The sequence below is a fragment of the Gracilibacillus sp. YIM 98692 genome (assembly GCF_010993965.1).
GTDB lineage: Bacteria > Bacillota > Bacilli > Bacillales > Amphibacillaceae > Gracilibacillus.
Genome location: NZ_WIXM01000002.1, coordinates 288357 through 346027 on the forward strand (window position 1 = coordinate 288357; position 57671 = coordinate 346027).

59 protein-coding genes (2 of these 59 cut by a window edge) are annotated in these 57671 nt (G+C 36.5%); 56 read left to right on the top strand and 3 right to left on the bottom strand.

The features are described 5' to 3' along the window. The 4 genes from GHD00_RS03625 to GHD00_RS03640 all read left to right on the top strand — a co-directional run. Positions 1 to 798, top strand: the 3' portion of a protein-coding gene (locus GHD00_RS03625) for a dihydroorotate dehydrogenase (protein ID WP_276208249.1). It extends 114 nt beyond the left edge of the window; 798 of the gene's 912 nt are visible here — the last part of the coding sequence; its start codon lies beyond the left edge, outside the window; its stop codon occupies positions 796 to 798. Position 799: 1 nt separating this feature from the next. Next, on the top strand, positions 800 to 1504 hold the full coding sequence (gene pyrF, locus GHD00_RS03630) for an orotidine-5'-phosphate decarboxylase (RefSeq protein WP_163536742.1): 705 nt from the start codon (positions 800 to 802) through the stop codon (positions 1502 to 1504). Next, positions 1497 to 2123, top strand: coding sequence for an orotate phosphoribosyltransferase (gene pyrE / locus GHD00_RS03635; RefSeq protein ID WP_163536743.1), 627 nt, complete (start codon positions 1497 to 1499; stop codon positions 2121 to 2123). Before pyrF ends, pyrE begins: the two co-directional genes overlap by 8 nt. A gap of 547 nt (positions 2124 to 2670) precedes the next feature. Next, complete coding sequence (locus GHD00_RS03640) at positions 2671 to 4146, top strand: protein adenylyltransferase SelO (RefSeq protein ID WP_163536744.1); 1476 nt, start codon at positions 2671 to 2673, stop codon at positions 4144 to 4146. A 300-nt stretch (positions 4147 to 4446) separates the two neighbouring features. Here the strand turns inward: GHD00_RS03640 and GHD00_RS03645 are convergent, their stop codons facing one another. Then, the gene (locus GHD00_RS03645; RefSeq protein ID WP_163536745.1) at positions 4447 to 6162 is read right to left on the bottom strand and encodes an Rqc2 family fibronectin-binding protein; all 1716 of its coding nucleotides are present in this window, start codon (positions 6160 to 6162) and stop codon (positions 4447 to 4449) included. A 164-nt stretch (positions 6163 to 6326) separates the two neighbouring features. Between GHD00_RS03645 and GHD00_RS03650 the strand changes: the two genes are divergently transcribed. The 14 genes from GHD00_RS03650 (at position 6327) to spoVM (ending at position 19603) form a co-directional block, all read left to right on the top strand. Then, complete coding sequence (locus tag GHD00_RS03650; RefSeq protein WP_240468584.1) at positions 6327 to 7211, top strand: YicC/YloC family endoribonuclease; 885 nt, start codon at positions 6327 to 6329, stop codon at positions 7209 to 7211. Between the two features lie 50 nt (positions 7212 to 7261). Beyond that, the gene (gene remA / locus GHD00_RS03655; protein WP_153401616.1) at positions 7262 to 7522 is read left to right on the top strand and encodes an extracellular matrix/biofilm regulator RemA; all 261 of its coding nucleotides are present in this window, start codon (positions 7262 to 7264) and stop codon (positions 7520 to 7522) included. Between the two features lie 15 nt (positions 7523 to 7537). Beyond that, a complete protein-coding gene (gene gmk, locus GHD00_RS03660; protein ID WP_163536746.1) occupies positions 7538 to 8158 on the top strand; it encodes a guanylate kinase in 621 nt (206 codons plus the stop codon). Then, the gene (gene rpoZ / locus GHD00_RS03665; RefSeq protein ID WP_163536927.1) at positions 8158 to 8364 is read left to right on the top strand and encodes a DNA-directed RNA polymerase subunit omega; all 207 of its coding nucleotides are present in this window, start codon (positions 8158 to 8160) and stop codon (positions 8362 to 8364) included. The genes gmk and rpoZ overlap by 1 nt, the downstream gene beginning before the upstream one ends. 92 nt (positions 8365 to 8456) lie before the next feature. Further along, positions 8457 to 9656 (top strand): bifunctional phosphopantothenoylcysteine decarboxylase/phosphopantothenate--cysteine ligase CoaBC, encoded by a 1200-nt coding sequence (gene coaBC / locus GHD00_RS03670; RefSeq protein WP_163536747.1) that lies wholly within the window; start codon positions 8457 to 8459, stop codon positions 9654 to 9656. Between the two features lies 1 nt (position 9657). Next, positions 9658 to 12066, top strand: a complete 2409-nt coding sequence (gene priA / locus GHD00_RS03675) for a primosomal protein N' (protein WP_163536748.1) — start codon at positions 9658 to 9660, stop codon at positions 12064 to 12066. Between the two features lie 13 nt (positions 12067 to 12079). Then, positions 12080 to 13018 carry a methionyl-tRNA formyltransferase gene (gene fmt / locus GHD00_RS03680; protein ID WP_163536749.1) on the top strand — a complete coding sequence of 313 codons (939 nt, stop codon included), beginning with the start codon at positions 12080 to 12082 and terminating at the stop codon, positions 13016 to 13018. Beyond that, a complete protein-coding gene (gene rsmB / locus GHD00_RS03685) occupies positions 13015 to 14367 on the top strand; it encodes a 16S rRNA (cytosine(967)-C(5))-methyltransferase RsmB (RefSeq protein ID WP_163536750.1) in 1353 nt (450 codons plus the stop codon). The genes fmt and rsmB overlap by 4 nt, the downstream gene beginning before the upstream one ends. A 36-nt stretch (positions 14368 to 14403) precedes the next feature. Beyond that, positions 14404 to 15156, top strand: coding sequence for a Stp1/IreP family PP2C-type Ser/Thr phosphatase (locus GHD00_RS03690; RefSeq protein ID WP_163536751.1), 753 nt, complete (start codon positions 14404 to 14406; stop codon positions 15154 to 15156). Then, positions 15150 to 17150, top strand: coding sequence for a Stk1 family PASTA domain-containing Ser/Thr kinase (gene pknB, locus GHD00_RS03695; protein WP_163536752.1), 2001 nt, complete (start codon positions 15150 to 15152; stop codon positions 17148 to 17150). The genes GHD00_RS03690 and pknB overlap by 7 nt, the downstream gene beginning before the upstream one ends. Continuing rightward, positions 17151 to 18032: a ribosome small subunit-dependent GTPase A gene (gene rsgA, locus GHD00_RS03700; protein ID WP_163536753.1), complete on the top strand. Its 882-nt coding sequence runs from the start codon at positions 17151 to 17153 to the stop codon at positions 18030 to 18032. It abuts the gene before it with no gap. A gap of 1 nt (position 18033) precedes the next feature. Continuing rightward, entirely contained in the window at positions 18034 to 18684 is a 651-nt protein-coding gene (gene rpe / locus GHD00_RS03705; RefSeq protein ID WP_163536754.1) for a ribulose-phosphate 3-epimerase, read from the top strand. Positions 18685 to 18706: 22 nt separating this feature from the next. Beyond that, positions 18707 to 19354 carry a thiamine diphosphokinase gene (locus GHD00_RS03710; RefSeq protein ID WP_163536755.1) on the top strand — a complete coding sequence of 216 codons (648 nt, stop codon included), beginning with the start codon at positions 18707 to 18709 and terminating at the stop codon, positions 19352 to 19354. 168 nt (positions 19355 to 19522) lie between these two features. After that, a complete protein-coding gene (spoVM, locus tag GHD00_RS03715) occupies positions 19523 to 19603 on the top strand; it encodes a stage V sporulation protein SpoVM (RefSeq protein ID WP_163536928.1) in 81 nt (26 codons plus the stop codon). A gap of 69 nt (positions 19604 to 19672) precedes the next feature. Here spoVM and rpmB read toward each other — a convergent pair whose 3' ends face one another. After that, complete coding sequence (gene rpmB / locus GHD00_RS03720; protein WP_163536756.1) at positions 19673 to 19861, bottom strand: 50S ribosomal protein L28; 189 nt, start codon at positions 19859 to 19861, stop codon at positions 19673 to 19675. A 289-nt stretch (positions 19862 to 20150) separates the two neighbouring features. On the opposite strand from rpmB, the gene GHD00_RS03725 reads away from it, so the two are divergent. The 9 genes from GHD00_RS03725 (at position 20151) to rnc (ending at position 28939) form a co-directional block, all read left to right on the top strand. After that, entirely contained in the window at positions 20151 to 20513 is a 363-nt protein-coding gene (locus GHD00_RS03725; RefSeq protein ID WP_163536757.1) for an Asp23/Gls24 family envelope stress response protein, read from the top strand. A 27-nt stretch (positions 20514 to 20540) separates the two neighbouring features. Beyond that, entirely contained in the window at positions 20541 to 22199 is a 1659-nt protein-coding gene (locus GHD00_RS03730) for a DAK2 domain-containing protein (RefSeq protein ID WP_163536758.1), read from the top strand. Positions 22200 to 22514: 315 nt separating this feature from the next. Next, a complete protein-coding gene (recG, locus tag GHD00_RS03735) occupies positions 22515 to 24548 on the top strand; it encodes an ATP-dependent DNA helicase RecG (RefSeq protein ID WP_163536759.1) in 2034 nt (677 codons plus the stop codon). 86 nt (positions 24549 to 24634) lie between these two features. Then, positions 24635 to 25210: a transcription factor FapR gene (gene fapR / locus GHD00_RS03740; RefSeq protein WP_163536760.1), complete on the top strand. Its 576-nt coding sequence runs from the start codon at positions 24635 to 24637 to the stop codon at positions 25208 to 25210. 2 nt (positions 25211 to 25212) lie between these two features. Beyond that, positions 25213 to 26217: a phosphate acyltransferase PlsX gene (plsX, locus tag GHD00_RS03745; protein ID WP_163536761.1), complete on the top strand. Its 1005-nt coding sequence runs from the start codon at positions 25213 to 25215 to the stop codon at positions 26215 to 26217. A 3-nt stretch (positions 26218 to 26220) separates the two neighbouring features. Beyond that, positions 26221 to 27168, top strand: coding sequence for an ACP S-malonyltransferase (gene fabD, locus GHD00_RS03750; protein WP_163536762.1), 948 nt, complete (start codon positions 26221 to 26223; stop codon positions 27166 to 27168). Next, complete coding sequence (fabG, locus tag GHD00_RS03755; RefSeq protein WP_163536763.1) at positions 27168 to 27908, top strand: 3-oxoacyl-[acyl-carrier-protein] reductase; 741 nt, start codon at positions 27168 to 27170, stop codon at positions 27906 to 27908. The genes fabD and fabG overlap by 1 nt, the downstream gene beginning before the upstream one ends. A gap of 40 nt (positions 27909 to 27948) precedes the next feature. After that, positions 27949 to 28182 (top strand): acyl carrier protein, encoded by a 234-nt coding sequence (gene acpP, locus GHD00_RS03760; protein ID WP_163536764.1) that lies wholly within the window; start codon positions 27949 to 27951, stop codon positions 28180 to 28182. 70 nt (positions 28183 to 28252) lie between these two features. Then, positions 28253 to 28939 (top strand): ribonuclease III, encoded by a 687-nt coding sequence (gene rnc / locus GHD00_RS03765; protein WP_163536765.1) that lies wholly within the window; start codon positions 28253 to 28255, stop codon positions 28937 to 28939. A 549-nt stretch (positions 28940 to 29488) separates the two neighbouring features. On the opposite strand, the gene GHD00_RS03770 is transcribed toward rnc, so the two are convergent. After that, positions 29489 to 29713 (bottom strand): DUF1128 family protein, encoded by a 225-nt coding sequence (locus GHD00_RS03770; protein ID WP_163536766.1) that lies wholly within the window; start codon positions 29711 to 29713, stop codon positions 29489 to 29491. Positions 29714 to 29885: 172 nt separating this feature from the next. Here GHD00_RS03770 and smc point away from each other — a divergent pair, with 172 nt between their 5' ends. From smc to fliH, 29 genes are all read left to right on the top strand, one after another. Next, on the top strand, positions 29886 to 33452 hold the full coding sequence (smc, locus tag GHD00_RS03775) for a chromosome segregation protein SMC (RefSeq protein WP_163536767.1): 3567 nt from the start codon (positions 29886 to 29888) through the stop codon (positions 33450 to 33452). A gap of 13 nt (positions 33453 to 33465) precedes the next feature. Further along, on the top strand, positions 33466 to 34458 hold the full coding sequence (ftsY, locus tag GHD00_RS03780) for a signal recognition particle-docking protein FtsY (protein WP_163536768.1): 993 nt from the start codon (positions 33466 to 33468) through the stop codon (positions 34456 to 34458). Positions 34459 to 34529: 71 nt separating this feature from the next. Next, a complete protein-coding gene (locus tag GHD00_RS03785; RefSeq protein ID WP_163536769.1) occupies positions 34530 to 34847 on the top strand; it encodes a putative DNA-binding protein in 318 nt (105 codons plus the stop codon). Between the two features lie 12 nt (positions 34848 to 34859). Next, a complete protein-coding gene (gene ffh / locus GHD00_RS03790; RefSeq protein WP_163536770.1) occupies positions 34860 to 36221 on the top strand; it encodes a signal recognition particle protein in 1362 nt (453 codons plus the stop codon). A gap of 78 nt (positions 36222 to 36299) precedes the next feature. Continuing rightward, positions 36300 to 36569 carry a 30S ribosomal protein S16 gene (gene rpsP, locus GHD00_RS03795; RefSeq protein ID WP_163536771.1) on the top strand — a complete coding sequence of 90 codons (270 nt, stop codon included), beginning with the start codon at positions 36300 to 36302 and terminating at the stop codon, positions 36567 to 36569. Positions 36570 to 36586: 17 nt separating this feature from the next. After that, a complete protein-coding gene (locus tag GHD00_RS03800) occupies positions 36587 to 36814 on the top strand; it encodes a KH domain-containing protein (RefSeq protein WP_163536772.1) in 228 nt (75 codons plus the stop codon). Between the two features lie 258 nt (positions 36815 to 37072). Then, on the top strand, positions 37073 to 37459 hold the full coding sequence (locus tag GHD00_RS03805; RefSeq protein ID WP_163536773.1) for a YlqD family protein: 387 nt from the start codon (positions 37073 to 37075) through the stop codon (positions 37457 to 37459). Positions 37460 to 37470: 11 nt separating this feature from the next. After that, on the top strand, positions 37471 to 37989 hold the full coding sequence (rimM, locus tag GHD00_RS03810; protein ID WP_163536774.1) for a ribosome maturation factor RimM: 519 nt from the start codon (positions 37471 to 37473) through the stop codon (positions 37987 to 37989). Next, positions 37989 to 38720, top strand: a complete 732-nt coding sequence (gene trmD / locus GHD00_RS03815) for a tRNA (guanosine(37)-N1)-methyltransferase TrmD (protein ID WP_163536775.1) — start codon at positions 37989 to 37991, stop codon at positions 38718 to 38720. The genes rimM and trmD overlap by 1 nt, the downstream gene beginning before the upstream one ends. A 130-nt stretch (positions 38721 to 38850) precedes the next feature. Continuing rightward, entirely contained in the window at positions 38851 to 39195 is a 345-nt protein-coding gene (rplS, locus tag GHD00_RS03820) for a 50S ribosomal protein L19 (RefSeq protein ID WP_163536776.1), read from the top strand. Positions 39196 to 39289: 94 nt separating this feature from the next. Continuing rightward, positions 39290 to 39847 carry a signal peptidase I gene (gene lepB, locus GHD00_RS03825; RefSeq protein WP_163536777.1) on the top strand — a complete coding sequence of 186 codons (558 nt, stop codon included), beginning with the start codon at positions 39290 to 39292 and terminating at the stop codon, positions 39845 to 39847. Between the two features lie 21 nt (positions 39848 to 39868). Beyond that, positions 39869 to 40723, top strand: coding sequence for a ribosome biogenesis GTPase YlqF (gene ylqF / locus GHD00_RS03830; RefSeq protein WP_163536778.1), 855 nt, complete (start codon positions 39869 to 39871; stop codon positions 40721 to 40723). A gap of 70 nt (positions 40724 to 40793) precedes the next feature. Next, positions 40794 to 41564 carry a ribonuclease HII gene (locus GHD00_RS03835; protein WP_163536779.1) on the top strand — a complete coding sequence of 257 codons (771 nt, stop codon included), beginning with the start codon at positions 40794 to 40796 and terminating at the stop codon, positions 41562 to 41564. A gap of 136 nt (positions 41565 to 41700) precedes the next feature. Further along, the gene (locus GHD00_RS03840; protein WP_163536780.1) at positions 41701 to 43515 is read left to right on the top strand and encodes a hypothetical protein; all 1815 of its coding nucleotides are present in this window, start codon (positions 41701 to 41703) and stop codon (positions 43513 to 43515) included. Beyond that, positions 43512 to 43796: an EscU/YscU/HrcU family type III secretion system export apparatus switch protein gene (locus GHD00_RS03845; RefSeq protein WP_163536781.1), complete on the top strand. Its 285-nt coding sequence runs from the start codon at positions 43512 to 43514 to the stop codon at positions 43794 to 43796. Before GHD00_RS03840 ends, GHD00_RS03845 begins: the two co-directional genes overlap by 4 nt. Positions 43797 to 44035: 239 nt before the next feature. Continuing rightward, positions 44036 to 45196, top strand: coding sequence for an ADP-forming succinate--CoA ligase subunit beta (gene sucC, locus GHD00_RS03850; RefSeq protein ID WP_163536782.1), 1161 nt, complete (start codon positions 44036 to 44038; stop codon positions 45194 to 45196). 57 nt (positions 45197 to 45253) lie between these two features. Beyond that, on the top strand, positions 45254 to 46156 hold the full coding sequence (gene sucD / locus GHD00_RS03855; protein WP_163536783.1) for a succinate--CoA ligase subunit alpha: 903 nt from the start codon (positions 45254 to 45256) through the stop codon (positions 46154 to 46156). Positions 46157 to 46266: 110 nt separating this feature from the next. After that, the gene (gene dprA / locus GHD00_RS03860; RefSeq protein ID WP_163536784.1) at positions 46267 to 47175 is read left to right on the top strand and encodes a DNA-processing protein DprA; all 909 of its coding nucleotides are present in this window, start codon (positions 46267 to 46269) and stop codon (positions 47173 to 47175) included. 164 nt (positions 47176 to 47339) lie between these two features. Next, positions 47340 to 49418 carry a type I DNA topoisomerase gene (topA, locus tag GHD00_RS03865; protein ID WP_163536785.1) on the top strand — a complete coding sequence of 693 codons (2079 nt, stop codon included), beginning with the start codon at positions 47340 to 47342 and terminating at the stop codon, positions 49416 to 49418. Between the two features lie 217 nt (positions 49419 to 49635). Next, the gene (gene xerC, locus GHD00_RS03870; RefSeq protein WP_163536786.1) at positions 49636 to 50547 is read left to right on the top strand and encodes a tyrosine recombinase XerC; all 912 of its coding nucleotides are present in this window, start codon (positions 49636 to 49638) and stop codon (positions 50545 to 50547) included. A gap of 24 nt (positions 50548 to 50571) precedes the next feature. Then, positions 50572 to 51114 (top strand): ATP-dependent protease subunit HslV, encoded by a 543-nt coding sequence (hslV, locus tag GHD00_RS03875; RefSeq protein ID WP_163536787.1) that lies wholly within the window; start codon positions 50572 to 50574, stop codon positions 51112 to 51114. A gap of 12 nt (positions 51115 to 51126) precedes the next feature. After that, entirely contained in the window at positions 51127 to 52527 is a 1401-nt protein-coding gene (gene hslU, locus GHD00_RS03880) for an HslU--HslV peptidase ATPase subunit (protein WP_163536788.1), read from the top strand. Positions 52528 to 52543: 16 nt separating this feature from the next. After that, positions 52544 to 53320 carry a GTP-sensing pleiotropic transcriptional regulator CodY gene (codY, locus tag GHD00_RS03885; RefSeq protein ID WP_163536789.1) on the top strand — a complete coding sequence of 259 codons (777 nt, stop codon included), beginning with the start codon at positions 52544 to 52546 and terminating at the stop codon, positions 53318 to 53320. A gap of 302 nt (positions 53321 to 53622) precedes the next feature. Further along, on the top strand, positions 53623 to 54018 hold the full coding sequence (gene flgB / locus GHD00_RS03890) for a flagellar basal body rod protein FlgB (RefSeq protein WP_163536790.1): 396 nt from the start codon (positions 53623 to 53625) through the stop codon (positions 54016 to 54018). A 2-nt stretch (positions 54019 to 54020) separates the two neighbouring features. Further along, positions 54021 to 54476 carry a flagellar basal body rod protein FlgC gene (gene flgC / locus GHD00_RS03895; RefSeq protein WP_163536791.1) on the top strand — a complete coding sequence of 152 codons (456 nt, stop codon included), beginning with the start codon at positions 54021 to 54023 and terminating at the stop codon, positions 54474 to 54476. 29 nt (positions 54477 to 54505) lie between these two features. Beyond that, positions 54506 to 54796 carry a flagellar hook-basal body complex protein FliE gene (gene fliE / locus GHD00_RS03900; protein ID WP_276208250.1) on the top strand — a complete coding sequence of 97 codons (291 nt, stop codon included), beginning with the start codon at positions 54506 to 54508 and terminating at the stop codon, positions 54794 to 54796. Positions 54797 to 54837: 41 nt separating this feature from the next. Next, positions 54838 to 56439, top strand: a complete 1602-nt coding sequence (gene fliF / locus GHD00_RS03905) for a flagellar basal-body MS-ring/collar protein FliF (RefSeq protein ID WP_163536792.1) — start codon at positions 54838 to 54840, stop codon at positions 56437 to 56439. 14 nt (positions 56440 to 56453) lie between these two features. Next, on the top strand, positions 56454 to 57467 hold the full coding sequence (gene fliG, locus GHD00_RS03910) for a flagellar motor switch protein FliG (protein WP_163536793.1): 1014 nt from the start codon (positions 56454 to 56456) through the stop codon (positions 57465 to 57467). Further along, positions 57460 to 57671, top strand: the beginning of a protein-coding gene (fliH, locus tag GHD00_RS03915; protein ID WP_163536794.1) for a flagellar assembly protein FliH. Its footprint extends 556 nt past the window's final position; the window shows 212 of its 768 coding nt (coding positions 1-212); the start codon lies at positions 57460 to 57462; its stop codon lies off the right edge, out of view. The genes fliG and fliH overlap by 8 nt, the downstream gene beginning before the upstream one ends.

Here is a 57671-nt window from a genome sequence, read left to right on the forward strand (position 1 = left end):
GGGGCTATTATTGTTAAGGCAGCTACTGGAGAAGCACGTTACGGTAATCCAACTCCTCGAGTTGCAGAAACAGAGAGTGGCATGTTAAATGCGATTGGTTTACAAAATCCTGGCGTTGAAACCATTGTTAAAGAAGAATTGCCTTTTTTACGCCCTTTTCATACACCGGTCATTGCTAATGTTGCTGGAAGTACAGTGGAAGAGTATGTTTATGTAGCCAAAACTTTAAACAAATCAGATGATATTTCAGCATTAGAACTGAATATTTCCTGTCCAAATGTGAAAGAAGGCGGCGTCCAGTTTGGGACAGACCCAGAGCTTGCGAAGGAAGTGACATATAAAGTAAAAGAAGCAAGCGATTATCCTGTATATGTGAAGCTATCGCCAAATGTCTCTAATATAACAGCTATGGCTAAAGCAGTTGCTGATGCAGGAGCAGATGGACTGTCAATGATCAACACACTTACAGGGATGCAAATTAATTTGAAACAGAGGAAGCCGATTATTGCAAATCAAACTGGTGGATTATCTGGACCAGCGATTAAACCAATTGCAATAAGAATGATCTATGAAGTAAAACAAGCTTTGGATATTCCAATTATTGGAATGGGTGGCATCATGACAGCAGAAGATGTCTTAGAGTTTTTATTAGCTGGAGCTAATGCAGTAGCTGTTGGGACAGCGAACTTTCAAAATCCATTAGCATGTCCAGAGATCATTCAACAATTACCAGAAACATTAAAAAAATATGGGTTTCGTTCTGTGGAAGAAGCAATCGGAAAGGGGCATGAAGGATAATATGACACAACCTTTTTTCCTTGCATTAGATTTTCAAGATGGAGAAACTGTAAAACAATTTATTAAAAAAAATCAACTTGAAGGTGTTTCTGTAAAAGTAGGGATGGAATTATTTTACAGAGAAGGTCCGTCTATTATTGAGTGGTTAAAAGAACATCATCATCCTATATTTCTTGACTTAAAGCTTCATGATATCCCGACAACTGTAGAAAAGGCGATGTTTAATCTCGCTTCATTAGGCGTAGATATGGTAAATGTGCATGCTGCTGGCGGCAGTGAAATGATCCAGGCTGCAAGACAAGGACTAGAAGCAGGTGCGAAGACTCAAATTCCTAAATTGTTAGCAGTAACGGTCTTAACTTCTATGGATGAATCGGTGCTTCAAGAGGAATTATATGTGAAACAACCATTAGAAGACGCGGTGAAACGACTAGCTTATTTATCGAAAAAAAGTGGTGCAGCCGGTGTAGTGTGTTCCGCACATGAGTCGAAGCTAATTAAAGAAACATGTGGAGACACATTTTTAACTGTAACGCCAGGAATTCGATTAGCAGATTCTAGTCAAGATGATCAAAAGAGGGTAGCAACTCCTAGATTGGCTAAACGAAATGGAGCTGATTATTTAGTTATTGGACGAAGCATTACCCAATCAAAAGATCCGAAGCAAAGCTATCAACGAGTAGTAGAGGAGTGGAATAATGCTTAAACAGAAAGAAATGGCTAATGCTTTATACGAAATAGATGCAATTCAAATTCGACCGGACCGTTCTTTTGTTTGGACATCAGGAATTCATTCACCTATTTATTGTGATAACCGATTAACGATGTCGTATCCACATGTGCGAAAAAAAATTGTAGAACAATTTGCTGCGATTATTGAAGGGATGAACGAAAAGCCAGATGTTATCGCAGGGTGTGCAACAGCAGGAATACCACATGCAGCATGGCTAGCAGAGTATCTTGATTTACCTATGGCATATGTAAGGTCAAAGCCAAAAGGTCATGGCAAGCAAAACCAAATTGAGGGTAAAATCGAAAAAGGAGATAATGTCATTGTTATTGAAGATCTAATCTCTACCGGAGGGTCGTCGTTAGACAGTGCTCTTGTATTACGAGAAGCGGGAGCAAACGTGTTAAATGTCTTAGCGATATTCAGTTACGGTTTAGAAAAAGCTTCAGTTAATTTCTCAGAAGTCAATCTTCCATTTCAAACGATCACTAACTTTGATATTTTAGCGGAAGCTTTAGTTGAAAAGGGAAAAGTAACGGAAGAAGAAAGAAAAGATTTAATCCAATGGCGTGACGATTTAGGTAATAATAATTAATCATTTCCCGGGAAACCGCAAGATTACCGTCTGTTCGATCGCATTCGACTTTTATGTTAAAATATAGTAAGAATGGATGAAAAAGGCTCTGAAGAAGAGCCTTTTTTTATTAATGCAGAGGGAGTATTTTGTAAATAGCTTTGTATTGGTCAATATTTAGAAGAAAAACAAACAAATAAAAAGTCTTTTTTGGATCATGATTTAGATTAAGACCAAACAAATACGGGAAATTAACCCTAAAGGGTAATAGTTAAAAAAGAACAATTATAGGATCTCCATTTCATCATGCTGAAAAAAATCAAGTCAGGCCTTGTTATGTTTATTTTACTTTAAATGCGGTAATGGAAATATGAAGATTTTTATCCATGATTAAGAAAGCAAATGCCTGTTTTGTATGAGCTCATTCAATCATAGAAACCCTCTAGGGGAGATTATTAATGTAGTGGAGAAATAAGAATAAAGGGAAGCATTCATGCGGAATATAACATCGACTAATTGTTTATAAGAAAGTAAAAGTTTTTATCATGTTAGTAAGAAAGGAGATAGAATGACACATCAAACTCAAAGGCACGCAGCAGGTTGGAAATTGGAAAATAGTTATAAAGCTCTCCCGGATAAATTTTATGCTGAACTGGAATTAAATAAAGTAACCTCCCCTGAAATTGTTACAATAAATGAGGACTTGGCAAATTCTTTAGGCCTTGATGTCAAGGAGTTACAGAGCAAGGACGGGCTAAATGTATTAGCCGGTAATAGCATTCCTGATGATGCAACTCCTATAGCTCAAGCATATGCCGGTCATCAATTTGGGAATTTTACGATGTTAGGGGATGGTCGAGCTCTCTTAATTGGTGAACAGATAACTCCAGACGGTGACAGGTTTGATATACAACTCAAAGGTTCAGGCCGTACACCGTATTCTCGTGGAGGTGATGGACGAGCAGCGCTTGGTCCGATGTTGCGTGAATATATCGTTAGTGAAGCGATGTATGCCTTAGGAATTCCAACTAGTCGCAGTCTGGCTGTTTTAAAAACTGGTGATCCAGTATACAGAGAGGTAGAATTAGAAGGAGCGATTCTAACTCGTGTGGCATCAAGTCATTTACGTGTTGGGACATTTGAATACGCTTTTAAATGGGGGACGAAAAAAGATCTCCAAGCATTAGCGGATTATGCAATAGATCGCCATTTTGCTTATATTGATCCAGGTAAGAATAAATATTTAAGTCTTTTTCAAGAAGTCATGAAACGACAGGCAAATTTAGTTGCTAAGTGGCAATTAGTAGGGTTTATTCATGGTGTTATGAACACAGACAATGTCACAATAAGCGGTGAATCAATTGATTACGGACCTTGTGCCTTTATGGATAGTTATGATCCCAAAACGGTATTTAGTTCAATTGATGTTCAAGGCCGTTATGCTTACGGGAATCAACCATCTATTACTGGGTGGAATCTGGCGCGTTTTGCTGAAACCTTATTGCCGTTATTACATGAGGATCAATCTAAAGCGGTGGAAATGGCACAGGAAGAGCTATATCGTTTCTCAGATCTCTACCATGCAAATTGGTTGAATGGCATGCGATCCAAATTAGGAATTTTCACAGGGGAACAGCAGGATGTATCGCTTATCGAAGATCTGCTGCATTTAATGGAAGAACATGAAGCAGATTACACTAATACATTTCGTGCTTTAACATTTGAAAAGTTTGAAGGCATGAAGTTATTCGAATCGAAAGAATTTAATGATTGGTATAAGCGTTGGCAAGAAAGATTAGAAAATCAAACCGAATCTAAACAATCAATAAATCAATTGATGCAAGAAAATAACCCTGCTGTTATTCCTCGAAATCATCGTGTAGAAGAAGCATTGAAAGCTGCAGTAGAAAAAGGGGATTATAGCGTGATGGATCAGTTGGTCTGTGTGTTGTCCGATCCTTATGCACATTCCGATGAACAAGAGCCATACACAACTTTACCTGAACCGTCTGCCAAACCATATGTCACTTATTGTGGTACGTAAGAAAAACTGGAACAAAAACTCCCGTTCCTTAATGATCTATCTTCTGACATGTGTACATTTCGTAGTAGATTATAAAGTAATATAGTGAAAACTCTAATTTGTGAGAATTTCGACTTGTTCAGAACATGGCTAAGTGCTGAAGTACGTTTCTGCCAGCTACTTTTCCGCTGGGCTGGACTCACACTCATCTAGGAAAGAATGGTAGGAAATCACGTTATAAGTTGCATCATATTTTGTGAATATTACAAACAAATTTTAAACTTTCTCACGCTTATAATAAAAAGCTTGTAGAGTTTTTCTCTACAAGCTTTTATCTTTTAGTTTATGGATGAAATTTTCGTCTGGTGTGACATATAAGGTTTTTTGATTTTCATAAGTAACAAATCCTGGTTTAGCACCGCTTGGCTTTTTTACATAACGAATAGCTGTATAGTCAACTGGAACAGAGGAGGAATTTTTCGATTTGCTAAAGTTTGCAGCTAATTGAGCTGCTTCTAATAATGTATCCTCTGTTGGAGTATTGGAACGAATGACAACATGAGATCCAGGTATATTTTTTGTGTGGAGCCAAATGTCATCTTTTTTGGCTAAACGATTGGTTAAATATTCATTTTGTTTATTGTTTTTACCGACCAAAATCGTTGTACCATCTGTTGATTTATAAGATTCTGGTGTAGGTTTAGCTGGCTTTTTCTTTTTCTTTTGTGATGTCGTTTTTTTCTTCAAATATCCTTGTTCTTGTAATTCTTCCCGTATCTCGTCAATATCCTGTTCTCTAGCTGAAACAATGTGTTCAATAATTTCTTCTAGATATTTAATCTCTTCTTTTGCTTTTTTTTGTTCCTCTAGTACCATCTGTTTTGATTTCTTTAATTTATGGTATTTCTTGAATAATGCTTGTGCATTTTCACTTGGTGATTTATTTTCGTTTAACGGTATCGTTCGTTTAACTTGATCAGGATGGTAATAATCAATTACTTCAACCTCTTTATCTCCCTGTTTCACAAGATGCATGTGTGCAGTTAATAGCTCTCCATCTTTTTGATAATTATCGGCCTGCTGTGCTTGTTTTTTTGTTTTCTCTAGTTTTCCTAATTTCCGTATATTTTTGTTCATTTCATTTTTTAAAAAACGTGTTAGGTCTCCCGCTTTTTGCTTGACCCGGTCACGTTCCGCTTTTCCAGAGTAAAAGGTATCAAGCATCTGGCTAATGGAATCATAAACTTGACGTTGGCCTTCGTGTGAGAGCAAAGGCAATACGTAAAAAATAGTTTTTTTACCTTGAATAATTTGTGGTTTGTATTGATGGTTTTCCATCTGACTTTGTATATCGAGGAACGCCTGCTTGTAATCATCTATTTTGCCTAACTTTGCTTGATAAGTGATTTCTTTTGCTATTAAAGGCGATATACCCATAAATAGCTTTACAATTTGTTGATCAATCTTTCCACCATTAAAATCTATCTTTTTAATAAATGTTTCACCATCTGCTATTAAAGGATTGATCTTCCCTTGGTCAGGCGGCATGACATATGTACTGCCAGGCAGAATGGTTCTATGTCGGTTTTGCGCACCTGAAATATGCTTTATACTGTCTAATATCACCTGTTTTTCTTGGTCGATGAGAATAATGTTACTATGTTTTCCCATCAATTCAACTACAAGTGTTTTGGTGCTAATATCTCCAACTTCATTTTTCGTCTTAAAATGAATGTTAACAATTCGTTCATTTTCATGCTGTTTTACAGATTCAATAAAGCTTCCGCTTAAATATTTTCTGAGCATCATACAATACATAGAAGGTTCGGTTGGGTTTTCGTATTGATCGTTCGTTAAATGAATTCTTGCATAACTAGAATGAGCAGATAGTAAAAGCTGTTTGTTTTGGCCAAATTGCCTTATGGTAAGTAATAGCTCTGTATCAGTCGGTTGATATATCTTTAGGACACGTCCGGATTCCATTTCTTCATGTAATTCTTTCGTAATGGCACGTGTCACAACACCGTCAAAAACCATGTTTATCACCTCATTCCATCATTATAACATGTTCAATGCGGAAAGGATAAGATTTGAACGTTTTTGACGCTTATTATGTTATATATTGTCTACTTATCTATTTATTTGATATGATGTTTATAGGATCATCCAATTGTTTATAATAGGATTAGATGGAAGTGATAATGAAAATGTATAGTATGACTGGCTACGGTAAAGCTGAGTTAATAGATGGAGATAGAAAAATTCAAACAGAAATTCGCACGGTGAATCATCGTTATTTTGATATCTCTTGCCACATCCCTCATTATTTTTTACATATAGAAGATGCTATCCGTAAATTAGTGCATTCTCATTTGAAAAGAGGCCGAGTAATGGTGTCTGTTCATATAGATGGTGTATCATTGACAGAAAAGTCTCTTTCAACAGATTGGAACATGGTCGATCAATATTTAAAAAGTTTACAATCCATTCAAGATCGTTACGATTTAAAAGGGAATTTGAATGTAGATGTGCTTGCACGACTACCTGAAATTTTTGAGGTGAAAGAGGAAGCAGACATAGAAAGTGAATTAGATGATAAGGTGCTTCAGGCAGTTTCTGAAGCAGTTGAAAAGGTAAAGCAAATGCGAAAGATTGAAGGAAAAGCTTTAAAGGCAGATCTTCTAAATAGAGCAAATTTTATTGAAAATAAATTAAAACAGTTGGGTGAGAGGCGAAAAATTGTTATAATAGAGTATCAGGAGAGAATACAAGAGCGTATTGACTCCTATCTAGCAAATTCTTCTGTTTACGATGAATCAAAGCTAATGCAGGAAATAGCTTTGTTAGCGGAAAAAGGTGATATTTCAGAAGAGATCACAAGGCTAGAGAGCCACTTAAGACAATTTAAACAAATTATAGACGAAGAAGATGTTATTGGAAGAAAGCTAGATTTTATTGTACAAGAGGTGCACAGAGAGCTCAATACGATTGGTTCTAAATCAAATGACACTTGGATTAGTGAGCAAATCATTCATTTGAAAAGTGAAGTGGAAAAAGCAAAGGAACAGATCCAGAATGTCGAGTAGAACAATACATAATATGATGTGTCTGTTTAAATATTAAGGGGGAGCTCCAAATGAGTTTAAAGTTAATAAATATTGGTTTTGGGAATGTTGTTTCAGCAAATCGAATTATTTCGATAGTATCACCTGAATCAGCACCAATAAAAAGAATTATTACGGTTGCAAGAGATAACAATAAATTAGTTGATGCGACATATGGAAGAAGAACGAGAGCGGTCATTATTACAGATAGTGATCATGTTGTCTTATCAGCCGTTCAACCTGAAACCGTTGGTCAACGAGTAATTAGTCATGAAGAGATCAGTGAAGAATAAATAGGAGGAACCATTTTGATTGATGAAAAAGGCATTTTATTTATTTTATCCGGACCATCAGGTGTTGGCAAAGGGACGGTAAGAAAAGCGTTATTTGAGGAAGATACGAATTTAAAATATTCCATATCGATGACAACTCGACCTATGAGAGAAGGGGAGCGTGAGGGGGTTGACTATTTCTACCGCTCGCGTCAAGAGTTTGAGGAAATGATTTCTCAACGTAAATTGTTGGAGTATGCTGAGTATGTTGGCAATTATTATGGAACACCTAAGCAATATGTGGAAGAGATGATTGAATCAGGTCATGATGTGTTCCTAGAAATAGAAGTTCAAGGTGCTTTACAAGTAAAGGAAAACTTTCCGCAAGGTGTGTTTATCTTTTTAATCCCGCCAAGTTTGGAAGAGTTGAAAAACAGAATCAAGGAAAGAGGCACAGAGTCGGAAGAGTTAATTCTGAACAGATTAAAAGAAGCACGTAATGAAATCGAAATGATGGATGCTTATGACTACGTTGTGGTAAATGATGACATTGCCAGTGCTGTTGAAAAAGTGCAATCTATTGTTCAAAGTGAGCATTGTAAAAGAGAGAGAATTGCAAAACAATTTAAAGCATTATTGGAGGTTGATCATACATGATTTTAGAACCATCTGTTGATAAATTACAGACCAAAATTAATTCGAAGTATACACTTGTCACTTTAGCAGCAAAAAGAGCTAGGCAAATTCAAGACACAAAGTTGCATCGAGTAGAAAACCCTCAATCTTATACTTACGTTGGTCTTGCTTTGGAAGAAATTATGGAAGAAAAGCTAACTGTAAATTTAGATGACATAGAAGATTAATATGACTATATGGTTTTACAGCTCCCTCGCATTGCACCGGCTTGCGAGGGTTTCTTCTATTGCTGCATAGAACAAGAAGAGGAGACGATTTCATGTTGAATGGAAAGAACATAGTTTTAGGTGTATCAGGTGGAATTGCTGTATATAAGGCTGTCGCTTTAACAAGCAAACTGACACAAGCTGGTGCGAATGTAAAAGTTGTGATGACAAAGCATGCCGCTGAATTTGTTACTCCCTTGACTTTTCAAGCCATATCTAGAAATGAAGTATATATGGATACCTTTAAAGAAAAAGACCCTAAAAAAATTGCTCATATTGATTTAGCAGACTGGGCAGATGTATTTATTCTAGCACCAGCTACTGCTCACCTCATAGGAAGAATGGCAAATGGGTTAGCCGATGATATGCTGACAACTGTTTTATTAGCTACAAAGGCTCCCGTTTATATAGCACCAGCTATGAATGTACATATGTATGATCATCCCGCTGTACAACAAAACATGAACATCCTCGATCAATGGGGATATAAATTTATAGAACCTGGTGAAGGTTATTTAGCATGTGGTTATATTGGAAAAGGTAGATTGGAAGAGCCTGAGAAAATCATCACCTTAATAGAATCAGATTTGCAACAAAAAAAGAAATGGTGCGGTAAAAAAGTCTTAATATCAGCAGGTCCTACACGTGAACAAGTCGATCCTGTTCGGTTTTTTTCTAATTTTTCCTCAGGGAAAATGGGGTATGCATTAGCGGAAAAAGCAGTTGAATTAGGCGCAGAGGTTCATTTAGTTTCTGGGCCAACTTCTCTTCCAACACCTCGAGGTGTAATAGCTTATGATGTCACAACAGCTGAAGAGATGTTTGAGCAAATTGTTAACTTATATGCTGAAATGGATATTGTCATTAAATCAGCAGCAGTAGCCGATTATCGACCTGTCCAAACTTTCGATCATAAAATGAAAAAAAAGGATGGCCCATTAACAATTAAAATCGAGCGGACGAAGGATATACTCCAATATCTTGGTGATACAAAAGCACATCAGTTTTTGGTTGGATTTGCTGCAGAAACACAAGATATTTTGTATTATGGGAAAGAAAAATTGACAAAAAAGAACCTGGATGCTGTAGTGATTAATGATATAGGTCGAAAAGACATTGGATTTAATTCGGAACAAAATGAAGTCGTGTACTTATCAAAAAAGGGCAGTGAGAAAAGGTTAAAGCGAATGAATAAAAAGCAAGTCGCTAAACAACTGTTAGAGTTGATGGATAGTGAAGTAAGGAAGGATTAATATGCGAATCGCAAAAGTCATTGTCGATGTGCCTACTAGTCAAACAAATCATTCATTTGATTATATAGTTCCCAAAACATTAGATAAACTTGTTCAGCCAGGTATGAGAGTATCTGTCCCATTTGGTCCTAGAAAAGTGATGGGATTTGTCATCGATATCGTTGAGCAATCCGATCTAGATAAATTAAAAGAGATAGAGGAAATATTAGATATAACACCTGTATTAACAGAGGAGTTATTAAAATTAGGGGTTTGGTTAGCAGATCAAACTGTTAGCTTCTATATTCAAGCATTTCAAGCCATGTTGCCCCAGGTATTAAAAGCGAAATATAAAAAGGAAATAGAAGCACTTACATTCGAAGAGCTGAGCCCGTCTCTTCAGCAGTTGTTTGATGGGAGAAGTTTCATTGATTTTGAAGAATTTCAAGAGCGAGATGGCAACTACTATCAATTATTAAAAGAGATCAGAGCAGGACATGCCAAAATTCATTACAAAGTTAAATCAAAAGAAACAAAGAAAAAGGTTGCGTTTATTGAGCCGAATAAAGAGCTATACTTATTAGAAGAAGCACTTGTTGATATTTCCAATCATGCTAAGAAGCAAAAACGGATGATAGAATATTTTTTAGAAAATCCAGAACCAATTGAACAAAAAGCGTTGATTTCTAAATTGGATACTACCCCACACCCTTTAAATCAATTAGTAGAAAAAGGGATACTCAACAAAAAGGAGAAAATAATCTATCGTAATCCTTATAAAGGTACAGAATTTGAGAGAACTAATGCTCTACCCCTTAGTGATCAACAACAGAACGCGATTCAACCGATATGGGAAAAAGTGGAGCAAGAGGAACATCAAAATTTTTTATTGCACGGTGTGACAGGTAGTGGGAAAACAGAAGTATATTTACAAGCAATTGAGAAGGTTTTAGAAAAAGGAAAAGAAGCGATTGTGTTAGTACCAGAAATCTCATTGACTCCACAAATGGTACAACGATTCAAAGGCCGTTTTGGATCAAATGTAGCTGTCTTGCACAGTGCACTGTCACCTGGTGAAAAATTCGATGAATGGACAAAAATTCATAAAAAGGAAGTTAAGGTAGTCGTTGGCGCAAGGTCTGCTATATTTGCCCCATTTAAGAATATTGGCATTATTATCATTGATGAAGAACATGAGACAAGCTATAAGCAAGATGAGCAACCAAGATATCATGCCAGGGAAGTAGCGAAGTATCGAGGCCAATTTCATCAATGCCCGGTAGTGTTAGGGAGTGCAACCCCCATATTTGAATCTTATGCCAGAGCAAAAAAAGGTGTCTATCATTTGCTGGAAATGCCATCCCGTATGAATAATAATCAGATGCCGCCAGTAGAGATCATAGATATGAGAAAAGAACTGCATGCCGGTAATCGAACCATGTTTTCTCGAAATTTATTAGAAGAGATTAGAGAAAAGATGCAATCGAAGCAACAAGTCGTTTTATTTCTAAATCGCCGTGGATATTCCACTTTTGTGATGTGCAGGGAGTGCGGCGATGTCATGAAATGCCCAGCTTGTGATATTGCATTAACTTATCATAAAAGTTCCCATCAGTTAAAATGTCACTATTGTGATTATCAAATGCCAATGGTTTCACATTGTCCGTCCTGTTCGAGTGATACGATTCGATATTTTGGGACAGGAACACAAAAAGTAGAAGAATCCCTAAAGCAGCACATTCCGGAAGCAAACATCATTCGAATGGATGTAGATACAACTAGGAGAAAAGGAGCTCACCAGCGAATATTGGATCAATTTGCTAGTGGGAAGGCAGATATTTTACTTGGTACACAAATGATTGCCAAAGGACTTGATTTTGAAAATGTAACTTTAGTAGGGGTATTAGCTATTGATGCTATGTTGCATTTGCCGGATTTTCGTTCATCAGAAAAAACTTTTCAGTTACTTACACAAGTTAGTGGAAGAGCTGGCCGGCATAAATTACCTGGTAAAGTCATAATCCAAACATATACACCAGAGCACTATAGCATCCAATTAGCTAGTGATTATAACTTTGAGCAATTTTTTCAGCAGGAGATGCAAATGCGTAAAAACTTTCATTACCCGCCTTATTATTTTTTAACTTTAATTAATGTGTCACACCCCAATCAAATCAAAGTGCTTGAAGTTACGAAAATGATTTGCAAATTATTATATAAGCATCTGTCGGATCAAGCAACGATTCTTGGCCCAACCCCTTCACCAATTGTAAGGATTAATAATAGATATCGATATCAGTGCATGGTAAAATATAAAAATGAGCCTAGGCAACGTGAAATTATCCAAAAGATATTAAAATATTATTATCAAGATATTCATCAAAATGATTTAACGATACAGGTAGATTTTGAGCCATATCAATTAATGTAAGAGGAGTTATTGTATGAAAAAGGTTATTTTTATGGGAACACCGGATTTCGCTGTTCCTATTTTAGAAAAATTAATTGAAGATGGGTATACGGTAGATCTTGTTGTTACACAACCCGATCGTCCAAGAGGGAGAAAAAAAGTCATGACGCCGCCACCTGTGAAGGTAGCTGCCGAAAAACATCAAATTGACGTATTCCAACCTGAAAAAATTAAAGAAGACTTTTCTGAGATTGAAAAACGTAATCCTGATTTAATTGTAACGGCAGCTTTTGGTCAAATATTACCAAAGGAATTACTCGATATCCCTGTTTATGGATGTATTAACGTTCATGCCTCTTTGTTACCACTACTAAGAGGTGGAGCACCTATTCACTATGCCATATTAGAAGGGCATGCAAAAACAGGGATTACGATAATGTATATGGCGGAAAAACTAGATGCAGGGGATATCATCTCACAAATAGATGTTCCAATTGATGAGAGTGATGATGTTGGTAAGCTGCATGATAAACTTGCGGAAGCAGGAGCTAACCTATTAGGAGAGTCGATTCCTGCCATTTTTGAAAGAACCGCTAATCGTATACCCCAGGATGATGAAAAAGCGACTTTTGCTCCAAATATCAAGAGAGATCAAGAAAAAATTATCTGGAACCAATCACAACAAGAGGTATATAATCATATTCGAGGCTTACATCCTTGGCCTGTGGCTTTTACAAAATGGAATGGAAAGCCATTAAAAATTTATCAAGCAAGTAAATATAATCAAAAGTTATCGAACCAGCCAGGCGAAGTAGCTGTATTGGATAACGACGGGGTTGTTGTTACAACAGGTGATCAGTATGGTATTAAGTTGAAAGTCTTGCAGCCTGCTGGCAAGAAAAAAATGAATGCAGCTGATTTTTTAAGAGGAGTGGGAAGTAAGCTGCAAATAGGAGAGACGTTAGGCGAATGAAGAAAGAACAAGTAAAAGTACGAGAATTAGCATTAGATCTTCTCCTGCGAATTGGGGAACAAGGTGGCTATAGTCATTTAATGATTGACCAAAAGATGAAAAAGCATAGCTTAGACAAAAGAGATGGAGCTCTATTAACAGAATTAGTTTACGGTACTCTCCAACGAAAATTGACTTTAGATTATTATCTTTCTCCTTTTGTGAAACAAAAAAAAGCAGTGAACTCATGGGTGAAATGGCTGCTCTATTTATCAATTTACCAGATGCACTTTTTGACGAAAATTCCTGAGCATGCGATTATTCATGAATCAGTAGATATTGCGAAGAAGCGTGGACATAAAGGGATTGCTAATTTCGTTAACGGCGTTTTACGATCCATCCAGCGAAAGGGGTTGCCGAGTGTTGACTCTTTAGAGGATCCAGTAAAGGCAATAAGTATCCAAACAAGCCATCCTGATTGGTTGGTAAAACGTTGGGTTGATCAATATGGTTTAGAAATAACGAGAGAGATGTGTGAGTTGAATTTATCTCATAAACAAATGTCTATTCGAACACAGCCATTAAAAATATCCCGTAAAGAGTTATTAAAACAACTTGAAAATGATGGGATAGAAGCAAGGCCATCCACCATTTCAGATCAAGGGATAGTTATCGAGAAGGGCAATGTATTAAAGCATCCATCTTTTCAACAGAACCTTTTTACAATACAGGATGAAAGTTCCATGCTCGTTGCAGAAATGATGGATGTAGAGAAAGGCATGGTAATATTAGATGCTTGTAGTGCCCCTGGAGGAAAAGCGACTCATATTGCGGAGAGAACCGGTGATCAAGGAGTTATCCATGCTTATGACTTACATGCAAAAAAAGCAAAATTAGTGGATACAAAGGCAAAAGAATTGGAGCTTACTTCTATCACAACTGGTCAGGCCGACGCACGAATGTTACAGCAAAAACACCAACCTGAAACGTTTGATAGAATCTTAGTGGACGCCCCTTGTTCCGGATTAGGTGTTTTAAGAAGCAAACCTGATATTAAATATAATAAACGTGAATCAGATATTGAAAGGTTAGCGGACATTCAAACGGAAATTTTAGAACATATTATTCCATTATTGAAACAAAATGGCAAACTGGTCTATAGTACATGTACGGTAGATAAAGCAGAGAACGAAGAAGTGATTGCACATTTTTTAAAAAAACACTCCAATTATGAAGTGGATCCGCAATTCTTTGAGGAATTACCTGATGTATTGAAAAATGAGCGCGGGATAAGCGCTTATGGTATTCAAATATTTCCACAAGATGTAAATAGTGACGGCTTTTTTATGACTCGGCTAAAACAAAAGTAGTCGTTGATAGGTTTATTTGAGGTGAGGTGTGAGTTCATGAAATGGTATTGTCAAACAGATAAAGGGAAGGTAAGGCATTATAATGAGGATGCGGCAGCTGTTTTAAATAATGAAAAAAATTATTTGTTAGCAATGGTTGCCGATGGTATGGGTGGCCACCAAGCAGGTGATGTTGCAAGTCAGCTGACTTTAGAGACATTGGAAACCTATTGGAATGACTTGCAAGTACCCTTAGAAAAAGAAGAAGCTGAGAAATGGCTGTATGATGCTGTAATTGCTGCAAATGCACAAGTTTTTCAAAAGAGCCAACAAGATCCGTCATGTCAAGGAATGGGGACGACCGTTGTGGTTGCTTTATGCACGGAATCATTCATTATTGTAGCACATATAGGTGATAGTCGTGCTTATTTAATAAATGATTTAGAATATGTGCAATTAACAAAAGATCATTCATTAGTAGGTGAGTTAGTAAGGTCAGGACAGTTATCAGAAGAAGATGCCCGGGTGCACCCTAGAAAAAATGTCATTTTAAAAGCACTTGGAACAGAACAACAAGTGGAACCTGATATCCATATGACAACTTGGGAACGATTTGATAAGCTCATTTTATGTTCAGATGGGCTGACGAACAAACTAACTGATGAAGAATTGCATCAATATCTTAAAGAAAATGTGACAGAAAACACGGTTAAGGAATTAATTCAAAAAGCAAATGATCGAGGTGGAGAGGATAATATTAGTATAGCGATAGTTGACCACACTAAAGAAGTTGGTGATACTTCATGTTAGAGGGTCATACTTTAAGTGATCGCTATGAAATTATAAAGCTCATAGGCGGAGGCGGTATGGCGAATGTGTATCTTGGAGATGATACTATTCTCAACCGTCAAGTAGCTATAAAAGTTTTACGGTTAGAGTATGCAGACGATGACGAATTTATTACGAGGTTTCACCGTGAAGCTCAAGCAGCAACTAGTTTATCCCACCCTAATATCGTAAACATCTATGATGTGGGCGAAGAAGATCAAATATATTTTATGGTGATGGAATATGTGGATGGCATGACATTAAAGCAATACATACAATTACATGCACCAATTGAAGTAGAAGAAGTTTTGGATATCATGTCACAATTGACATCAGCTATTTCGCATGCACATGAAAATGGTATTATACATCGTGATATAAAGCCACAGAATATGTTAATTGATCAATATGGTCAAGTAAAGGTGACGGATTTTGGAATTGCTGTTGCATTAAGTGCTACAGCGTTAACACAAACTAATTCCGTACTCGGCTCGGTTCATTATTTATCACCAGAGCAAGCTCGAGGCGGAAAAGCTAACCGGAAATCAGACATTTATTCGTTAGGAATTGTGATGTTCGAGCTTCTAACCGGTCACCTTCCTTTTTCTGGTCAATCAGCAGTTTCTATCGCATTAAAGCATTTGCAAAGAAACACACCTTCTGTGAAAGAATGGAATCGTAATGTACCACAGTCTGTCGAAAATATTGTGTTGAAATCGACAACAAAAGACCCTTTTCACCGGTACCAATCGGTACAAGAAATGGAAGGAGAATTACAGGTCGCACTGGATGCTGACCAACTTCATGCGCCTAAATTCGAACCTCCTCTTTCCGATGACGAAGAAGAAACAAAGGCTATACCTATTGTGAATGACGAGGGCCAAAATCTTTCTAATACGAATGTTGATAACACCATTGTTCATAAACAAAATGGCTCTTCTCAGGATGAAAATGTTGGATGGAAAAATAAGAAGAAAAAAAGAAAAAAGACAATGCTATGGGTGACAAACATACTAGTTATTTTATGTGGAGCCATTTTTATTGCACTGTTTGTTTTACCAAGCTTGTTTCAGCCAAAAGATGTGACTATTCCAGATGTTTCAGGTAAATCCTATGATGAAGCATTACAGCAATTAACGGAGTTAAAGCTTAATGTGGAGAAAGAAAGTGTACATGATAATGAAATAGAAGAAGATATTGTCATCGAAACTTCGCCTAGAGCTAACGAGATTGTAAAAGAAGGAAGAGACATTCAAGTGTTTGTTAGTTTAGGTCCGGAAACAGTTTCCTTTGGTAATTATGTAGGTAGAGATTATAATCGAATAGAGAGTATTTTATTAGATTTAGGCTACCGTAATGTTCAGAAGAATGAAAAACACTCGGATCAACCAGTTGGTGAAATCATTGCACAATATCAACCAGAACCGGGTGAAGAAGTAGTTCCAGGTCAGACATCGGTTTATTTTGACGTGAGTATAGGTCCAGAAACTATTTACTTAAATCGGTTGGTCGGTTTGCATGTGGATGAAGCGACAGACTATTTAAAAGAAAATGAATTATCGGTGAATATAAACGAACAATATCATGACGAAGTTGAGGAAGGGTATGTGATTGAGCAATCTCCTGCACCAAATGAAGAAGTAGTGAAGAATGATCAAGTAACATTAGCTGTTTCGCGTGGGCAAGAAGAACCTTCCCCTATTACACATACCGTTACAGTTGAAGTTCCTTATACAAAGGAATCATCATCTGAAGATGGCGATTCCAGTGAAGCGCAAGAGGTTAGTATTTATGTAGAGGATATGAATCATCGAATGTCAGAGTTGTATCAAGAAGTAGAGTTAATAACAGAAGATACGACATTCGATATTCATCTAACCATTGCGGAAGGTGAAGAAGCATCATATAAAGTCTTACGTGATAATGAACTGCTTATAGAAAAAACATTATCTTATGATGAAGTAGAGGGTGAGTAAATGCCTAAAGGAAAAATTGTAAAAGCTTTAAGTGGTTTTTACTATGTTTGGCATGAAGGAAATTTGATTCAATGTCGTGGAAGGGGAGTTTTTAGGCAAAGAAAAATTTCTCCTTTAGTTGGCGATCATGTTGAATTTGATTATAGCGGGGACCAAGAAGGTTTTATCTTATCCATAAATGAGAGACGAAATGAGTTAGTGCGGCCTCCAATTGCCAATGTGGATCAGGCAATTGTCGTATCATCTGCTAAAAAGCCAAATTTAAGCTTAGCCTTATTAGACAAATTTTTAGTTATGGTGGAAGCTAAATCGATCCAGCCTCTATTATTTTTTACAAAAATGGATTTGTTAGAAGATGCGGATGCTAACCAATTAAGAGAGAAGTTAGCTTATTATGAACAAATAGGTTATGTGGTAGAGTTTCTCTCTACTTCCAATCCGCAATCAATGACGCAATTAACGGACCATCTTGATGGAAAGGTCTCTGTTTTCGCTGGACAGTCGGGTGTGGGAAAAACATCAATATTAAATGCATTGGTACCTGGACTGGAACTAGAGACAAATCATATATCGGAAAGCCTTGGGAGAGGCAAGCATACAACACGACATGTAGAGCTTATTGAGTATCATAATGGATTAATTGCAGATACTCCTGGGTTTAGTGCATTAGATTTTTCTGAAGTGAATTTAGAGGAACTTCCAGACTGTTTTCCTGAGTTCGTAGAGAGAAAACGAGATTGTAAATTTAGAGGCTGTATGCATATAAAGGAACCTAAGTGTGCCGTGAAAGAAGCAATAAAAAATAACGAAATTTTGGAAGAGAGATATACTCATTACTTACAATTTAATGAAGAAATAAAACAGAGAAAGCCGAGGTATTAGCATGACTGTTAAAATTGCACCATCTATTTTATCAGCAGATTTTTCTATTTTAAAAGAGGAGATTCAAGATGTGGAAAAAGGGGGAGCTGATTATATTCATGTGGATGTGATGGACGGACATTTTGTGCCAAATATTACAATTGGTCCATTGGTTGTTTCGTCCATACGTCCTATCACTGATTTAACGTTGGATGTTCATCTTATGATTGAAAATCCAGACCAATATATAGATGAATTTGTAAGTGCAGGTGCAGATATTATTACTGTACACGTAGAGGCATGTAAACATCTTCATCGTACGATACATATGATTAAAGAAGCAGGGATTAAAACAGGTGTTGTTCTCAATCCTGCTACTCCAGTTGAGATGATTAAACCTATTCTTCACGAAATCGATTTAGTTTTATTTATGACGGTTAATCCAGGTTTTGGAGGACAAACTTTTATACCAGATGTATTAAATAAGGTGAAAGCTGCAGTAAAATGGCGAAAGCAACAAGACCTGCACTTTGAAATAGAAGTAGATGGCGGAGTGAATAACGAAACAGCCAAACAATGCAAAGAAGCAGGGGTAGATGTACTAGTTGCAGGAAGTGCAATATTTAGCAAATCAGATCGTGAATCGGAAATTAAAAAAATTCGCCAAGCTTAAGTTTTAAGAAAGGAAGTACTTCATGACAAGGGTAGGTATAGTAGCTGGCGGACCAAACTCAGCTATAGCTGATTTAACACAATATCGCCAAGATATAGACATTTGGATTGGAGCCGACTTAGGCGCTTGGTATATATTAGAAAAGGAATTAATACTAAACACAGCTGTTGGTGACTTTGATTCGGTTAACAATGATCAGCTTATTTTAATCCAAAATAATGCTATTTCTTTCAAGCAATACCCAATAGAGAAAGACGCTACAGATTTAGAATTAGCGATTGAGATAGCCTTCCATTTTCAACCTTCTGCTATTCATTTGTTTGGTGTAACGGCAGGCAGGTTGGATCATGAATTAGCCAATATCCAAATGCTCTATCAGATAATGAATAAAGGGGTAGAAGCCACTATTGTAGATTCCATTAATGAATTATCCCTGTTTCGACCTGGCTCTCATAAAATATATGTAAAGAATCAAAAAGTGAATATTTCCTTCCTCCCCTTTAGCAACGTTGTTCAAAATTTAACTTTAGGCGGTTTTTATTATCCTTTGTACAGGGAAAATCTAGAGTGGGGAACTACTCTTTGTCTTTCTAATTATTTAATTGAAGAAGAAGGTACTTTTTCTTTTGATTCTGGCATATTAATAATGATAAAGAGTCGAGAAAGTTAAAGAAACAATTGGTGAAGTCTAGTTATTCTTGTTCTTACAGTGTAAAAAATCGAGCTTTTCACAACAGTAATCGGTACTATGTAGGTGATTCTTACATATGTTTATACTATAAGCTGCTAAAATGTTGTGAATGAAGCATAGTTTGCAAAAGGGATGAGGAGGGGTATAATGAAGTTTTATACCATTAAACTACCGAGGTTTATTGGTGGGTTTATTCGTGCCATTTTAGGGTCAGGTAATAAAAATTAAATGTAAAGTGCAAAGAAAAAAGGCTCCTTGTTCATTAAGGAGCCTTTTTTCAAACGTTTTTGTTTTCCATTAAACACGCTGTACTTTGCCAGATTTCAACGCACGAGCAGAAACATATACACGTTGTGGCTTTCCGTCAACCATGATTCTTACTTTTTGTACGTTAGATTTCCATTTACGCTTACTCGCATTCATAGCGTGTGAACGGTTATTTCCTGAAGTCGTTTTACGACCAGTTACAACACATTTACGTCCCATTTTAAATTCCCTCCTACTTACACTAACTCTATACATACTTATTTAATTTATCATATCTGTGGATTTTTTGCAATTTATATCAACTGATTCTTTACTTTTGGGAGTTTGAGATAGCAGACTAGACATAGCTTGACAGATTACATTTTTTCATACATTCTATAATGGAAACAGTCTAGAATCTTATGCGAATTAAAAAATGGAGTTAACATACATATAGAACGATTTTCATCCATGTATGAAGTAAATGGAAAAGTGTTTGTGTATAGTAGAGACTAAGGAGGAATTCTGTATGTCCATTGAGTTAAATACAAATAATGGTCAAGTGACCATTACAAATGAGGTTATTGCCACCATAGCTGGTGGTGCAGCGGTTGAATGTTACGGCATTGTAGGAATGGCCTCTAAGAAACAATTAAGAGATGGGCTTGCTGAAATTTTAAGAAAAGAAAATTTTACAAAAGGTGTGATTGTAAGGCAGGAAGATTCTAATATACATATTGATATGTATATTATTGTAAGTTATGGAACCAAGATTTCGGAAGTTGCCCATAATGTACAATCACAAGTGAAATACTATTTAGAAAAAACGTTAGGTTTAACGATCCAATCCATTAATATATATATTCACGGTGTGCGGGTTATTCAGGACTAGTAGTCGATGTAAGGGAGGAAGTTGCAAGTGACAAAAAATCATATTGATGGGGCCTTGTTAGCGCAAATGGTGCTTTCTGGCGCCCGTCATTTATCTAATCATGCAGAAAAAATTGATGCTTTGAACGTGTTCCCTGTTCCAGATGGAGATACCGGAACGAATATGAATTTATCGATGACATCTGGAGCAAATGAAGTAAAAAATGCTGATACCTCTTCGGTATCCGATGTAGCTAATGCATTTGCAAAAGGTTTGTTAATGGGAGCACGAGGAAACTCAGGTGTTATTTTATCTCAGTTATTTCGAGGATTTGCCAAAGGTGTAGAGGATAAAAAAGTTTTAGATAATCAAGGACTAGCTGAAGCATTAGAAAGTGGTGTGATAACAGCTTACAAAGCGGTCATGAAGCCAGTTGAAGGAACGATTTTGACAGTTGCAAAGGAAACAGCTGAAAAAGCAAAAGATTATGCAAATACAGATTCAGATGTCGTTGTTTTTATGGAAAAGGTGTTAACCGCTGCCAAATCATCCCTAAAGAAAACCCCTGATTTATTGCCTGTGTTAAAGGAAGTAGGGGTTGTTGATAGTGGCGGACAGGGTCTAGTCGTAATTTATGAAGGATTTCTTGCCGCCTTAAATGGAGAAGAGTTGCCTGCTGTCCATGAAGAAACAATGGATATGGATGACCTTGTTCAAGCAGAACATCATAAATCCGCCCAACACTTTATGAATACAGATGACATTGAATTTGGTTATTGCACTGAATTTATGGTGAGATTTGAAAATGACAAGCTCAAAGAGCATCCATTTGATGAGGCAACTTTTCGTGAAGAGTTAAGTGAACATGGCGACTCTTTACTCGTTGTGTCAGATGATGAAATTGTAAAAGTACACATACATGCAGAATATCCAGGTGATGTTTTTAATTTAGGACAGCGATTCGGTAGTTTTATTCATCTAAAAGTAGAAAATATGCGTGAACAACATTCCAATATTGTTGGGAAAGAAGAAACTGATAAGCAGAAGCAGCCATTTGCTGTCGTTACGGTTGCCATGGGAGATGGATTAACCGAGTTGTTTAAGAGCCTTGGTGCATCCGAAGTGATTCAAGGTGGTCAAACAATGAATCCAAGCACTCAAGATTTGGCAAATGCAGTGAAAGAAGCTAATGCAGAAAATGTCATCATTTTACCTAATAATAAAAATATTGTGATGGCTGCCGAACAAGCAGCAGAATTAACGGATGACTCAGTAGCTGTTGTCAAGACAAAAACAATACCTCAAGGGATGGCAGCAATGCTTGTTTTTAATCCCGAGGATACAATAGATGATAATGTTGAAAATATGTCTGCAGCCAGCGATGAGGTGAAAACAGGACAAGTAACCTATGCTGTAAGGGATACACAAATTGATGGAATGACCATTGAAGAAGGTCATTATATGGGACTTGCTGATGGGGAAATAAAAGTAAATGATCCAGATCAAATGATTGTCATTAAGCAGCTACTAACGGAAATGATCAATGATATGGAAGATGAAATTGTGACAATATTGCGAGGAGAAGAATCATCTGATCAAGAAGAGGCGGAAATTATTAAATTCTTAGAGGAAGAGTTTCAGGATTTAGAAGTAGAAGTCCATACTGGCAATCAACCTATTTACTCTTATATATTTTCTATTGAATAAAGAGAGACTTCCATCAGTGTGGGGTTTCTTCATCCCCCACTGATGGTTAGCAAAACTTATCAGTGTGATAGCGTCCGTTATCCTCCCCACTTCTACTTTTTTCATTATTCTAAGTCTTGAAGGGGGCTTACGGACGATTGTAGATCGTGATAATATTTTTTGTAAGAAGGGGCTTTCTCATAAGTTCAGTTTGCGAATTCATACTGATTCAGTAACGTATTCCAGTTGCGTGAACAGTGAGCTTACTTTTGAGACAGCTCCTTATTTTCGGTTCCATATAAATGTTATAAGGTATGAAAGTGTGAGGTTTTAGAGATGATATATGACTCTGTTAAAGATATAAAAGGAATAGGCCCGAAAATGGTAGAGCATCTAGCAGATATGGAAATAGAAACCATAGAAGATCTGTTATATTATTTTCCTAATCGCTATGACCATTATGAACAAAAACCTTTGCACGACCTAGTTCATGACGACAAAGTTACGATTGTCGGACAAGTACTGCAAGAGCCTCTTGTTCATTATTATAATAAACGAAGATCAAGGATGATTGTACAATTAAAAGTCGACGGAGCTGTTGTAAAAGGGGTGTTGTTTAATAGAGCTTTTGCTAAAAAGCATTTTCAACCAGGTGAAACTGTTTCGTTAAACGGTAAGTGGGATCAACATCGCTTGCAAATCACAGTGGATCAGTTTAAAAAGGGAAGTATTGATGCTAAAAGTCCTATTACTCCCATTTACTCATTAAAAAGCGACATAAAAAATGTGCAAATGATCAAGTTTTTAAAAGAAGCGTTAACTACATATTTATCTTCTATCAGAGAGATTTTACCAAGTACTTATTTGCAAGCTTATAAATTGCCATCTATCCACGAAGCGTTACAAGCTATCCATTTTCCGGCATCTTTTAAAGAATTAAAACATGCTAAGAGAAGATTTATTTATGAAGAGTTATTAATATTTCAATTTAAATTACAACTTATCCGCAAAAGAAATAGAGAAGCAACGAAAGGAAATAACCAACGATTTAACAAAGATCAAGTAGATCAATTAATGCACAGCTTTCCGTTTACTCTAACAGATGCTCAAATGACTTGCCTTAATGACATATTAAAAGACTTGGCATCTCCTTATAGGATGAACCGGTTATTACAAGGAGATGTAGGATCAGGGAAAACAGCTGTAGCCATTTTAAGTCTTTATGCATCCGTTACTGCAGGTAAACAAGTTGCTTTCATGGTTCCGACTGAAATATTAGCAGAGCAGCATGAGGAAACGTTACAGGAATTATTACCAGAGCATGTCATTATAAGAAGGCTAACTGGATCCATAAAAGGGAAAAAACGAAAAGAATTTTTAGAAGAAATTTCGACTGGTGAATGTGATGTAGTGGTAGGTACTCATGCACTTATTCAAGATGATGTTCATTTTGCGAATTTAGGATTTGTAATTATTGATGAACAGCACCGCTTTGGTGTTAATCAACGTAATATATTGAAGGAAAAAGGAATATTGGCTGATGTTTTATTTATGACTGCTACTCCTATTCCTAGGACTCTTTCCATTACTACATTTGGGGATATGGATGTATCCAAAATTGATCAAATGCCCCAAGGTAGAAAGCCGGTTGAAACTTATTGGGTAAAACATAACATGTTAAATAGAGTGTTATCATTTATTTACAAAGAAATTCAACAAGGTTATCAAGCGTATATTATTTGTCCTTTAATTGAAGAATCAGATAAATTGGATATACAAAATGCATTAGATCTCTATCATCAATTACAGGAGTTATTACCAGCTCATGTCAAAGCAGGCTTGTTGCATGGACGGTTGCAGGCAGAAGAAAAAGAAGAAGTAATGGATTCATATGCTAAGAATAAAGTTCAGATTTTAGTTTCTACTACAGTTGTAGAAGTAGGTGTCAATGTACCAAATAGTACGGTGATGTTAATACAAGATGCGGACAGGTTTGGGCTTTCTCAGTTACACCAATTAAGAGGTCGTGTGGGACGTGGTGATGCACAAAGCTATTGTATTTTAGTGGCAGATCCTAAAGGAGAAAATGGCAAAGAGAGAATGCGTATTATGACAGAAACAACAGATGGTTTTTTATTAGCGGAAAAAGATTTAGAATTAAGAGGTCCTGGAGATATGTTTGGAAGCAAGCAAAGTGGATTGCCTGATTTTCGCCTAGCCGATGTTGTTCATGACTATAGAGCACTTGAAATTGCAAGAGCAGATGCTATCGATATAGTAGAAAATGAAAGATGGAAAGAAAATGATTTTGAAGAGTTAAAACGATATGTAAGTAATAAGTCTTTATTTACAGATGAGCTCTTAAGTTAAACGATACTTGCATATTTTTTAATGGTATTATATATTACTATTAGTACCTAGTCACAAGTGCGGACATGATGGATGGTGGATATTAGATGAAACGATCGAAGAAAGACAGACAAGTTTTATTAAAAGAGACCATAGAAGAGAAACCATTTATTACGGATGAGACCCTTGCTCAAATGTTTAGCGTAAGTATCCAGACGATACGTTTAGATAGAATGGGGTTAGGTATTCCAGAATTACGTGAAAGAATAAAATCCGTCGCAACTTCCAATTGGAATGAAACGGTAAAAGCTTTACCACTAGAAGAAGTGATCGGTGAAATTGTTGATTTAGAACTAGATGAACGGGCTATTTCTATATTAGATATTACGGAAGAACATGTCTTTTCACGTAATAAAATAGCAAGAGGTCATCACTTGTTTGCCCAAGCCAATTCGTTAGCAGTAGCTGTAATTAACGATGAATTAGCATTAACTGCGAATGCAAACATCCACTTTACCCGTCAAGTAGCTCAAGGAGAAAGAGTTGTTGCGAAAGCGAAAGTTTTAAGAACGGATAAAAGAAAGCGTACTTTAGTAGAAGTACATAGTTATGTAGAAAATGAGAAAGTTTTTACAGGAACATTTGAAATGTTTCGATCCAACCAAGAGAAGGAAGGGAACTAGTCATGAGAATCGCAATAGATGCCATGGGTGGTGATCATGCCCCTAAAGAAATTGTTCGCGGGGCAATTAAAGCAGTTGATCAGTTTGATCATTTGAAAATTACTTTAATCGGGGATGAAGAAAAAATTCAAAAGTACTTATCCAACCATCCTTCTATAGAAGTGATTCATACAGATGAAGTTATTTCTAGTAATGATGAACCCGTTAAAGCCGTACGAAAAAAAAAGAATGCTTCTATGGTGTTAATGGCAAATTACGTTAAAGAAGGGCATGCAGATGCTTGCATTTCTGCTGGAAACACTGGTGCTTTAATGAGCACAGGGCTATTTGTGATTGGCAGAATAAAAGGTATTGATCGACCAGCATTAAGCCCTACGTTGCCTACCGTGAATGGGGATGGCTTTTTATTGTTAGATGTAGGGGCAAATGTCGATTCTAAGCCACAGCATTTGCAACAATATGGTGTAATGGGATCTATTTATATGGAAAAGGTTCGAAATATTCAACGCCCAAGAGTAGGCTTGCTGAATGTTGGTACAGAGAATGGAAAAGGGAACGACTTGACTAAAAAAGCTTATGAACTTTTAGAACAATCTCCAATAAACTTTATTGGAAATGTAGAAGCAAGGGATTTATTAGATGGAGCAGCAGATGTTGTTGTGACAGATGGTTTTAGTGGGAATGTTGCTTTAAAGACAGTGGAAGGAACAGCTCTTACCCTATTTTCGATGTTAAAGGACACTTTTATGTCAAATACAAAAACCAAAATAGCTGCTATGCTAGCAAAAAAAGATTTGCGTGGTTTAAAAGATAAATTAGATTATTCAGAATATGGGGGTGCTGGTCTGTTCGGTTTAAGAGCTCCAGTTATCAAAGCTCACGGTTCATCTAATCAGCAGGCAATATACAGTGCCATTCAACAGGCTGTAAATATAGTGGAAACAAATGTAGTTGACAAAATAGCAATGGAAATAAAAGAGTTAGAGGAGAAGAAAGAGGAGGCTTAATCATTGAAAAAATTAGCGTTTATTTACCCAGGACAAGGTTCTCAATCTGTTGGTATGGGTAAGGATTTGTATGACCAATTTGATGAAGTTAAGCAGATGTTTGATCAAGCCAATGATCGATTAGCATATGATTTATCGTCCATTATGTTTGATGGGCCTAAGGAAACATTGACAAACACAGAAAATGCTCAGCCAGCATTATTGTTAATGAGTGCTGCTATTACCCATCTATTACATAACAAAGGGATAAAACCAGCCGTAACAGCAGGTCATAGCTTAGGAGAATATAGTGCCTTAGTTGCATCTAACTCTATTTCATACTTGGATGCAGTATCATTAGTACACGCACGTGGTCAGTTAATGGAAAATGCCTATCCAGAAGGAAAAGGATCTATGGCTGCGGTGTTAGGGATGGATCAGGAAACTTTAGAAAAAGAATTACAAACTATTTCAAAAGAGCATGATGAAGTAGTGGAGATAGCAAACTTAAATTGCCCAGGCCAAATTGTAATCTCTGGAACAAAATCAGGTGTAGATATAGCGGTTGATCAGTTGAAAGAAGCAGGAGCTAAACGAGTTTTACCTTTACCAGTTAGTGGACCATTTCATTCTAGCTTGATAAAACCAGCAGCAAAGGACTTCGAAAACGTGGTTGCAGAGTATAATTGGAAGGATGCTGACATCCCATTATACGCCAATGTAACAGCGGATAAAGTGGAAGATGTGGATAATATTAAAGATTTGTTAGTGAAACAGCTGTATTCCCCTGTTCGGTTTGAAGAGATTATTGAGAAACTACTGGAAGAAGATTTAGATGCGATCGTTGAAATCGGTAATGGTAAAGTGCTTGCAGGACTTGTCAAAAAAGTAAAAAGAAGAGCAAAAGTGTTCTCCGTACAAGATACAGAATCCTTACAAGAGTTTATTGATTGGGTAAAGGAGGAAGCGTAATGTTAGAAGGTAAAGTAGCGTTAGTCACTGGTGGCTCTAGAGGGATTGGAAGAGCAATTGCTTTAACTTATGCTAAAAATGGAGCGAAAGTTGTTGTAAACTTTGCTGGTAATGAAGAAAAAGCTCAAGCAGTTGTAGATGAAATTAAAGAGCTTGGTTCTGAAGCGATTAAGTATAAAGCAAATGTAAGCCAAGAAGATGAAGTAAAAGCAATGGTGAAAGAAACAGTTAAAACGTTTGGCAGTTTAGATATATTAGTGAATAACGCTGGTATTACGAGAGACAATCTATTAATGCGTATGACGGAAGCAGATTTTGATGATGTTATTGATACAAACCTTAAAGGTGTATTTCTATGCATCAAAGGGGTGACTCGACAAATGATGAAACAACGCAGCGGCCGTATTATTAATGTGTCTTCTGTTGTTGGAATCAGCGGAAATCCAGGACAAGCAAATTATGTTTCCGCAAAAGCTGGAGTAATTGGCTTAACTAAAACAACAGCGAAAGAATTAGCTGCTCGTGGTATATTAGTTAATGCCATTGCACCAGGTTTTATCGCAACAGATATGACAGAAGAACTAACAGAAGAGCAAAAAGAACAAATGCTTAGTCTTATTCCTTTAAATAAATTGGGAGAAGCAGAAGATGTAGCAAATGTTGCGTTGTTTTTAGCTTCTGAACAATCCAACTATGTGACTGGACAAACCATCCAAGTAGATGGTGGAATGGTTATGTAGTAATGTATTTGTATACACTTTGAAAGGGGGTGACGGCAAAATGGCAGATACTTTTGAAAAAGTAAAAGAAATCGTTGTTGATCGTCTGGATGTAGACGAAGATAAAGTAACATTAGAAGCTTCATTTAAAGACGATTTAGAAGCAGATTCCTTAGACGTAGTAGAACTTGTAATGGAATTAGAAGACGAGTTTGATATGGAAATTGCAGACGAAGATGCAGAAAAAATTGCTACAGTAGGTGATGCTGTAAATTACATAAACAGCAACCAGTAATGTGTCTTTTTTCAGAAAAGCCTATTTATAGGCTTTTCTGATGTTTAATTTACTTTGGTAGGTGAATAAAGTGTCCGATTTTACTTTACTCCAGAAACAATTAGATATTTATTTTCGTGATGAGAAACTGTTACGCCAAGCATTCACCCATTCATCTTATGTGAATGAGCATAGGAAGAGAAAATTAATGGATAATGAACGTTTAGAGTTTTTAGGAGATGCTGTATTAGAGCTGGGAGTCTCTCAATATTTATTTCGTGAGTATGCGGATATGGAAGAAGGAGATTTAACTAAGCTCAGAGCATCCATTGTATGTGAACCTGCATTAGTGAAATTTGCAGAATCACTCCATTTTAGTGATTATGTGCTCTTAGGAAAAGGCGAAGAAATGACAGGCGGAAGAAATCGGCCTGCGCTATTAGCGGATGTATTTGAAGCATTTATTGGAGCTCTTTATTTAGATCAAGGATATGATCAAGTAATCTCTTTCTTAAAAGCTCATGTTTATCCCAAAATTACTACCGGTGCTTTTTCGCATACGATGGATTATAAAAGCCAACTACAAGAAACTGTGCAGCAACATAAAAATAAATTAGTAGAATATGAAATTGTAGATGAAAAAGGACCTGCTCATGACCGCGAATTTTCAGCTGTTGTTACCATTAATGGAAATGTTGCTGGAAAAGGTATTGGCAGAACGAAAAAAGAAGCAGAACAAAGAGCTGCAAAACAAGCACTAGATGCATTAGTAAAATAATAACAGGAAGCATACAGATACAAGCCAACGGTGGTTTGTATCTTTTTTATCAGCTCTATGTTAGGGTATAGACACAATTCGGATGAAAAACTCACCCAATACTCTTCAAAGGTGGGTGCTTATTCGACGTTGCGGAAAGCGGAGTGTATTTCTGAAGTGTTATTATAGTATAGTATTCATCCAAGATGAAATCAGAAAAGGTCCCGTTTCATTTATGTCACAGTTTATTTAAATTGATTAATAAGGCGTTATGACGTAAAAATATAATACAATAGCATTCCGTTAACTAATGGGAGGTTTGATGAAGCTTAGCATAAAACAAATTATTTTCATGATTTGTTTTGTTAACTGGTTGTGTCAAGTCTTTGTCGGGCACGATGGAAGAGGTTTAGGAGTCTGAAGGTATCGAACTGTGACATGCAAGGATATAGTAATGATGTGATATTTAAAAAAGCAAAAAGGGGCTGTTTCAACGGTCAGCTTACGTAGGCAAACTAGACTTATGAAACCCCCTTTTGTTACTTGCTAAATGATTACGAAATGTTAGTTTTAGGCCTTGCGATATTGTCTTAATTCTTCGATAAACGCCTGTGTCTCGGCAACAGTTAGTTGCTGTTTATGTTTTAACAAATCGTAAAGTGATTTTAACTCTTTATAATGTTTAATATCATAGTCTTTGGGGTCCATAATCGAAGTATTAACCACTTGTAGCATCTTTGCCATTTCTTGAATGATGGTTTCTAAATTTTCTTCACTTTGTACGTCTAAACTCACTAATTATTCACTCCTGTATTGTTGATTAGTCTATTCATTCTTCTCACACTACTATCTTTATGATAAAATAAATTAGTTGAAATGCAAATGATAAATTGAATTTTTTATTATTTTGTTTCACAATTAACGATAAATATATTATGTTAACAAAATCTCTATAGGAGTTTTGAATATGCTTTTGAAACAATTAGATACGATGGGATTTAAATCTTTCGCAGAACGTATCCGTGTTGATTTTGTTTCTGGTGTAACAGCAGTAGTTGGACCTAATGGCAGTGGCAAAAGTAATATTACGGATGCTATTAGATGGGTTCTTGGGGAACAGTCTGCTAAATCTTTACGCGGAGCAAAAATGGAAGATATCATCTTTCAAGGAAGCGACACGAGAAAACCCTTAAATTTAGCTGAAGTTACGTTAGTCCTTGATAATTCTGATGGACAACTTCCGATTGATTATGAAGAAGTTAGTGTGACAAGAAGGGTTTATCGTTCAGGGGAAAGTGAATATTTAATGAATAAACAACCTTGCCGTTTAAAAGATATTACGGAGTTATTTTTAGATTCAGGACTTGGCAGAGAAGCGTTTTCTATCATTAGTCAAGGTAAAGTAGAGGAAATATTAAGTTCCAAATCAGATGAACGAAGAGTCATTTTTGAGGAAGCGGCAGGTGTTTTAAAATATAAAAAGAGAAAGCAGCAAGCGGAGTATAAGCTTGCGGAAACACAAGAAAACTTAAACCGGGTAGAAGATATTATTTATGAGGTGGAGGGTCAGGTCGAGCCCTTAAAACAACAAGCATCTGTAGCGAAGGAGTACTTGCAGTTAAAAGATCTTCTAACAGAGAATGAAGTAGGACTATTAGTAAAAGAAATGGAGTCACTCCATCAAGACTGGGAAGAGGTAACAAAAAATTTAGAGCAAAAACAAGTTCAGGCAAGAGAAAGCAAGTACATAACTGCTGAAAAAGAAGAGGAATTAGCATCTACTAGAGAGGAGATGCAGCAGCTAGATACTCAAATTACTTCTTTACAGGAATCACTGCTTCAACTCACGAAAGAACTCGAGGGATTAGAAGGTAATAAAAAAATATTTCATGAACGAATGCATCATTTTCAAGAAAATAAGCTAAAGCTTGAAGAAGAAATGGATTTGTTACGAAATCGTATGGAAGCAACAACGAATACACTTGAACAAGAAAAAGTAACTTTAAAGAAGTATAAACAAAAAGAAAAAGAAAATACAAAAGCTCGGGTGGCTGTAGATAAAAAGTTGAATGCTGGAAAAAGTAATTTGGAAGATCAGATTGAAACGTTAAAAAGTGATTACATCGACTTATTAAATGATCAAGCTGCTAAGCGAAATGAAAAAAACTCGATTCGACAGCAGCTGGAACGGATGGAAACAAAGCACCAAACGCAGTCTTCTAAATGGGATCACCTTATTAAAGAGCGGGATGAATTTGAAAAAAGACTTAAGCAATCTCAACTAAACTTTAAAGAAATCGATGAAAAGCTACATATTGAACGTCAAGCCTACGATGAATTAAAGCGCAAAATAGTGGTAGAAAATAATCTCTATGATGATATGCAAGAAAAGCTTTATAAAGGCTATCAAATGCTTGAGAATTTAAAATCTAAAAAAGAAATGCTAGAAGATTTAAAAGAAGACTTTCAAGGTTTTTACTATGGGGTAAAGGAGGTACTAAAAGCACGAGAACAGCATGTACTAAGTGGTATTCATGGAGCGATACCAGAATTAATCGACTTTTCTAATGACTATATAGATGCCATGGAAACTGCTTTAGGAGCACAAGCACAGCATGTTGTTGTCAGTGATGAGGAAAGTGCGAGATCTGCCATTCAATGGTTGAAGCAAACAAATAAGGGAAGAGCTACTTTCTTACCAATTACTTCTATGCAGCCGAGGTCGATACCCTCTTCTATGTTGAAGCGATTAGAAGATGATCATGGTTTTATTGGAGTGGTGGTTGATTTGGTCTCTTTTGATAAAAAATATGAGCCAGTATTAAAGGCATTATTAGGTAATGTGATCATTGCTCAAACGTTAGAGGATGCTAACCGTTTTGCTGCGATCATGCATAGAAGATATCGAATTGTTACCTTAGAAGGGGATATTGTGAATCCTGGCGGTTCTATGTCTGGTGGGGCTAAGAAAAAAACGAATCAATCTTTATTTACAAGAGATAAAGAGTTGAAAAATTTAAAGACAAAATATGCAGATTACCAAAGAAGAGTACAAGATTTTGAACAGAAATTGCAGAATCAAAAGCAAACTATTCATGCATTCGAGGAAGATAGGAACACAAAAAGAAACACGATTGAAGAACTAGAGCGCAATTATCAATCTCAAGCTAGCCAATTAAAAGAATGGCAGCTATCTTTAGAACATTTAAACGATCAACTAGCCATTTATGACCAAGATAAGCATCAGCGAGAGGAAGACCAGCAATATCTATTAGAAAAAGATAAAGAACTGAACGTCCAATTAGAAGAACTTCAACAGAAAATACACGTTATAGACCAAAAGGTTGAGGAACTGACCAAAGAACATGCTAACTATGAAGAAAAAGCTGATCAATTAAGGCAAGAGTCACAACAAATTCGTATCAAGCAAGCAGAGTTAAAAACTCTCATTGCAAATCAAGAAGAGAAAGTAGATCGTACTCAAAGTGTTTTAAATGATATTAAGCAAAGTCTAGATGAAAAAGAAAGACAGCTAAACCAATTATTAGAACTAAATAATGGAGAATATTCAGAAGAGGAACTTAACGAACAGATACAAAAGAAAAAACAAGAAAAAATAGATCAAGAGACAGTAATGAGTAACTCTCGCGAGCAACGAAACCATTTATCAGAAAGAATTCAATCATTAGAATTATTGATTAAAAAAAGAACAGAGAATGAATACCAATTAAGTAATGAAATGCAGCAATTGGAAATTCAACAAAACCGATTAGATGTCGAGTTAGAAAATAGGCTGACGATTTTAGAAAATGAGTATAACATGACATTTGAAAGGGCTAAATCAACCTACCAGAAGCCAGAAGATTTAGATAAGGCAAAAGAAAAAGTAAAATTATTAAAGAAATCTATTGAGGAATTAGGAACGATTAACTTAGGTGCCATTGAGGAGTATGATAGAATTAAGGAAAGGTATGAATTTCTATCACAACAACAGGATGACTTAGTGGAAGCAAAGAGAACATTATATGATATAATCGCAGAGATGGATACGGAAATGCAGCGTCGCTTTGAAGAGACGTTTACGCAAATAAAAGAAGAATTTGGCGATGTTTTTCAAAGAATGTTCGGTGGCGGGAAAGCCGAATTACGGTTAACCGATCCTAATCAGTTGTTAGAAACCGGTGTAGAGATTATTGCACAGCCACCAGGGAAAAAATTACAACAACTAGGTCTGTTGTCTGGTGGAGAAAGAGCTTTGACTGCTATTGCTTTACTTTTTTCGATATTACGTGTTCGCCCTGTTCCGTTTTGTGTATTAGATGAAGTAGAAGCCGCATTAGATGAAGCGAATGTCACAAGGTTTGCAGAGTATTTGAAACAATTTAGTCAACAAACACAATTTATTGTCATTACTCACCGTAAAGGAACGATGGAAGAAGCAGATGTCCTTTACGGCGTAACAATGCAGGAGTCAGGGGTTTCTCGACTGGTATCTGTGAAGTTGGAAGAAACGCCTGAATTGTTAGAAGCATAGAAGGAGGAAGAAAATGAGTTTCTTAAAAAAGCTAAAAGAAAAATTTCAATCGACAGAAAAACAGGAAGAAGTATCAGATAAATATAAAGAAGGGCTTACAAAGACAAGAAAAACATTTTCAGATCGTATTAATGACTTGGTAGCACGATATCGAAAAGTAGATGAAGATTTCTTCGAAGACTTAGAAGAAGTGTTAATTTCTGCAGATGTCGGTGTTTCAACGGTAATGGACTTAATCGATGATTTAAAAATGGAAGTGAAACGCCAAAATATTAAAGACTCCAACGAAGTAAAACATGTAATCTCTGAAAAATTAGTAGAAATTTATTATGGAGAAGATAATGAAGAAACAGCCGAAATTAATATGCAAGATGACGATTTAACTGTCATTTTGTTTGTCGGTGTAAATGGTGTTGGGAAAACAACAACCATAGGAAAACTCGCACACCAGCTAAAATCAGAGGGAAAAGAAGTATTATTAACAGCTGGAGATACATTCCGTGCAGGAGCTATTGAGCAGTTAAATGAGTGGGGAAATCGTGTCGGTGTTGATGTGATCAAGCATAACGAAGGCAGTGATCCAGCAGCAGTTGTTTATGATGGAATCCAAGCGGCTAAATCGCGTGGGGCGGATGTATTACTGTGTGACACTGCAGGAAGACTGCAAAACAAAGTGAATTTAATGAATGAGCTAGCAAAAGTGAAACGAGTAATTACGCGAGAAGTACCCAATGGCCCGCACGAGGTGTTATTAGTATTAGATGCTACCACAGGTCAAAATGCATTAAGCCAAGCAAAAACTTTTTCAGAAGCTACAGATGTTTCTGGCATTGTGCTAACGAAGCTTGATGGTACAGCTAAAGGTGGTATTGTATTAGCAATACGTCACGAATTAGGTATTCCTGTAAAATATGTCGGTTTAGGGGAAAAGGTAACAGATTTACAAATTTTTGACCCTAATGCATTTGTTTACGGGTTATTTGCTGATATGCTTGAAGAAGAGTAACATTAAGCTTGACAGTTGCTTCATTAACAGATTAAACTTTTGTAAAGTCATTTTCCTTAACGAGGTGTGCTATGTTAGAAAAGACGACGAGAATTAATTATCTTTATGATTTCTATCAAGGATTGCTAACACCGAAGCAGAGAAATTATATGGAGATGTACTATTTAGAAGATTTGTCTTTAGGAGAAATCTCTGAGCATTTTAATGTTTCAAGACAAGCTATCTACGATAACATTCGTAGAACGGAACAAATGTTAGAAGAATATGAAGAAAAGTTAGGTTTATATCGGAAATTTCAGAAGCGTCAGGAATTATTAGGGTACTTAAAACAGCATACGAATAATGAAAAAACACAACAAATTGTAGACAAGATAATTGAGATTGAATAGGAGGCGTACTATATGGCATTTGAGGGTTTAGCCGACCGCCTGCAAAATACCATTCAAAAAATTAAAGGAAAAGGTAAGGTTACAGAGCAAGATGTAAAAGAGATGACGAGAGAAGTCCGTCTTGCACTGTTAGAGGCAGACGTAAACTTTAAGGTAGTGAAAGATTTTATTAAGAAGGTAAAAGAGAGAGCTGTTGACCAAGAAGTAATGGAAAGTTTGACACCAGGTCAACAAGTTATAAAAGTAGTGAAAGAAGAATTAACGGCTTTAATGGGCGGAGATGAAAGTAAGATTGCGGTTGCCGATAAACCACCGACAGTTATTATGATGGTAGGGCTTCAAGGTGCCGGGAAAACAACTACAACTGGTAAACTTGCTAATCTGTTAAGGAAAAAATATAACCGTAAGCCATTACTTGTAGCAGCGGATGTTTATAGACCTGCAGCAATAGATCAGCTGGAAACGCTAGGTAAACAACTGGATATGCCAGTATATCAAGAAGGAACAGATGCAAATCCTGTAGATATTGTGAATAAAGGCTTAGAAAAAGCAAAAGAAGAACATCTAGATTATGTCCTTGTCGATACAGCCGGGCGTCTACATGTAGATAATGATTTGATGGGTGAGCTTGCCCAAATTAAAGAAAATGTGAATCCGGATGAAATCTTTTTGGTGGTAGATGCCATGACAGGGCAAGATGCTGTTAATGTTGCGGAAAGCTTTAATGAACAATTAGATGTATCTGGTGTGATTTTAACAAAACTCGATGGGGATACCCGTGGCGGTGCTGCGTTATCCATAAAAGCTGTGACCGATAAACCTATTAAATTTGCAGGTATGGGAGAAAAGTTAGATCAACTTGAAGTATTCCATCCTGAAAGAATGGCATCCCGTATTCTGGGGATGGGAGATGTGCTGTCCTTAATTGAAAAAGCACAGGAAAATGTGGATGAAAAGCGTGCTAAAGAATTGGAAGAAAAAATGCGATCTGCATCGTTTACTTTTGATGACTTCTTAGAGCAAATGGGCCAAGTTAGAAATATGGGACCATTAGATGAACTTATGGACATGATACCAGGTGCGAATAAGATGAAAGGTCTTAAAAATGTAGAACTAGATGAAAAGCAGTTGTCGCATGTTGAAGCAATTATTCAATCCATGACAGCACAGGAAAGACAAGACCCTAGTGTTATGAATGCTAGTCGCAGGAAGCGTATTGCTAAAGGTTCCGGACGATCCGTATCAGAAGTTAACCGATTGTTAAAGCAATTTGAAGAAATGAAGAAAATGATGAAACAAATGAGCAATATGCAGCAAGGAAAGAAAGGCAAGAAAGGGAAAAAACCAAAAGGATTAAATTTTCCTTTTATGTAATGGAAAAACACTTTACACAGATGAAAAATTCTGATACAATTCTTTCTTGTGTGAGACATTAATTTGGAGGTGGAAACAATGGCAGTAAAAATTCGCCTAAAACGTATGGGTTCAAAAAGAAATCCATTTTATCGTATCGTAGTGGCAGATTCTCGTTCTCCACGTGATGGACGAATCATCGAACAAATCGGAACATATAACCCGGTTGTAAATCCGGTTGAAGTGAAATTAGATGAAGATAAAGCACTAGATTGGATGACAAAAGGTGCGAAACCTAGTGATACGGTACGTAACTTATTTTCAAATGAAGGCATCATGACAAAATTTCACGATTCTAAAAATCAATAATAAAGTAGTGTGATGACATGAAAGCCTTAATCGAAACAATTATTGAGCCATTAGTCGATTACCCTGAGTCTATTGCTATTTCAGAAAGAGAAGAAGAGAACAAGATTGTTTATCATCTTCAAGTGCATGAAGAGGACGTAGGGAAAGTGATTGGCAAAAACGGCCGAATTGCAAAGTCGATTAGAACAGTTGTTTATGCAGCTGGCATGAAATCAAATAAACGTATCTTTTTAGATATTATGTAAAAAGAGGGGAGGAATAGATAGCCTTCCCTCTTTTCGTTTTGGTTGTAAAACCTTTGGATTCCATTTATGGATGGTCGTTCATGATAATCTATTTTATCATGGTGAACAATTACCCTATGCCCCCCCTTCAAGACTTAGAATAATAAAAAAAGTAGAAGTGGGGGATGAAGAAAGAACCCACTGATGGAAGTCTCACTTTATATTTTTCATAAGATCTGCTATTCTTTTATTATAAAAGGGAGAGAAAGGCTGGATTTCATGCAAATCATTCGTAAAGTCGCTGTAAAACAAATTGTGACAGATCAGACAAAAAACAAGTTGCGAGAAGAATATGAATGGAAAATATTCCAATTGGAACAAGAGAGTCAGCAGTTGTTATTTGAACAAAAAAAATTAGAGCAGCGTACTTCGAATAAAAAAACGGAAATAGCCTCAAAATTTAAGAAGAAAATAAACAGTCGAAAGGACCATATCAATTGGTATAAATATAAATTAGAGCAGCTAGACATTCTGCCGATCGGCAGTGAAATCCACGATGGAGAAGTCGATGCTATTGTTGAAGTCGAGGAAGGAATGGATTGGGATCAAATGAATCAACAAACTGCGATTGTGATTAGAGATGGAAAAGTAGATAAAATTACATAATAGGTGATAACATGACAAAAGATTATTTACGAGTTGGAAAAATTATTAACACACATGGTATAAAAGGAGAAGTAAAAGTTTTACGGATAACTGATTTTGCAGATCGTTTTGAACCAGGGTCCACTTTGTGGGTTGATAAAAAGCAAAGCAATGAGTTAATAAAAGTAACGGTTGATGGGCACCGAAGACATAAAGGCTTTGACTTAGTACACTTTCAATCATTAGATAATATAAATGAGGTAGAATCATGGAAAGGTTCAGAGCTGTTAATAAAACGTGAACAACTAGAACCTTTGGAGGAAAATGAGTATTATTACCATGAAATTATTGGTTGTCATGTTTACACGACAGAGCCTTTATATGTTGGGAAAGTGATCGAAATATTAGCCCCTGGTGCAAACGATGTATGGGTTGTGGAAGATGAAAATGGCAGCGAACATCTCATCCCATATATTGAGCCTGTGGTGCAAACAATTGATATAGAAAAAAGCAACATCATTATTGAACCGATGGAAGGACTTTTGGAGTAATGCGAATTGATATATTATCCTTGTTTCCAGAAATGTTTGAAGGGGTATTTCAATCCTCTATATTGAAAAAAGCATATGATGCCAATGCTTTTCAATATAATTTTATTAATTTTCGGGATTATACCGATAATAAGCACAATAAGGTGGATGACTATCCTTACGGTGGTGGAGCAGGAATGGTGTTAAAGCCGCAACCCATTTTTGATGCAGTTGATCATGTAAAAAAAGATACAAAGACTAAACCGAGGGTAGTTCTCATGTGCCCTCAAGGAGAAACTTTTACACAAAAGAAAGCAGAAGAGTTAGCAACGGAAGACCATCTTATCTTTATTTGTGGACATTATGAAGGATATGATGAAAGAATTAGAACGGAACTAGTCACAGATGAGGTGTCAATTGGAGATTATGTGCTAACTGGTGGTGAGTTAGGAGCTATGGTCGTGATCGATAGTGTTGTTCGATTATTACCAGGTGTCTTAGGAAATGAAAAATCAGCTGTACAAGACTCTTTTTCGACCGGCTTATTAGAACACCCTCATTATACGAGACCTGCAGATTTTAGAGGGTTGAAAGTCCCTGATGTTCTGCTTTCAGGTAATCACGCACATATAGAAGAATGGCGCAAGAAGGAAGCTTTAAAGCGAACCTTCCTTCGACGAAGAGATTTACTCCAAGAATTAGAGTTAACGGACCAAGAAAAAGAATGGATCAAAGAATGGAAAAATGACTAGATGTAGTTGAAATGAAAACAGAACTATGCTATATTGATAGTTGTGCTTAAGTGAATGCTTAAGGTAAAAAACGATGTTCCGCTATCGTGAAGGCTGGTAAGAGCATTGGTTTGGAAGGGGTGTAAGAAGAATGCAGAACATAATCGAAGAAGTAACAAAGGATCAATTACGTACAGATCTTCCAAAATTTCGTGCTGGTGATACTGTAAAAGTGCACGTGAAGGTTGTGGAAGGTAACCGTGAACGTATTCAGGTATTCCAAGGTGTTGTCATTAAACGCCAAAATGGTGGAATTAGTGAAACATTTACGGTACGTAAACTTTCTTATGGTGTAGGGGTTGAACGTACATTCCCAGTGCATTCACCACGTATTGATAAAATCGAAGTAACTCGACGTGGTAAAGTTCGTCGTGCGAAGCTTTACTATCTACGTAACCTACGTGGTAAAGCTGCTCGTATTAAAGAAATTCGCTAATGAAAGAAATGTAAAAGGAGCTTGCATCGTCAGGCTCCTTTTTCTTCTATTTAAAATAGTTTTTGGAACCAGGTGAAGAAGGGAAATTATCCATATGACAAAGAAAAAGAATGATTGGGCAGATTGGATAAAAACGATCATTATAACAGCTCTGATTATTATCTTACTTCGTATGTTCATTGCTGTTCCTATTGTGGTTGAAGGGCCATCTATGTACCCGACATTAGCAGATAATGAGCGTTTAATAGTGGATAAATTAAGTTTGACTTTTAGTGATATAAAAAGGTTTGATATTGTTGTATTTCATGCAACAGCACAAAGAGATTATATTAAGAGAGTGATTGGTCTTCCTGGTGATCAAATTGAGTATATAGACGACCAATTATATGTAAATGGACAAGTAGTTAAAGAATCCTTTCTAGATCAAGCAAAACAAACTTTGGGTAGCAATGAAACCTATACAACCAATTTCGATCTATCACATATACCAGGAAATCAGCAAGAGGTTCCAGATGGGCATGTCTTTGTGCTTGGTGATAACAGACCGAATTCAACGGACAGCCGACATCTCGGGTTTATTCCAATGGACCAAATAGTTGGTGTTGCCAGATTTACATATTGGCCTATTGGAGAAATAGGGTTTGTTGATTAGGGAAGAAAATGAGGTGTTAAAATGACTATTCAGTGGTTTCCAGGACATATGGCAAAAGCACAACGTGAAGTTCAAGAAAAATTAAAATTAGTTGACTTTGTAATTGAATTAGTGGACGCACGTGCTCCTTTTTCATCACAAAATCCGTTGTTGCAATCTTTGCTTCAACAAAAATCTAAAATGATTGTGTTGATGAAAGAAGATTTAGCTGATGATAAGGTGACAAAACAATGGTTGTCCTTTTTTACAGAACAAGGGATGACAGCTATTTCAGTAAATGTAAATAATAGAAAAGATATGCAAAATGTCGTACAAACAGCTAAAGACGTAGCTCAAGAAAAAATGGAAAAGCTTAAAAGAAAAGGAATTCGTCCGAGGCCAGCTCGAGCAATGATTATTGGAATTCCGAATGTTGGTAAATCCACCCTTATTAATCGTTTAGCGAATAAAAAAGTGGCAAAAACAGGCGATCGTCCTGGTGTAACGAAAAATCAGCAGTGGATTAAGGTAAAAAAAGAATTTGAATTGTTAGATACTCCAGGCATTTTATGGCCAAAGTTTGAGGATGAATTAGTCGGGTATCGCTTGGCGGCAATAGGGACTATTAAAGATCAGTTATTACCGATTGAAGATGTGGCTGCTTATATTATTCAATATTTACAGCAACATTATCCTGAGGTTTTAGAAGAGCGTTATGGAGTTACCGATGATAACAATGATATGCTGGCTATTTTTGAATGGATCGGAAATAAACGAGGTTGCCTTGAATCAGGTGGTAGAATTAATATGGAAAAAACCTCGGATGTCATTATTCAAGATTTGCGCAGCGGTAAGCTAGGAAAAGTGACATTGGAAGATCCAAGTGAGATAGATTAAAGACATTCGTCATCATGAATGTCTTTATTTTTTCGAAAAATCACCGATATATTAGAAAAGAGGGGTCAAAGTGGATTATCATTGGACTATTCAACAATTGAAAGATTACATAAAAAATAGAAACTTGACGGAGAAAGAAATCGAAATATTACGAACAGATCAAAGAAAGGGTGCTCAGAAATTATATAAGCAGTATAAGCAACATCTAATTAAAGAACAACAAGCAGTGGAAAAGTTTGAAGAAATGCAGAAATATGAAAATACTCAAAGAAGCCGTGGCAAGGCTTATATAGCTGGTGTTGATGAAGTAGGAAGAGGACCACTAGCGGGGCCAGTAGTGGCTGCTGCTGTTATATTACCTCAAACCTTTTTATTAAAAGGCTTAGATGATTCAAAGAAATTGAATAAAAAAAAGCGTGAATTATTTTATCAATATATTGTAGAGAATGCACATTGTTATAGTATCGGTGTTGTACCTCCCTATGAAATTGATGAAATGAATATATATCAAGCGACAAAAGCAGCCATGTATCAAGCCGTTGATAAACTATCGATCAAACCTGATCATGTTCTAATTGATGCAGTAGAATTAGATGATTTAGGGGTAAGCAGCAATGCTATAGTAAAAGGTGATCAAAAGAGCATATCAATTGCTGCAGCCAGTATTGTGGCGAAAGTAGCTCGCGATCAAATGATGAGTGAACTACATCAAACATATCCAGTGTATGAATTTGATCAAAATAGCGGTTATGGAACTAAAAAACATTTGGAGGCACTAAAACAATATGGTGTTACTTCTCACCACCGGCGTAGTTTCTTGAAATCCGTTTTATCACGGTGAACAATCGTCCGTAAGCCCCCACTTCAAGACTTAGAATAATGAAAGAAGTATTAGTGGGGATACGGAAGTTTTGCTAACCATTAGTGGGGATGGAGCCCCCACTGATGGAAGTCTCTCTTTATAAGGGGGTGGCCTTATGGCCGACATACATCCGTTTATTCCAAAGCAGGCGGCAGCAAATGCCAAAGGGGTACAATCGCCCCCTACCTTACAACAAGGTCAAATGCTGTCTGGTAAAGTACTAGAACTTTATCCTAATCAAACAGCAGCTATCCAGCTTGGCGGGGTTCAAGTAGTTGCTCAACTAGAAACTGCACTCTCATCCAAACAGAACTATATTTTTCAAGTGTTATCTGTCGGAAATGTAATACGGCTAAAGAAAATAAGTGAAGCACCAAGTCAGAACGGGCAGAAAATAAAACAGCTTTTGCAACAGTTAGGTGTTTCTTCTACTAATCAGTCGAAAGCTTTTTTTCAACAAATTGTAGAACAAAACATTCCTTTTTCTAAAGCTGACAGCCAGGAGATTGTTTCACTATTAGAACGATTTGGCGGGTCACAAAATCATCGAGAAATTATCTTATTAATGATGGCGAAACAGCTTCCGTTAAAAGAGGAGGTTTTTCAAAGTTTACAAGCTTTCCAGTCTAACCAGATTGGCCACCAAATGAAAGCATTGCAACAAATGATAGAACAACAAAGCAGACCAGGAAACTCAAGGCTGCTTTCTTCGATCGAAAATCGATTACATACCTTTACTTCAAGTCCATCAAATGCAATACATAAAGGGAATACACAAGCATTTCAATCATTTTTAATAGATAATAATCAATCTATTTATCAATTAATGCAAAAAATGAACATCATATCGAATCAAACATCGCTGGCAAAATTTGAAGAGGCACTGTTGACATGGAGTCATCGAACTAGCAATAGTGATCAAATGCTTTCATTCTCACAAGTGAAAGCCCAGTTACAAGCAGCACTTCACTCTCAGATTCCGATGAATGCAAATGAACAGCAAGCATTTAAAACCATCATGCCGAAATTTTTACAAGCTTTAGGTGAACAGAGATTAGTTCATGATATCAAAGCTTCCTTACAAAATAGTTCTATTTTACAAAAGATGGGCTCCGCCTTAACCGATGATGAAGAGAATATGTTACACAGATGGGTAATGGATTCTAATACCTCTGACCGGGCAAATCGCTCAGCTTATGAACTGTTACATCGAACCTTGCACCACCAATTAACTTCATCTGAGATTACATTAGCTAGAGATCTTTTATTTAGAATGAATGATATAGATTCATCCAGTCCGATGTCTATAAAGGAACACTTTTTAAACTTAACAAAACAATTTTTACAAGTGAGTGGGGTACAAGACGAAACCCAGTTGAAGAGTCGGATGCCAGAAGGAGAACTTTCGCTAAAGCAGCTGCTAATGCTAGCAGGTCAACAAAGTGATGACCTGCTAGGAGAACGCATGTTAAAGTTAGTCCAAACTATTACAGGAATGCAATTGAACATGACAAACAGTGACGATGCTATTTCTCAATGGAATATTCAAATTCCTGCGGATAAACTAGGGTTACCTAAAGATATACGCATGCAATTTGAAGGTAAACGGAGAGAAAGTGGAACAGAATTAGACCCAAACTATTGCCAGATTCTATTTCACCTTGAATTAAATAAGTTAGGAGAAACGATGATAGCAGTTTCTATACAAAAGCGTGTGATTCAAATCACTGTTTATAATGATCAAGCACAAACTAAATCATTATTACAAGGCTTTAAGCCCTTATTAAAGGAAAAGCTATCTGAATTAAATTATCAGTTATCAACTGTTACTTGGAAATCTTTAGATCAAAAGGAGACCTATACGCAAACGCAACAAAAAAACAATTATAAAATGCCTGTTCCAAGAGAGGGGATTGATTTTCGGGTATGACAGAAAAAGATGGTTATCAGAAGAAAGCAGCTGCTCTTACCTATGATCCAAACCAGGTAGAAGCACCTAAATTAACAGCTAAAGGAAGAGGGTATGTTGCAGAAAGTATTATAGAAAAGGCAAAGGAGAACGAAATACCCATTCAATCAGATCCTACCCTTGTCCAATTACTATCGGAATTGAACATCAATGAAACGATTCCAGAAGAGCTTTATCAGGTGGTAGCAGAAGTATTTGCCTATATCTATCAAATTGACAAAAGTATCGATCAATCCAAATAGTTCTATTATATAAAGAGAGGCTAACTATCAGTGGGGACCACCCACTGATGGTTAGCGAAACTTATCAGGGCGCTAGTGTCGTTCTCCCCACTTATCCTTCATTAAATATTAGAGGGTATCTTACGGACTATTGTTCTCCGTGAAAAAAAACGTCGAAATATTCATAGTATTTTGTAGACAATTGACGTTGGTTTTTTATACAATGAGAATGCAGTGATTAATTGATGGGAGGATGAAAGATGAATATTCACGAGTATCAAGGCAAAGAGATTTTGCGTAAATACGGTGTGGCTGTTCCAAATGGAAAAGTAGCTTACTCTGTAGATGAAGCAGTGGAGGCTGCAGAGGAATTAGGCACAGATGTATCGGTAGTAAAAGCACAGATTCATGCTGGGGGAAGAGGAAAAGCAGGCGGCGTGAAGGTTGCAAAAAATATCGATGAAGTCCGTACATATGCAGATGAAATTTTAGGAAAAACCCTTGTTACACATCAAACAGGTCCAGAGGGTAAAGAAGTAAAGCGTTTACTGATCGAGGAAGGCTGTGACATAAAGAAAGAATATTATATTGGCCTTGTCCTAGACCGAGCGACTTCAAAAGTAACGATGATGGCATCTGAAGAGGGCGGCACAGAAATTGAGGAAGTAGCTGCTAAAACACCTGAGAAAATTTTTAAAGAGGTTATTGATCCTGTTACAGGTCTATTACCATATCAAGCTAGAAGACTAGCATTTAATATTAATATTCCTAACGAATACTTATCCAAAGCGGTTAAATTTATGATTGGATTATATCAAGTTTTTATTGAAAAAGATTGTTCCATTGCAGAAATTAACCCGCTAGTTACAACAGGAGATGGAGATGTTTTAGCATTAGATGCTAAATTAAACTTCGATGATAACGCTCTATTCCGTCAAAAAGATGTAGTGGATTTCCGTGATTTAGATGAAGAAGATGAAAAGGAAATTGAAGCATCGAAATTTGATTTGAGCTACGTTGCACTAGATGGAAATATCGGTTGTATGGTAAACGGTGCAGGTTTAGCCATGTCTACAATGGATATTATTAAACATTATGATGGAGAACCGGCTAACTTTTTAGATGTAGGCGGCGGTGCCACTGCAGAAAAAGTTACAGCTGCATTTAAAATTATTCTGTCTGATGAAAACGTTAAAGGTATTTTTGTAAACATTTTCGGTGGCATTATGAAGTGTGATGTAATCGCAGAAGGTGTCGTTCAAGCGACGAAAGAAGTAGGCTTGGAAATCCCGCTAGTGGTACGTTTAGAAGGTACCAATGTGGATGATGGAAAGGAAATTCTTGCTAATTCTGGTCTCGATATTACGCCTGCTGAATCTATGGCAGATGGCGCTGAGAAGATCGTATCATTAGTAAAATAAAACTTACTCGATTTTTGAAGTTCGTTTGATCTTGAAGGATGAAGGAGGATCTTATATATGAGTGTATTTATTGATAAAAATACAAAAGTGCTTGTGCAGGGAATCACAGGTTCAACAGCACTTTTCCATACAAAACAAATGTTAGATTATGGCACTAAAATTGTTGGTGGTGTAACGCCGAAAAAAGGTGGAACAGAAGTAGAAGGTGTACCTGTATTTAATACGGTAGAAGAAGCTGTTAATCAAACTGGAGCAAATGCCTCTGTTATTTATGTACCAGCTCCATTCGCTGCTGATGCTATTATTGAAGCAGTAGATGCTGAGTTAGATCTAGTTATTTGTATTACAGAGCATATTCCGGTAATGGACATGGTGAAAGTGAAACGTTATATGGAAGGCAAGAAAACAAGATTAGTAGGTCCAAATTGCCCTGGTGTGATCACACCTGAAGAATGTAAGATTGGTATTATGCCAGGCTATATTCATAAGAAAGGCCATATTGGTGTTGTTTCTCGTTCCGGTACTCTTACTTATGAAGCAGTTCATCAATTATCGGAAAATGGGTTTGGCCAATCTACCGCTGTAGGAATCGGTGGTGACCCTGTTAATGGAACAGATTTTATTGATACGTTACAAGCATTTAACGAAGACCCAGAAACGGAAGCTGTCATGATGATTGGTGAAATCGGAGGTACTGCTGAGGAAGAAGCAGCTGAGTGGGTAAAAGCTAATATGACAAAACCAGTTGTCGGTTTCATTGGCGGTGCTACAGCGCCTCCAGGAAAACGTATGGGACATGCAGGTGCCATTATTTCAGGTGGAAAAGGTACTGCAGATGAAAAAATTAAAACAATGAATAATTGTGGCATTGAAGTAGCAGAAACTCCATCTGTAATGGGTGAAACATTAATTAACGTCCTAAAAAACAAAGGATTATACGAAAAGTGTAAAACACATTAACTATAGTAGGAAAATAAGCTGAGAAAATTCAGCTTATTTTCCGTGTTTTCATAGAGGGGTGGCTAAAAGGTTTCCTCTCTATTATGATGTAATAAAAAGGTTGTGATAGGATGGTAAATAAAAAATGGCGGTTCATTCATCTATATCGGGCATCTGGTGGATCACGTCATTTGATTCATAAAGTATTGAAATTGGACCCACACTTAACATACTTATATAAATGGTCATTTGTCGAATGGCAGAAAAATTTTTCATTGTCAGAGCACCAGGTGAATCGAATCGTTCAAGCCTTGAAAAGCCGGCCTCTTATAAAGCAAATCATGTCAGACAGTAAATGTTATAACATTTTAACAATCTTTGACTCTAACTATCCCGTTCAACTTCGTTTTATTCCAGACCCTCCACTTGTATTATATACAAAAGGAAATCTTTCACTATTAGAACACTGTCCTAGTATAAGTGTGATTGGCACAAGATATCCTTCCACTCATGCAAGATCAGTCATGCATCGACTTTTAACTCCCTTATTGAAAAAAAAGTGGCTAATCGTCAGTGGTATGGCCTTAGGAATTGATGGTTATGCCCATGAGATGTCATTACATCATGGAAGCTCTACGATTGCTGTTTTAGGCAGCGGATTTCATTATATCTATCCCAAGCAGCATCAAGAATTGTTTCAAGAAATATCCCGGTATCACCTTGTCGTAACGGAATACCCTCCTAATACCCCGCCGAAGAAGTTTCATTTTCCTGAAAGAAATCGAATTATAAGTGGTTTAAGCTTTGCAACATTAGTTGTGGAAGCGAAAGAAAAAAGCGGATCGCTTATTACAGTAGATCAAGCACTTGAACAAGGGCGTGAAGTAATGGCTGTACCTGGGAGCATTCTCCAATCAACAAGCAATGGTTGTAATCGATTAATCCAAGATGGGGCTAAGCTTGTTCAATCTGATCAAGATATTAAAGAGGAATGGTTGTTATCCGGTGCGAATTGGCGGCAAATAATATGCAAATCTTAAAGAAATTTTCAAAATTTTTGCTTAGATTTTTATTGGTTTGTTTGACAAACGACAACAAAGTATTTAATAATAGGGAAGATTTATCATATGTATAATAATTGTTAATATACTATAAAAATATTAGATACAATATAGAAATTCGCCTCTTGGGAGGGTACATTTGCATGGCACAATATCTAGTTATTGTTGAATCACCAGCAAAAGCAAAAACAATTGAAAGATATTTAGGGAAAAAATATAAAGTAAAAGCATCAATGGGACATGTTCGCGATCTCCCCAAAAGTCAAATGGGTGTGGACGTAAGTAATGAATATCAACCAAAGTATATTACGATTCGAGGGAAAGGTCCGGTGTTAAAAGAATTAAAAACGGCGGCCAAAAAGGCAGATAAAATTTATTTAGCAGCTGACCCCGATCGTGAAGGGGAAGCCATAGCTTGGCATTTAGCACATAGTTTAAATATTGACCTTGATTCAGAATGCAGGGTGGTATTTAATGAAATTACGAAAGATGCAATAAAAGATTCATTTAAACATCCTAGAACCATTAATATGGATTTAGTAGATGCACAGCAAGCAAGGAGAATTTTAGATCGACTCGTAGGTTACAATATAAGTCCATTACTTTGGCAAAAAGTTAAGAAAGGGCTTAGTGCAGGACGTGTTCAATCTGTTGCTGTGAAAATGATCATTGATCGAGAGAATGAGATTAAAGAATTTAAACCAGAAGAATATTGGAGTATTCAATCATTGTTTACGAAAGATAAACATCAGTTCGAAGGTTCCTTTTATGGATACGATGGAAAGAAGCAAGGGCTTAAAAGTAAAGATGATGTAGATAAGGTTTTAGATCGGTTAAAAGGAAAAGATTTTTTGGTCGAAAAAGTAAATAAACGAGAAAGAAGGAGAAACCCTTCTCCTGCATTTACAACTTCTTCCTTACAACAAGAAGCAGCTCGAAAATTAAATTTTCGAGCACGTAAAACCATGATGGTTGCTCAACAGTTATATGAAGGTATTGATCTTGGTAAACGTGAAGGCGGTATAACTGGTCTTATCACCTATATGCGTACAGACTCTACTAGAATTTCAAATACAGCAAAAAATCAAGCGAAAGATTATATAGAAGAAAAATTCGGAAAAGAGTATCTAGGCGGAAATAAACGTGCGAAAAATAATGAAGGTGCTCAAGATGCACATGAAGCAATCCGACCAACTAATGCGTTACGTGATCCGCAATCATTAAAATCTGCTCTATCACGTGACCAGTATCGATTATATAAATTAATTTGGGAAAGGTTTATCGCCAGTCAAATGGCTCCTGCTGTGATGGATACCATGACAGTACATTTAACGAATCAAGGAATTGAATTTCGTGCGACTGGCTCCAAAGTAAAGTTCAAAGGTTTTATGAAAGTGTATATTGAAAGCAGTGATGATAAAAAGAAGCAACAAGATAAGTGGCTGCCAAACCTTGAGGAAGGAACAACTGTAACTGCTGAGAATATTGATCCAAATCAACATTTTACACAACCGCCTCCAAGATACACAGAAGCACGCCTTGTAAAAACAATGGAGGAAAAAGGGATAGGGCGGCCTTCTACATATGCGCCTACTTTAGATACCATTCAGCGTCGTGGTTATGTAGCGTTAGATAATAGAAGGTTTGTTCCAACTGAACTAGGCGAAATCGTGATGAAATTAATAGAAGAATTTTTTCCTGAAATCATTGATGTTGCATTTACAGTCAAAATGGAAGGTGATTTAGATTCCATTGAAGAAGGAAAGACAGAATGGGTAAATATTATTGATCAATTTTATTCAGGATTTGATAAACGACTAGAAAAAGCGGAAAAGGAAATGGAAAAAGTGGAAATCCGCGATGAACCTGCGGGGATCGATTGTGAGAAATGCGGACATGAAATGGTATACAAAATGGGGAGGTACGGAAAGTTTTTAGCTTGTTCTAACTTTCCAGATTGTCGAAATACGAAACCAATCTTAAAAAAGATTGGGGTTGATTGTCCTAATTGCAAAGACGGTAATATTGTGGAGAGAAAAACGAAAAAACGTCGTACATTTTATGGTTGTGATAATTATCCGAAATGTGAGTTTATTTCATGGGATAAACCAATAGCTCGTAACTGTCCGAAATGCCAATCTATGTTAGTGGAAAAAAAGACAAAGAAAACATCACAAGTCCAATGCTCTTCTTGTGATTATAAAGAAGAGGAACAAAAATAATTTGGTAAGGAAAAAGCTTGTTATCTATTAAAGGTAACAGGCTTTTTCTTCCGTTATTGACAATTAGTGTGTTAGTGAATAGCATGTTTAAAGTTTAAAGAAAAAGGGAAATAATTTCAGGTAAAGCAAACATGTCAGAAAGTTGTGACAATTTGGTTGTTTTCATTGCAGTCTAGTTAGAGTTATGTTAAAATTTTCACGCATTTAGGGGTGGAATATGATTAAATTTGAAAACGAATGGTTTATGTTTCAAGATTACTTGCAAATAGAAAAAAATGCTTCAACACGGACAATCGATGCTTATAAAAGAGACTTAACAGATTTTTTTAATTTTCTAAATAGTGAAGATGTACACCAGTTAAATCAAGTGGATTATATCATCATAAGAAATTATTTAAACCAATTATACGAAAGAGGATTGTCTAAAAGATCTGTTACACGACATATCTCCACGTTAAGAAGTTTTTACAGCTTTTTAGTAAGAGAGAAAATGGTAGCTTTAAATCCATTATCACAAATTGACTTACCGAAGGGTACAAAACCGATACCTGAGTTTTTTTATGAGGAAGAGGTCGTTTATTTATTCGAAGCAATTGATTGGGCAAAGCCGCTGGGTCAACGAAATGGTGCTCTTTTAGAGCTGCTGTATGCAACAGGAATTCGTGTGAGTGAATGTGTTTCATTAAAAATAGATGACATTGACTTTCAATTGCAAACAATACTTGTTCAAGGTAAAGGAGGAAAAGAACGTTATGTCCCGTTTGGTACCTATGCTGAAAACACATTGAAACGTTATCTTGAACAAGGTCGGCAACAATTAATTGGCGATCAGAGTCAGCCTGGTCATTATTTGTTTTTAAATGCAAGGGGAAACCCGCTTACAGATCGAGGAGTAAGGTTAATATTAAACAAAATGGTCGATGATGCAGCATTAACGCAGAATATTCACCCGCATAAACTGCGTCATACATTCGCAACACATTTATTAAATAACGGGGCGGATCTTCGTGCAGTTCAAGAACTTTTAGGGCATGCACATTTATCATCAACACAAATTTACACACATGTGTCAAAGGACCGACTGAAACAAATTTATCAATCAGCACATCCTCGTGCGCGTAAATCCTAAGACAAAGATGGAGGCTTTAATATAATGGATCAATTTCATGCAACAACCATATTTGCTATTCAACATAATGGCATGTCTGCAATGTGTGGAGACGGGCAAGTAACATTTGGTAATCAAGTGGTGATGAAGCATACTGCTAAAAAAGTCCGACGTTTGTACAATGGGAAAGTATTAGCAGGATTTGCTGGCTCTGTAGCAGATGCTTTTACATTATTTGAAAGCTTTGAAACAAAGTTAGAAACATATGATGGTAATTTATCTCGTGCAGCTGTAGAATTAGCAAAAGCTTGGAGAAATGACAAATATTTACGTAAGCTTGAGGCCATGTTAATTGTGATGGATAAAAACGAATTATTATTAGTTGCCGGAACTGGAGAAGTAATTGAACCTGACGATGGCATTTTAGCTATTGGTTCCGGTGGTCATTATGCTCTAAGTGCCGGAAGGGCTTTGAAGAAATATTCGGCAAATTTATCAGCAAAAGAAATTGCTAAGGCTTCATTAGAAATAGCTGGTGAAATCTGTGTGTTTACAAATAATCAGTTAATACTAGAAGTGATTGAATAAGGAGTGGAAAATATGTCTGTTCAATTAACGCCAAAGGAAATTGTAGCTAAATTAAATGAATACATAGTGGGACAAGTGGATGCTAAAAAGGCTGTAGCAGTTGCTTTAAGAAATAGATATAGAAGAATGCAATTATCTGATGAAATGCGTCATGAAATTGTACCAAAAAATATTTTAATGATTGGTCCAACAGGTGTTGGGAAAACAGAAGTCGCAAGAAGATTAGCCAAACTTGTGCAAGCGCCGTTTGTAAAAGTGGAGGCAACAAAATACACAGAAGTTGGTTATGTTGGCCGAGATGTAGAGTCCATGGTTCGAGATTTAGTAGAATCTAGTGTGCGTATGGTAAAAGAAAATGAAATGGATCAAGTAAAAGGAAAGGCGGAACAATTAGCTAACCAACGCATTATAGAAATTCTGGTACCATCTAAGAAGAAAACATCCAATGCTAAAAACCCATTTGAAATGTTTTTAAACCCTAATCAACAAGCTGCACAACAGGATGATTCCGAGAATCAAGAGAAATCAGAAGAATTAAAAAATAAAAGACAGCAAACCAAAAGATTGCTAGAGCTGGGAGAATTAGAGGATCGAACCATTACGATTGAAGTGGAAGAGCAAACACCTTCTATGTTTGATATGCTTCAGGGATCGGGTATGGAACAAATGGGGATGAATATGCAAGATGCATTAGGAAAATTAATGCCAAGCAAAACGAAAAAAAGAAAATTAAAAGTGAAAGATGCTAGAAAAGTGCTTACGCAACAAGAAGCACAGAAGTTAATAGACATGGACGATGTCACACAAAAAGCAATTGAAAAGGCGGAACAAACAGGGATTATTTTTATCGATGAAATGGATAAAATAGCGGTTAAGCAAGAACAGTCAGCAAATGTTTCCAGAGAAGGTGTACAAAGAGACATTTTGCCAATTGTAGAAGGTTCTACCATTAACACGAAATTCGGACCCGTGAAAACCGATCACATGCTTTTTATTTCTGCAGGAGCTTTCCATATGTCTAAGCCTTCTGACCTTATTCCGGAATTGCAAGGTCGTTTTCCAATTCGCGTTGAGTTTGAAAAGTTAGTAGTTGAAGATTTTGTCCGTATATTAAAAGAACCATCTAATGCGATTTTAAAGCAGTACAAGGCACTTTTAGAAACAGAAGGCATTACGATTAATTTTGACAATAAGGCTATTACAAGAATAGCTGAAATTGCTTTTGAAGTGAATCAGGAAACAGACAATATTGGTGCTAGAAGGTTGCATACCATATTAGAGAAGTTACTAGAGGAGCTTTCATATGAAGCATCAGATATTGGAATGGGGAACATTGAAATAACCGAAGGCTATGTCAATGAAAAACTAAAGTCAATTGCAACCAATAAAGACCTTAGCCAATTTATTTTATAAATGGACGGTGAATACGATGGGATTATTAGAAAAAACAAGAGAAATTAATGCAATGCTTCAGACGACAAAAGGAAAGTCAGTTGACTTTAAAGACATGTCTCAAACATTAAGAGATGTTATAGAGGCCAATATTTTTATTGTTAGCCGAAAAGGTAAATTATTAGGTTTTGCCATTAATCAACAAATTGAAAATGATCGAATGAAGCAAATGTTAGAGGAAAGGCGATTTCCTGAAACTTACACGCAAAACTTATTTAATATTACCAGTACAACCACAAACCTTGATATAAACAGTGAATATACGGCATTTCCTGTCGAAAATCAAGAACTGTTTGCAAATGGGCTCACCACTATTGTGCCGATAATTGGTGGAGGTCAACGGTTAGGTACATTGATTTTAAGTCGTTTGTCTGATCAATTCGAGCAAGATGATTTAGTATTAGCGGAGTACGGTGCAACAGTAGTGGGGATGGAAATATTACATGGAAAAACAGAAGAAATTGAAATAGAGGCACGTAGTAAGGCAGTAGTACAAATGGCCATTCGCTCCTTATCTTACAGTGAATTTGAAGCGATTGAACATATTTTTGAAGAATTAGATGGGAATGAAGGATTATTAGTAGCAAGTAAGATAGCAGATCGTGTTGGTATAACCCGCTCAGTTATCGTGAATGCGTTACGCAAGTTAGAAAGTGCTGGTGTCATTGAGTCGAGGTCCTTAGGGATGAAAGGAACTTATATCAAGGTGTTAAATGATAAATTTCTTCTCGAATTAAAAAATAACCAACATTAAAAATGTTAATAAAAAAAACAGTTAGTACCAAAAAATGGTTACTAACTGTTTTTTTTTATGTAAAATCTATATTCTGCTTATTTTTTACTGGGGATTTAATGGTAAATCGTAGGAACAATGTAATCATTGTTCAGTATTTCACATGTGGAAATATAAACTAAAGTCCTGCCTAAAATTAATTCATAACATACTTAAGGTAGAAATTTCTAACAAGTTATAGACACTAATATGCTATTAATCTACAATATTCGAAGGATAATTACTTTTTATGACGGTCTATTTTAAAAAACGGAGGAAAAATCATGACATTCTTCGGCAAAACCTTTCAAACATTAGATAAATCCTTAGATTATGCATCCATAAAAAATCAAACCATAGCAAATAATCTTGCCAATGTAGATACACCAAATTATAAATCAAAAAATGTCCAATTTAAGGATGTTTTCCATTCAACTTTGCAACAATCTTTTGAAGCAAAACGAACAAATTCCAGACATCTTACTTTTTCAGATCATTCTAATCCTGATTTTAAAATTACTACCCAATCTTCTACCAATTATCGACATGATGGGAACAATGTAGATGTTGATAAGGAAATGTCTGAGCTTGCCAAAAATCAAATTTATTATCAAGCATTAGTAGATCGAATGAATGGTAAGTTTAACAGCATGCAGAGTGTAATACGAGGAGGCAATTAATCATGTCAATCTTTCAATCAATGAATACTAGTGCAAGCGGCCTTACTGCTCAACGATTAAGAATGGATACCATATCTTCTAATATTGCAAATGCAGATACCACAAGGGCAACCGTTAATGAAAATGGTGAATACGAACCATATCGAAGAAAGATGACTGTTTTTCAACCTAAAGGCGAAAGTTTCTCATCAGTTTTGCAACGCTATTCCTATCGAGAAGAAAACAGCGGTGATGGTGTAAAAGTAACACAAATTACGGAGGATGAAGAACCTTTTAAAACGGTATATAACCCAAATCACCCTGATGCAAATGATGAAGGGTATGTAGAGATGCCGAATGTTGACCCGTTAAAGGAAATGGTGGATATGATGAGTGCCACTAGGTCTTATGAAGCGAATGTTACGTCAGTAAATGCTTCCAAAACTATGTTGATGAAAGCTCTGGAAATTGGAAAGTAATCAAAGAAGGGATGATTTAAGTGGTTAATATAGAACCGTTCACTTCCGTTTCGAATAAAGCGTTAGAAAATACTGATCGAATGAAAGTATCAGATGCTCAAAAAGCATTTACTCAAAACTTAAAGAATGCTATAGATCAAATGAATCAAGCTCAACATCAATCAAATCAAAAAACCGAAGCATTAGCAAAAGGGGAAATAGATGATTTGCATGATGTGATGATTACCGCACAAAAGGCAAGCATCACACTGCAAACAGGTGTGCAAGTACAGAAAAAAGCAGTAGATGCTTACAATGAAGTGATGAGAATGCAAGTATAACTTCTACGTAACAGATAGTAATTGGTTTTTGGGGGCAAAAAATGAAGCAAAAGTGGACACAATTAAAAGAGTTTATACAAGGGCATTATACATCGATGCCAAAATGGCAAAAAGGTTTGTTGTTCGGAGGAGCAGGAGCGGTAATTGTAGCTATTGTTATGACTGCTTTATTAGCCAACTCAAGCAATATGGTGCCATTATACAATGATCTGTCAGTACAAGAGATAGGACAAATTAAAGAAGAACTTGATGCAAGAGGCGTTCCTTATGAAATTGGGAATGCAGGAACTAGTGTGCAAGTATCAGAAGAGGCAGCTGATTCTTTGTTAGTGGATTTAGCTGCAAAGGGGATTCCTGACAGCGGCAATATCGATTATTCTTTCTTTGCTGCAAATAGCTCTTGGGGTATGACCGATAATGAATTTGATGTGATGAAATTAGACGCCATGCAAACAGAGTTATCCACGCTTATAAGCCAAATAAATGGGATTAGTGCTGCAGAAGTGATGATTAATAAACCAGAAGATCCAGTCTTTGTCAGTGATCAACAACAAGAAGGTTCTGCTTCGATTGTGATTGAAACAGATCCAGGCTATCAATTTGAACCGGGTCAAATTGAGTCCCTGTACCATCTTGTTGCAAAATCTGTTCCCAATCTCTCTACAGATAATATCGTCATCATGAATCAACATTTTGAGTATTTTGACCAAAAAAATGAAAATTCTTTAACAACCAATAATACTTATAGCACCCAACAGCAAATTAAAAAGGATATTGAACAAGATATTGAACGAAGAGTTCAAAAAATGTTAGGCATGATGGTTGGTATGGACAGAGTTGCGATTTCCGCAACTGCTGATGTAGATTTCACACAAGAACAACGCCGTGTAGAACAAGTGGAAACGGTAGATGATGAAAATGATACCTTGCCTGTAAGTGTCGAAACAATAACAGAATCTTACACAGGTACCCAGCCAGAAGATTTGGAAGTAGGAGTAGGGGAAGAGGAAATTGCCAACTATCCAGCTGGTGAAAATGGAGTTGGTGACTATGAGCTAGTAAAAGAATCTGTTAATCATGAATTCAATCGTATTCAGCGGGATATCGTGGAAAGTCCTTATAAAATTCGAGATCTTGGTATACAGGTAGCAATTGATAATACACGAACTTTAGAAAATGGAGAAATAGAACAATTATCAGCTCAAGAACAATTGGCAGTGGAAGAAAGTGTTACCTCCATACTTGATTCTATCGTCACAACATCTATTGATAAGTCGTATGGTGAAGTTGTAACACCTAATCAAAATGTTTCGATTGTGTTCCAGCCATTTAACGGCACCAATAATATGATGGGAATACAACAGACACCTGTCATCCCTACATGGGTTTATGTAACAGGAACACTTTTTTTACTTATTATCCTATCATTAATCTGGCTTTTAATCCGAAAGCGTAGACAGGTACAAGATAATGCGCTAGAGCGAGTAGAAGAGCAAACGATAAGTACAGAAGAAGAGGTACCACCAATTACGATGAATGAGGATTCAGATGCACATACTCGTAGAAAACAATTGGAACGATATGCACAAGATAAACCAGAAGATTTTGCTAAATTATTACGAAGCTGGATATCAGAAGACTAAGGGAGGTTATACAAATGCCAAGAAATAAAGGAGAACTTACAGGGAAACAAAAAGCAGCCATTCTATTAATCTCTCTAGGACCTGATGTGTCCGCACAAGTATATAAACATCTCACACCAGAAGAAATTGAAAAACTAACATTAGAAATATCTTCTGTAAAAAAAGTAGATAATGAACAAAAAGAGAAAGTGCTAGAACAATTTCATGAAATAGCAATGGCGCAAGACTATATTTCTCAGGGCGGCATTAGCTATGCTAAAACGGTGCTGGAAAAAGCGTTGGGAGATGATAAAGCAGGAGATATAATTCAAAGGCTGACGTCTTCCTTACAAGTGAAACCATTTGATTTTGCAAGAAAAGCGGACCCTTCTCAAATTATAAATTTCATTCAAAATGAACATCCGCAAACGATAGCGCTCGTTTTATCTTATTTAGATTCGGACCAGTCAGCCCAGATTTTATCTGAGCTTCCACAAGAGCAACAAGCGGATATTGCTAAAAGGATAGCAGTTATGGATTCTACTTCACCTGAAATTATTGCGGAAGTTGAACAAGTTTTAGAACGAAAGCTTTCTACAACGGTAACCCAAGATTATACACAAACTGGTGGAATCCAAGCCGTCGTTGAAGTATTAAATGGTGTTGATCGAAGCACGGAACGAACGATTTTGGATGATTTAGAAGTAGATGATCCAGAATTAGCAGAAGAAATTAAGAAGCGGATGTTTGTATTTGAAGATATTGTTACGTTAGATAACAGAGCTATTCAGCGTGTGATTAGAGAAGTAGATAACGATGACTTACGCCTAGCTTTAAAAGTTGGAAGTGATGAAGTAAAAGATATGGTCTTCAACAATATGTCTACTAGGATGGCAGATACATTTAAAGAAGAGATGGAATTCATGGGCCCTGTTCGCCTAAGAGATGTAGAAGAAGCGCAGTCAAGAATTGTATCGGTTATTCGAAAACTAGAAGAACTTGGCGAAATTGTCATTGCTAGGGGCGGAGGAGATGATATTATTGTCTAAATCTTTTCACAAGCCTCTTAAATCAAAAACCATTCAAATAAAACCGATTGGAGAGCCAGAAAGAGAGGACAACACATCTTTTGAGGAAACGAAACTAGAGAAACTAAAAGATCAAATAGAAGAAAGTGAAGAGAAGCTAAAAACCGTTCAAAAAGAAATTGATGATAAAAAAATAAAGGCAGAAAAAGAAATTCAGAAACTACG

Excerpts from the sequence above, each read along its gene's own strand:
- pyrF (WP_163536742.1), top strand. The coding sequence starts at position 800 with ATGACACAACCTTTTTTCCTTGCATTAGATTTTCAAGATGGAGAAACT.
- pyrE (WP_163536743.1), top strand. The coding sequence starts at position 1,497 with ATGCTTAAACAGAAAGAAATGGCTAATGCTTTATACGAAATAGATGCA.
- GHD00_RS03640 (WP_163536744.1), top strand. The coding sequence starts at position 2,671 with ATGACACATCAAACTCAAAGGCACGCAGCAGGTTGGAAATTGGAAAAT.
- GHD00_RS03645 (WP_163536745.1), bottom strand. The coding sequence starts at position 6,162 with ATGGTTTTTGACGGTGTTGTGACACGTGCCATTACGAAAGAATTACAT.
- GHD00_RS03650 (WP_240468584.1), top strand. The coding sequence starts at position 6,327 with ATGAAAATGTATAGTATGACTGGCTACGGTAAAGCTGAGTTAATAGAT.
- remA (WP_153401616.1), top strand. The coding sequence starts at position 7,262 with ATGAGTTTAAAGTTAATAAATATTGGTTTTGGGAATGTTGTTTCAGCA.
- coaBC (WP_163536747.1), top strand. The coding sequence starts at position 8,457 with ATGTTGAATGGAAAGAACATAGTTTTAGGTGTATCAGGTGGAATTGCT.
- priA (WP_163536748.1), top strand. The coding sequence starts at position 9,658 with ATGCGAATCGCAAAAGTCATTGTCGATGTGCCTACTAGTCAAACAAAT.
- fmt (WP_163536749.1), top strand. The coding sequence starts at position 12,080 with ATGAAAAAGGTTATTTTTATGGGAACACCGGATTTCGCTGTTCCTATT.
- rsmB (WP_163536750.1), top strand. The coding sequence starts at position 13,015 with ATGAAGAAAGAACAAGTAAAAGTACGAGAATTAGCATTAGATCTTCTC.
- GHD00_RS03690 (WP_163536751.1), top strand. The coding sequence starts at position 14,404 with ATGAAATGGTATTGTCAAACAGATAAAGGGAAGGTAAGGCATTATAAT.
- pknB (WP_163536752.1), top strand. The coding sequence starts at position 15,150 with ATGTTAGAGGGTCATACTTTAAGTGATCGCTATGAAATTATAAAGCTC.
- rsgA (WP_163536753.1), top strand. The coding sequence starts at position 17,151 with ATGCCTAAAGGAAAAATTGTAAAAGCTTTAAGTGGTTTTTACTATGTT.
- rpe (WP_163536754.1), top strand. The coding sequence starts at position 18,034 with ATGACTGTTAAAATTGCACCATCTATTTTATCAGCAGATTTTTCTATT.
- GHD00_RS03710 (WP_163536755.1), top strand. The coding sequence starts at position 18,707 with ATGACAAGGGTAGGTATAGTAGCTGGCGGACCAAACTCAGCTATAGCT.
- spoVM (WP_163536928.1), top strand. The coding sequence starts at position 19,523 with ATGAAGTTTTATACCATTAAACTACCGAGGTTTATTGGTGGGTTTATT.
- rpmB (WP_163536756.1), bottom strand. The coding sequence starts at position 19,861 with ATGGGACGTAAATGTGTTGTAACTGGTCGTAAAACGACTTCAGGAAAT.
- GHD00_RS03725 (WP_163536757.1), top strand. The coding sequence starts at position 20,151 with ATGTCCATTGAGTTAAATACAAATAATGGTCAAGTGACCATTACAAAT.
- recG (WP_163536759.1), top strand. The coding sequence starts at position 22,515 with ATGATATATGACTCTGTTAAAGATATAAAAGGAATAGGCCCGAAAATG.
- fapR (WP_163536760.1), top strand. The coding sequence starts at position 24,635 with ATGAAACGATCGAAGAAAGACAGACAAGTTTTATTAAAAGAGACCATA.
- plsX (WP_163536761.1), top strand. The coding sequence starts at position 25,213 with ATGAGAATCGCAATAGATGCCATGGGTGGTGATCATGCCCCTAAAGAA.
- fabG (WP_163536763.1), top strand. The coding sequence starts at position 27,168 with ATGTTAGAAGGTAAAGTAGCGTTAGTCACTGGTGGCTCTAGAGGGATT.
- acpP (WP_163536764.1), top strand. The coding sequence starts at position 27,949 with ATGGCAGATACTTTTGAAAAAGTAAAAGAAATCGTTGTTGATCGTCTG.
- smc (WP_163536767.1), top strand. The coding sequence starts at position 29,886 with ATGCTTTTGAAACAATTAGATACGATGGGATTTAAATCTTTCGCAGAA.
- ftsY (WP_163536768.1), top strand. The coding sequence starts at position 33,466 with ATGAGTTTCTTAAAAAAGCTAAAAGAAAAATTTCAATCGACAGAAAAA.
- GHD00_RS03785 (WP_163536769.1), top strand. The coding sequence starts at position 34,530 with ATGTTAGAAAAGACGACGAGAATTAATTATCTTTATGATTTCTATCAA.
- ffh (WP_163536770.1), top strand. The coding sequence starts at position 34,860 with ATGGCATTTGAGGGTTTAGCCGACCGCCTGCAAAATACCATTCAAAAA.
- rpsP (WP_163536771.1), top strand. The coding sequence starts at position 36,300 with ATGGCAGTAAAAATTCGCCTAAAACGTATGGGTTCAAAAAGAAATCCA.
- GHD00_RS03800 (WP_163536772.1), top strand. The coding sequence starts at position 36,587 with ATGAAAGCCTTAATCGAAACAATTATTGAGCCATTAGTCGATTACCCT.
- GHD00_RS03805 (WP_163536773.1), top strand. The coding sequence starts at position 37,073 with ATGCAAATCATTCGTAAAGTCGCTGTAAAACAAATTGTGACAGATCAG.
- rimM (WP_163536774.1), top strand. The coding sequence starts at position 37,471 with ATGACAAAAGATTATTTACGAGTTGGAAAAATTATTAACACACATGGT.
- trmD (WP_163536775.1), top strand. The coding sequence starts at position 37,989 with ATGCGAATTGATATATTATCCTTGTTTCCAGAAATGTTTGAAGGGGTA.
- rplS (WP_163536776.1), top strand. The coding sequence starts at position 38,851 with ATGCAGAACATAATCGAAGAAGTAACAAAGGATCAATTACGTACAGAT.
- lepB (WP_163536777.1), top strand. The coding sequence starts at position 39,290 with ATGACAAAGAAAAAGAATGATTGGGCAGATTGGATAAAAACGATCATT.
- ylqF (WP_163536778.1), top strand. The coding sequence starts at position 39,869 with ATGACTATTCAGTGGTTTCCAGGACATATGGCAAAAGCACAACGTGAA.
- GHD00_RS03840 (WP_163536780.1), top strand. The coding sequence starts at position 41,701 with ATGGCCGACATACATCCGTTTATTCCAAAGCAGGCGGCAGCAAATGCC.
- GHD00_RS03845 (WP_163536781.1), top strand. The coding sequence starts at position 43,512 with ATGACAGAAAAAGATGGTTATCAGAAGAAAGCAGCTGCTCTTACCTAT.
- sucC (WP_163536782.1), top strand. The coding sequence starts at position 44,036 with ATGAATATTCACGAGTATCAAGGCAAAGAGATTTTGCGTAAATACGGT.
- sucD (WP_163536783.1), top strand. The coding sequence starts at position 45,254 with ATGAGTGTATTTATTGATAAAAATACAAAAGTGCTTGTGCAGGGAATC.
- dprA (WP_163536784.1), top strand. The coding sequence starts at position 46,267 with ATGGTAAATAAAAAATGGCGGTTCATTCATCTATATCGGGCATCTGGT.
- topA (WP_163536785.1), top strand. The coding sequence starts at position 47,340 with ATGGCACAATATCTAGTTATTGTTGAATCACCAGCAAAAGCAAAAACA.
- xerC (WP_163536786.1), top strand. The coding sequence starts at position 49,636 with ATGATTAAATTTGAAAACGAATGGTTTATGTTTCAAGATTACTTGCAA.
- hslV (WP_163536787.1), top strand. The coding sequence starts at position 50,572 with ATGGATCAATTTCATGCAACAACCATATTTGCTATTCAACATAATGGC.
- hslU (WP_163536788.1), top strand. The coding sequence starts at position 51,127 with ATGTCTGTTCAATTAACGCCAAAGGAAATTGTAGCTAAATTAAATGAA.
- codY (WP_163536789.1), top strand. The coding sequence starts at position 52,544 with ATGGGATTATTAGAAAAAACAAGAGAAATTAATGCAATGCTTCAGACG.
- flgB (WP_163536790.1), top strand. The coding sequence starts at position 53,623 with ATGACATTCTTCGGCAAAACCTTTCAAACATTAGATAAATCCTTAGAT.
- flgC (WP_163536791.1), top strand. The coding sequence starts at position 54,021 with ATGTCAATCTTTCAATCAATGAATACTAGTGCAAGCGGCCTTACTGCT.
- fliF (WP_163536792.1), top strand. The coding sequence starts at position 54,838 with ATGAAGCAAAAGTGGACACAATTAAAAGAGTTTATACAAGGGCATTAT.
- fliG (WP_163536793.1), top strand. The coding sequence starts at position 56,454 with ATGCCAAGAAATAAAGGAGAACTTACAGGGAAACAAAAAGCAGCCATT.